The sequence below is a fragment of the Micromonospora desertarenae genome (assembly GCF_056150265.1).
Window position 1 is genome coordinate 224,177 of sequence record NZ_JAXCFQ010000004.1, and the last position, 56,170, is coordinate 280,346.

Annotated in this window: 55 protein-coding genes and 1 riboswitch (2 of these 56 cut by a window edge); of the genes, 41 read left to right on the forward strand and 14 right to left on the reverse strand. The window is 73.6% G+C overall.

Translation table 11 applies throughout. The features are described from left to right. The 3 genes in view from SM577_RS09810 to ccsB are tightly spaced (each overlapping or abutting the next) and all read left to right on the forward strand, a layout consistent with a single transcriptional unit that may run on beyond the window. Positions 1-602: the 3' portion of a cytochrome c biogenesis CcdA family protein gene (locus SM577_RS09810; protein WP_474586735.1), read on the forward strand. The gene continues 232 nt to the left of window position 1, outside the view; 602 of the gene's 834 nt are visible here — the last part of the coding sequence; its start codon lies off the left edge, out of view; its stop codon occupies positions 600-602. Beyond that, positions 602-2,290 carry a cytochrome c biogenesis protein ResB gene (gene resB, locus SM577_RS09815; RefSeq protein WP_474586736.1) on the forward strand — a complete coding sequence of 563 codons (1,689 nt, stop codon included), beginning with the start codon at positions 602-604 and terminating at the stop codon, positions 2,288-2,290. Before SM577_RS09810 ends, resB begins: the two co-directional genes overlap by 1 nt. Beyond that, entirely contained in the window at positions 2,290-3,264 is a 975-nt protein-coding gene (gene ccsB, locus SM577_RS09820) for a c-type cytochrome biogenesis protein CcsB (protein WP_302918673.1), read from the forward strand. The genes resB and ccsB overlap by 1 nt, the downstream gene beginning before the upstream one ends. 32 nt (positions 3,265-3,296) lie before the next feature. Here the strand turns inward: ccsB and SM577_RS09825 are convergent, their stop codons facing one another. Together SM577_RS09825 and SM577_RS09830 are read right to left on the reverse strand one after the other, a co-directional pair. Beyond that, positions 3,297-3,518, reverse strand: coding sequence for a hypothetical protein (locus SM577_RS09825; protein WP_474586737.1), 222 nt, complete (start codon positions 3,516-3,518; stop codon positions 3,297-3,299). A 66-nt stretch (positions 3,519-3,584) separates the two neighbouring features. Further along, complete coding sequence (locus SM577_RS09830; protein ID WP_474582665.1) at positions 3,585-4,058, reverse strand: MarR family winged helix-turn-helix transcriptional regulator; 474 nt, start codon at positions 4,056-4,058, stop codon at positions 3,585-3,587. A gap of 104 nt (positions 4,059-4,162) precedes the next feature. On the opposite strand from SM577_RS09830, the gene SM577_RS09835 reads away from it, so the two are divergent. Beyond that, the gene (locus SM577_RS09835; protein WP_474586738.1) at positions 4,163-4,717 is read left to right on the forward strand and encodes a carboxymuconolactone decarboxylase family protein; all 555 of its coding nucleotides are present in this window, start codon (positions 4,163-4,165) and stop codon (positions 4,715-4,717) included. A gap of 54 nt (positions 4,718-4,771) precedes the next feature. Here the strand turns inward: SM577_RS09835 and SM577_RS09840 are convergent, their stop codons facing one another. Beyond that, positions 4,772-5,587 carry an alpha/beta fold hydrolase gene (locus tag SM577_RS09840; protein ID WP_474586739.1) on the reverse strand — a complete coding sequence of 272 codons (816 nt, stop codon included), beginning with the start codon at positions 5,585-5,587 and terminating at the stop codon, positions 4,772-4,774. A gap of 162 nt (positions 5,588-5,749) precedes the next feature. On the opposite strand from SM577_RS09840, the gene SM577_RS09845 reads away from it, so the two are divergent. From SM577_RS09845 to SM577_RS09855, 3 genes are all read left to right on the forward strand, one after another. Next, a complete protein-coding gene (locus tag SM577_RS09845; RefSeq protein ID WP_474582663.1) occupies positions 5,750-7,210 on the forward strand; it encodes a menaquinone biosynthesis decarboxylase in 1,461 nt (486 codons plus the stop codon). Next, the gene (gene mqnP / locus SM577_RS09850; protein WP_302918667.1) at positions 7,210-8,121 is read left to right on the forward strand and encodes a menaquinone biosynthesis prenyltransferase MqnP; all 912 of its coding nucleotides are present in this window, start codon (positions 7,210-7,212) and stop codon (positions 8,119-8,121) included. Before SM577_RS09845 ends, mqnP begins: the two co-directional genes overlap by 1 nt. Before the next feature lie 107 nt (positions 8,122-8,228). Then, positions 8,229-8,858 (forward strand): UbiX family flavin prenyltransferase, encoded by a 630-nt coding sequence (locus SM577_RS09855; protein WP_302918666.1) that lies wholly within the window; start codon positions 8,229-8,231, stop codon positions 8,856-8,858. A gap of 45 nt (positions 8,859-8,903) precedes the next feature. Here the strand turns inward: SM577_RS09855 and SM577_RS09860 are convergent, their stop codons facing one another. Beyond that, complete coding sequence (locus tag SM577_RS09860) at positions 8,904-9,170, reverse strand: BldC family transcriptional regulator (protein WP_088996984.1); 267 nt, start codon at positions 9,168-9,170, stop codon at positions 8,904-8,906. 269 nt (positions 9,171-9,439) lie between these two features. Here SM577_RS09860 and SM577_RS09865 point away from each other — a divergent pair, with 269 nt between their 5' ends. From SM577_RS09865 to cds1, 3 genes are all read left to right on the forward strand, one after another. Beyond that, entirely contained in the window at positions 9,440-9,898 is a 459-nt protein-coding gene (locus tag SM577_RS09865) for an Lrp/AsnC family transcriptional regulator (RefSeq protein WP_302918665.1), read from the forward strand. A gap of 152 nt (positions 9,899-10,050) precedes the next feature. Continuing rightward, positions 10,051-10,878, forward strand: a complete 828-nt coding sequence (locus SM577_RS09870; protein WP_302918664.1) for an SDR family NAD(P)-dependent oxidoreductase — start codon at positions 10,051-10,053, stop codon at positions 10,876-10,878. Positions 10,879-10,900: 22 nt separating this feature from the next. Further along, positions 10,901-11,992, forward strand: a complete 1,092-nt coding sequence (gene cds1, locus SM577_RS09875) for an L-cysteine desulfhydrase Cds1 (RefSeq protein WP_474586740.1) — start codon at positions 10,901-10,903, stop codon at positions 11,990-11,992. Positions 11,993-12,121: 129 nt separating this feature from the next. Here cds1 and SM577_RS09880 read toward each other — a convergent pair whose 3' ends face one another. From SM577_RS09880 to SM577_RS09895, 4 genes are all read right to left on the reverse strand, one after another. Further along, complete coding sequence (locus SM577_RS09880) at positions 12,122-12,739, reverse strand: putative glycolipid-binding domain-containing protein (protein WP_474582701.1); 618 nt, start codon at positions 12,737-12,739, stop codon at positions 12,122-12,124. 108 nt (positions 12,740-12,847) lie between these two features. Then, positions 12,848-14,665, reverse strand: coding sequence for a DEAD/DEAH box helicase (locus tag SM577_RS09885; protein ID WP_474586741.1), 1,818 nt, complete (start codon positions 14,663-14,665; stop codon positions 12,848-12,850). A gap of 199 nt (positions 14,666-14,864) precedes the next feature. Further along, complete coding sequence (locus SM577_RS09890) at positions 14,865-17,033, reverse strand: hypothetical protein (protein WP_474586742.1); 2,169 nt, start codon at positions 17,031-17,033, stop codon at positions 14,865-14,867. 160 nt (positions 17,034-17,193) lie between these two features. Continuing rightward, positions 17,194-18,729 (reverse strand): C40 family peptidase, encoded by a 1,536-nt coding sequence (locus SM577_RS09895; RefSeq protein WP_474586743.1) that lies wholly within the window; start codon positions 18,727-18,729, stop codon positions 17,194-17,196. A gap of 240 nt (positions 18,730-18,969) precedes the next feature. Between SM577_RS09895 and mqnE the strand changes: the two genes are divergently transcribed. The 3 genes from mqnE to SM577_RS09910 all read left to right on the forward strand — a co-directional run bounded on the left by mqnE (position 18,970) and on the right by SM577_RS09910 (position 20,961). After that, on the forward strand, positions 18,970-20,139 hold the full coding sequence (mqnE, locus tag SM577_RS09900) for an aminofutalosine synthase MqnE (protein WP_302918658.1): 1,170 nt from the start codon (positions 18,970-18,972) through the stop codon (positions 20,137-20,139). A 23-nt stretch (positions 20,140-20,162) separates the two neighbouring features. Further along, positions 20,163-20,585 (forward strand): hypothetical protein, encoded by a 423-nt coding sequence (locus SM577_RS09905; protein ID WP_302918657.1) that lies wholly within the window; start codon positions 20,163-20,165, stop codon positions 20,583-20,585. Positions 20,586-20,679: 94 nt separating this feature from the next. After that, the gene (locus SM577_RS09910) at positions 20,680-20,961 is read left to right on the forward strand and encodes a DUF4229 domain-containing protein (protein ID WP_302918656.1); all 282 of its coding nucleotides are present in this window, start codon (positions 20,680-20,682) and stop codon (positions 20,959-20,961) included. 75 nt (positions 20,962-21,036) lie between these two features. Here the strand turns inward: SM577_RS09910 and SM577_RS09915 are convergent, their stop codons facing one another. Then, positions 21,037-22,389, reverse strand: coding sequence for a C39 family peptidase (locus SM577_RS09915; protein ID WP_302918655.1), 1,353 nt, complete (start codon positions 22,387-22,389; stop codon positions 21,037-21,039). 213 nt (positions 22,390-22,602) lie between these two features. Between SM577_RS09915 and SM577_RS09920 the strand changes: the two genes are divergently transcribed. The 4 genes from SM577_RS09920 (at position 22,603) to SM577_RS09935 (ending at position 27,728) form a co-directional block, all read left to right on the forward strand. Further along, entirely contained in the window at positions 22,603-24,483 is a 1,881-nt protein-coding gene (locus SM577_RS09920) for a M14 family metallopeptidase (protein WP_474582579.1), read from the forward strand. Positions 24,484-24,673: 190 nt separating this feature from the next. Next, positions 24,674-24,766: riboswitch (cobalamin riboswitch) on the forward strand. A gap of 109 nt (positions 24,767-24,875) precedes the next feature. Then, positions 24,876-25,814 (forward strand): ABC transporter substrate-binding protein, encoded by a 939-nt coding sequence (locus SM577_RS09925; RefSeq protein WP_302918653.1) that lies wholly within the window; start codon positions 24,876-24,878, stop codon positions 25,812-25,814. Positions 25,815-25,845: 31 nt separating this feature from the next. Further along, a complete protein-coding gene (locus SM577_RS09930) occupies positions 25,846-26,931 on the forward strand; it encodes a FecCD family ABC transporter permease (protein WP_302918652.1) in 1,086 nt (361 codons plus the stop codon). After that, on the forward strand, positions 26,928-27,728 hold the full coding sequence (locus tag SM577_RS09935; protein ID WP_302918651.1) for an ABC transporter ATP-binding protein: 801 nt from the start codon (positions 26,928-26,930) through the stop codon (positions 27,726-27,728). The genes SM577_RS09930 and SM577_RS09935 overlap by 4 nt, the downstream gene beginning before the upstream one ends. Here the strand turns inward: SM577_RS09935 and SM577_RS09940 are convergent. Together SM577_RS09940 and SM577_RS09945 are read right to left on the reverse strand one after the other, a co-directional pair. After that, entirely contained in the window at positions 27,715-28,482 is a 768-nt protein-coding gene (locus SM577_RS09940) for a VOC family protein (RefSeq protein WP_474586744.1), read from the reverse strand. The two genes, SM577_RS09935 and SM577_RS09940, sit on opposite strands and share 14 nt — an antisense overlap. Before the next feature lie 68 nt (positions 28,483-28,550). Continuing rightward, positions 28,551-29,321, reverse strand: coding sequence for a VOC family protein (locus SM577_RS09945; protein WP_474586745.1), 771 nt, complete (start codon positions 29,319-29,321; stop codon positions 28,551-28,553). Positions 29,322-29,579: 258 nt separating this feature from the next. On the opposite strand from SM577_RS09945, the gene SM577_RS09950 reads away from it, so the two are divergent. Further along, positions 29,580-30,554 carry a hypothetical protein gene (locus SM577_RS09950; protein WP_474586746.1) on the forward strand — a complete coding sequence of 325 codons (975 nt, stop codon included), beginning with the start codon at positions 29,580-29,582 and terminating at the stop codon, positions 30,552-30,554. 18 nt (positions 30,555-30,572) lie between these two features. Here the strand turns inward: SM577_RS09950 and SM577_RS09955 are convergent, their stop codons facing one another. Then, complete coding sequence (locus SM577_RS09955; protein WP_474586747.1) at positions 30,573-32,639, reverse strand: HelD family protein; 2,067 nt, start codon at positions 32,637-32,639, stop codon at positions 30,573-30,575. Between the two features lie 478 nt (positions 32,640-33,117). Between SM577_RS09955 and SM577_RS09960 the strand changes: the two genes are divergently transcribed. From SM577_RS09960 to SM577_RS09975, 4 genes are read left to right on the forward strand one after another with little or no spacing between them, the layout of a single operon-like run. Beyond that, positions 33,118-34,551, forward strand: coding sequence for an HNH endonuclease signature motif containing protein (locus tag SM577_RS09960; RefSeq protein WP_474586748.1), 1,434 nt, complete (start codon positions 33,118-33,120; stop codon positions 34,549-34,551). A gap of 36 nt (positions 34,552-34,587) precedes the next feature. Beyond that, entirely contained in the window at positions 34,588-35,169 is a 582-nt protein-coding gene (locus SM577_RS09965) for an ArsR/SmtB family transcription factor (RefSeq protein WP_302918645.1), read from the forward strand. Positions 35,170-35,212: 43 nt separating this feature from the next. After that, positions 35,213-36,559, forward strand: a complete 1,347-nt coding sequence (locus SM577_RS09970; RefSeq protein ID WP_474586749.1) for an MFS transporter — start codon at positions 35,213-35,215, stop codon at positions 36,557-36,559. A 33-nt stretch (positions 36,560-36,592) separates the two neighbouring features. Continuing rightward, positions 36,593-37,444, forward strand: coding sequence for a menaquinone biosynthetic enzyme MqnA/MqnD family protein (locus SM577_RS09975; RefSeq protein ID WP_302918643.1), 852 nt, complete (start codon positions 36,593-36,595; stop codon positions 37,442-37,444). Between the two features lie 27 nt (positions 37,445-37,471). On the opposite strand, the gene SM577_RS09980 is transcribed toward SM577_RS09975, so the two are convergent. Together SM577_RS09980 and SM577_RS09985 are read right to left on the reverse strand one after the other, a co-directional pair. Beyond that, positions 37,472-38,404 carry a serine hydrolase gene (locus SM577_RS09980; RefSeq protein ID WP_302918642.1) on the reverse strand — a complete coding sequence of 311 codons (933 nt, stop codon included), beginning with the start codon at positions 38,402-38,404 and terminating at the stop codon, positions 37,472-37,474. Next, complete coding sequence (locus SM577_RS09985) at positions 38,404-39,360, reverse strand: hypothetical protein (RefSeq protein WP_474586750.1); 957 nt, start codon at positions 39,358-39,360, stop codon at positions 38,404-38,406. The genes SM577_RS09980 and SM577_RS09985 overlap by 1 nt, the downstream gene beginning before the upstream one ends. A gap of 2 nt (positions 39,361-39,362) precedes the next feature. On the opposite strand from SM577_RS09985, the gene SM577_RS09990 reads away from it, so the two are divergent. From SM577_RS09990 to SM577_RS10080, 19 genes are all read left to right on the forward strand, one after another. Then, positions 39,363-39,605, forward strand: coding sequence for a hypothetical protein (locus SM577_RS09990; RefSeq protein WP_302918640.1), 243 nt, complete (start codon positions 39,363-39,365; stop codon positions 39,603-39,605). Between the two features lie 114 nt (positions 39,606-39,719). Beyond that, positions 39,720-40,787 (forward strand): 1,2-phenylacetyl-CoA epoxidase subunit PaaA, encoded by a 1,068-nt coding sequence (gene paaA / locus SM577_RS09995; protein ID WP_474586751.1) that lies wholly within the window; start codon positions 39,720-39,722, stop codon positions 40,785-40,787. Next, positions 40,784-41,071: a 1,2-phenylacetyl-CoA epoxidase subunit PaaB gene (paaB, locus tag SM577_RS10000; RefSeq protein WP_088997011.1), complete on the forward strand. Its 288-nt coding sequence runs from the start codon at positions 40,784-40,786 to the stop codon at positions 41,069-41,071. Before paaA ends, paaB begins: the two co-directional genes overlap by 4 nt. Further along, positions 41,068-41,793, forward strand: coding sequence for a 1,2-phenylacetyl-CoA epoxidase subunit PaaC (gene paaC, locus SM577_RS10005; RefSeq protein WP_302918638.1), 726 nt, complete (start codon positions 41,068-41,070; stop codon positions 41,791-41,793). The genes paaB and paaC overlap by 4 nt, the downstream gene beginning before the upstream one ends. Before the next feature lie 55 nt (positions 41,794-41,848). Beyond that, entirely contained in the window at positions 41,849-42,325 is a 477-nt protein-coding gene (gene paaD / locus SM577_RS10010; RefSeq protein WP_302918637.1) for a 1,2-phenylacetyl-CoA epoxidase subunit PaaD, read from the forward strand. Continuing rightward, positions 42,322-43,431, forward strand: coding sequence for a 1,2-phenylacetyl-CoA epoxidase subunit PaaE (paaE, locus tag SM577_RS10015; protein WP_302918636.1), 1,110 nt, complete (start codon positions 42,322-42,324; stop codon positions 43,429-43,431). The genes paaD and paaE overlap by 4 nt, the downstream gene beginning before the upstream one ends. 166 nt (positions 43,432-43,597) lie before the next feature. Further along, positions 43,598-44,788, forward strand: a complete 1,191-nt coding sequence (mqnC, locus tag SM577_RS10020; protein WP_302918635.1) for a cyclic dehypoxanthinyl futalosine synthase — start codon at positions 43,598-43,600, stop codon at positions 44,786-44,788. A 189-nt stretch (positions 44,789-44,977) separates the two neighbouring features. Then, positions 44,978-46,171, forward strand: coding sequence for an LPXTG cell wall anchor domain-containing protein (locus SM577_RS10025; protein WP_474586752.1), 1,194 nt, complete (start codon positions 44,978-44,980; stop codon positions 46,169-46,171). 230 nt (positions 46,172-46,401) lie between these two features. Next, positions 46,402-47,598, forward strand: a complete 1,197-nt coding sequence (locus SM577_RS10030) for a cell wall anchor protein (protein WP_474586753.1) — start codon at positions 46,402-46,404, stop codon at positions 47,596-47,598. Between the two features lie 135 nt (positions 47,599-47,733). Next, positions 47,734-48,444 (forward strand): demethylmenaquinone methyltransferase, encoded by a 711-nt coding sequence (locus SM577_RS10035; protein WP_474582566.1) that lies wholly within the window; start codon positions 47,734-47,736, stop codon positions 48,442-48,444. 73 nt (positions 48,445-48,517) lie between these two features. Then, positions 48,518-48,745: a hypothetical protein gene (locus tag SM577_RS10040; protein ID WP_302918631.1), complete on the forward strand. Its 228-nt coding sequence runs from the start codon at positions 48,518-48,520 to the stop codon at positions 48,743-48,745. A 171-nt stretch (positions 48,746-48,916) separates the two neighbouring features. Then, entirely contained in the window at positions 48,917-50,194 is a 1,278-nt protein-coding gene (locus SM577_RS10045) for a geranylgeranyl reductase family protein (RefSeq protein ID WP_474586754.1), read from the forward strand. A 138-nt stretch (positions 50,195-50,332) separates the two neighbouring features. Then, on the forward strand, positions 50,333-50,698 hold the full coding sequence (locus SM577_RS10050; RefSeq protein WP_088997021.1) for an NADH-quinone oxidoreductase subunit A: 366 nt from the start codon (positions 50,333-50,335) through the stop codon (positions 50,696-50,698). 14 nt (positions 50,699-50,712) lie between these two features. After that, complete coding sequence (locus tag SM577_RS10055; RefSeq protein ID WP_302918629.1) at positions 50,713-51,393, forward strand: NuoB/complex I 20 kDa subunit family protein; 681 nt, start codon at positions 50,713-50,715, stop codon at positions 51,391-51,393. Continuing rightward, the gene (locus tag SM577_RS10060) at positions 51,390-52,127 is read left to right on the forward strand and encodes an NADH-quinone oxidoreductase subunit C (protein ID WP_302918628.1); all 738 of its coding nucleotides are present in this window, start codon (positions 51,390-51,392) and stop codon (positions 52,125-52,127) included. Before SM577_RS10055 ends, SM577_RS10060 begins: the two co-directional genes overlap by 4 nt. Further along, positions 52,124-53,449, forward strand: coding sequence for an NADH-quinone oxidoreductase subunit D (locus SM577_RS10065; RefSeq protein WP_302918627.1), 1,326 nt, complete (start codon positions 52,124-52,126; stop codon positions 53,447-53,449). The genes SM577_RS10060 and SM577_RS10065 overlap by 4 nt, the downstream gene beginning before the upstream one ends. Next, entirely contained in the window at positions 53,446-54,555 is a 1,110-nt protein-coding gene (gene nuoE / locus SM577_RS10070) for an NADH-quinone oxidoreductase subunit NuoE (RefSeq protein WP_302918626.1), read from the forward strand. Before SM577_RS10065 ends, nuoE begins: the two co-directional genes overlap by 4 nt. Next, positions 54,552-55,868, forward strand: coding sequence for an NADH-quinone oxidoreductase subunit NuoF (gene nuoF, locus SM577_RS10075; RefSeq protein WP_474582564.1), 1,317 nt, complete (start codon positions 54,552-54,554; stop codon positions 55,866-55,868). Before nuoE ends, nuoF begins: the two co-directional genes overlap by 4 nt. Further along, positions 55,868-56,170 carry the 5' portion of an NADH-quinone oxidoreductase subunit G gene (locus SM577_RS10080; RefSeq protein WP_474586755.1) on the forward strand. The gene runs 2,181 nt beyond the window's last position, so only the first 303 of its 2,484 coding nucleotides appear in the window; the start codon lies at positions 55,868-55,870; the stop codon falls past the right edge of the window. Before nuoF ends, SM577_RS10080 begins: the two co-directional genes overlap by 1 nt.

Sequence of the window (56,170 nt, forward strand, 5' to 3'; positions counted from 1 at the left end):
CCCGGCCGGTGGCCAGGACCGCTGTCAAGGGCCGGGTGCTGGCCGGGACGCTGCTCTTCATCGCCGGCTTCACCGTCGTCTTCACCGCCACCGCGATCCTCTTCGCCGGCTTCGGGCGGATCTTCTTCGACCACGAGCGGACGCTGGAGATCGTCATCGGCGGGCTGGTGGTGCTGCTCGGGCTGGGTTACCTCGGGCTGGTGCCCGGGATGCAGCGGGAGTTCCGGATCCACCGGCTGCCCGCCGCCGGGCTGCTCGGCGCGCCGGTGCTCGGTGCCGTCTTCGCGCTCAGTTGGGTGCCGTGCGTCGGCCCGACGCTGGGCGCGGTGCTCGGCATGGCCGCCGTCGAGGGGCAGACCGACCGGGCGGTGGTGCTGGCCGTGGCGTACTGCCTGGGGTTGGGGATACCGTTCGTCGTCTTCGGGCTGGGCTTCCAGCGCCTGCTCGGGGTGTTCCGCGCCGTCCGGCGCAACAGCCGCTGGGTCACCCGGATCGGCGGCGCCCTGCTGATCCTGATCGGCCTCGGGCTGGTCACCGGCGGGTGGACCAACTTCGTGATCTGGTTGCAGACCACCGTCGGGGTGGGCGAGGTGAGCATCTGATGACAGTCGTGGACGACCGGCCGGCGTCCCCGGCCGAGGCTCCCCGGCGCCGGCCCAACCCGGTGCTGGCCCTGCTGCGCAACTCCTGGCGGCAGCTGACCAGCATGCGTACCGCGCTGGTGCTGCTCTTCCTGCTCGCCGTCGCCGCCATCCCCGGCTCGGTGCTGCCCCAGCGCGGGGTCAACCCGGAGGACGTCCGGGACTACTTCGTCGCGCACCCCGACCTGGCGCCGGTGCTGGACCGGATCGGCGCCTTCGAGGCGTTCGGCTCGGTCTGGTTCTCCGCGATCTACCTGCTGCTGTTCACCTCGCTGATCGGCTGCATCACGCCCCGGCTGCGCGACCACGTCCGCGCGCTGCGGGCGAAGCCGCCGGTCGCGCCGAAGCGGCTGGACCGGCTGCCGCAGCACGCGGTGCTGGCCGCGCCGGCCGGCGGCGCGGCGGCGATCGCCGAGGTGCTGCGCCGGCGGCGCTGGCGGGTGGTGGTCCGCGGCGACGAGGTCTCCGCCGAGAAGGGCTACCTCAAGGAGACCGGCAACCTGCTCTTCCACACCTCGATGGTGGTGGTGCTGATCGGTGTCGCGCTCGGCTCCTGGTACGGCTGGAGCGGCAACCGGCTGCTGGTCGCCGGCGCGGAGAACGCGTTCTGCAACACCCAGCAGCAGTACGCCGAGACGAAGTTCGGCCCCCGGGTGAGCAGCGCCGACCTGCCCGGGTTCTGCCTGCGGCTGGACGACTTCGAGGCGGAGTTCCTGGAGTCCAACGGCCAGCCGAAGTTCTTCAACGCCAAGGTGACCGTCGACGAGGAGGGCCGCGGGTCGCGCCCGGCCGAGTTCTCGGTGAACTCGCCGCTGCGGGTCGACGGCGCCAACGTCTACCTGCTCGGCCACGGGTACGCCCCGGTGGTCCGCTACACCGACCGGTTCGGCCGCAGCCAGACCAGCACCACGCCGTTCCTCACCACCGGCGACGTCGGGATCACCGGCGAGGGCGTGGCCGCCTTCCCGGACGCCAACGTCGACCCGGCCACCGGGCGGCGGGACCCGGATCTCCAGATGGCCTTCACGGGCCTGTACCTGCCGACCGCGCCGCAGCAGGGCCCGTTCGTCCGGTCGGACTTCCCGGTCGAGCGCAACCCGCTGCTCAACCTGGTCGCGTACCGGGGCAACCTGGGTCTGGACGCGGGCATCCCCGGCTCGGTCTACGAGTTGGACCAGCGGCAGGTGCGGACCGGCAAGGTCAAGGAGGTCGGCACCAAGCTGCTCAAGGTCGGCGAGACCTGGACCCTGGACGACGGCACCCGGCTGGAGTTCCTGGGGACGCAGCCGTACATCGTGCTGTCCGTCCGGTACGACCCGGGCTCGACGCTGCTGCTGGTGAGCGCCGGGACGCTGCTGGCGGGCCTGATGGGCTCGCTCTTCGTCCGCCGCCGGCGGGTCTTCTTCCGGGTGCTCCCGGCCGGTGCCATCGCCCCGGCGGGTGGTTCCACCGACCCGGCGAGTGGATCTCCGACGGGCGGTAGTAGTTTGGTCGAGGCCGGTGGGTTGCCGCGCACCGACCACCCCGGGTTCGCCGACGAGTTCGCCCAGCTCGTCGCCGCGGTCAGCGGTGACGGGCCGGCGGACGAGCGGGCCGGTGCGGATCGCGACGGAGGCGACCCGGCCGGAGCGCGAGAAGGAGCCGAGTGATGTCCGCACTCTCCGACCAGCTGGTGTCGTTCGCGATCCTGGCGTACCTGGTCGCCATGATCAGCCACGCCGTCGAGTACGCGCTCGGCAACGCCCGCGCCCAGGTCGCCACGCCGGCGCGGGAACTGGTCGGTGCCGGTGTGGGCGGGGCCGGGGGCAGCCTCCCGGCGGAACCGGCGGTGGCCGGCACGACCGCCGCCGGGCGCAGCGGGCACCGAGCCCGGCTGGCCGGCCGGATCGCGGTCGGCGTCACCGCGCTCGCCGCACTGCTGCACTTCGGGGCGCTGGTCACCCGCGGCATCGCGGCCGACCGGATGCCCTGGGGCAACATGTACGAGTTCGTGCTCACGGTCTCGTTCATCGGCGTCGCCGCCTGGCTGGTGGTGCTCTGGAGGAAGCCGTCGCTGCGCCGCCTCGGGCTCTTCCTCACCCTGGTGATGGTGCTGCTGGTGGCCACCGCCGAACTGGTGCTCTACGTGCCGGTGGTGCCGCTGGTGCCGGCGCTCAACTCGTACTGGTTCGTCATCCACGTCTCGACAGTCGTGTTCAGCTCCGGCATCTTCCTGCTGGGCGTGGTGCCGGCGGTGGCGTACCTGATGCGGGCCGGTTACGAGCGCGGCCGGCGCAGCTTCCCGTACACCCTGGCCAAGCGGCTGCCGGCGGCCGCCGCGCTGGAGCGGCTGACCTTCGTGCTGCACGCCTTCGCGTTCCCGATCTTCACCTTCGCGGTGATCGCCGGGGCGATCTGGGCCGAGGCCGCCTGGGGCCGGCCGTGGGGCTGGGACCCGAAGGAGACCTGGTCGTTCATCTCCTGGGTGATCTACGCCGGTTACCTGCACGCCCGGGCCACCCCGAGCGTGCGGCGGAACGTGGCCACCTGGCTGGCCGTGGTCGGCTTCTGCACCATGCTGATGAACCTGTTCGGCGTGAACATCTTCTTCGAGGGCCTGCACTCCTACGGCGGCCTCGACTGAGGTCCGAAGCTCCGGGTCGGGCCGGCCCGGGGCTACTCCGCCCGGTGACCGCCGCGCGGCGCGCTGCCGCGCCGCCGTACCGTCTCGTTCACCCGCAGGGTGACCTGGTAGGCCACCTCCGGCACGTCGGCCAGTTCGATCCGCTCCGCCCGGAGCGCCAGCTGGGCGTGCAGCTCCCGGGCCACGGCGTCCCGGATCTCGGCCAGCAGCGGCGACAGCCCGTCCGGGTCGCCCACGACGTACGCGTCCGACATGCGCCCACCCTGCCCCCGCCGGGGGAGCCGGGCCAGCACCCGGTGAGATTTCTCGCCGGGCGACGGTCAGCCGCCGAACCAGCCGGGCACGTCGAGCCGGAACCAGTTGGCCGGGGTGACGGCGCGCAGGTCGTCCTCCAGCGCGGCCACCCGGTCCGCGCCCAGAGTGTCCGCCCAGCGCTGCCGGAGCTGGTCGAAGACCACCGCCGAGCGGCGCAGCCCGTCGTGCCCGCGCGGGGTCATCCGCACCAGCTTGCGCCGGGCGTCGTGCGGGTCGTCGGCGCGTTCCAGGTAGCCGAGGGCGACCAGCCGGTCCACCGTCTTGCCGGCCGCCTGCTTGGAGATGCCCAGCCGCTGGCCCAGTCCGGTGGCGGTGGTGCCGCCGGCGCCGACCGCCTGGAGCACGAAGCCGTGCAGCGGGCGCAGCTCGGGATGCCCCTGCCGGGCCAGTTCGGCGTGCAGGTCGTCGATGAGCGTACGGAAGCCGGCGAGCAGCAGCAGGGGCAGCAGGAAGCCGGGCCGGTCGGGGTCAGTTGCCATGTTCGACAACCAGGTTTACGATTCGGACAACCACGTTGACGATCCTACGTCACGGCCGGCGCCGGTCCGCGCGCCGGCGACCCCGCCCCGCGAAAGGTCACCCCGTGCCCGTCTTCACCTGCCACACCCCGGACACCGCGCCGGCCGCCGCCCGGCCCACCATCGAGGGGGTACGCCGCAAGCTCGGCCACCTGCCCGCCGCGGTCGGCCTGATGGCCGAGTCGCCGGAACTGCTCAAGGGATTCCTGACCGTCACCGGCATCTTCGACACCTGCGCGCTCGACCCGGTCGAGCGGGAGGTGGTGGTGCTGACCGTCGCCACCGGCAACGAGTGCCACCTCTGCGTCGCCATGCACACCGCCACGCTGACCCGGCACGGTGCCGCGCCCGAGCTGATCGAGGCGCTGCGCGCCGGCACGCCGCTGCCCGACGACCGGCTGGAGGCGCTGCGCCGCTTCACCCGGGCCGTGCTCGACCACCGGGGCGCGGTGCCCGAGGCGCAGCTCTGCGCCTTCCTGGCGGCCGGCTACCAGCCCCGGCACGCCCTGGACGTGGTGCTCGGCGTCGGCACGTACACCATCTCCACCTTCGCCAACCGGCTCACCGCCGCGCCGGTCGACCCGCCGCTGGCCCGGTACGCCTGGGCGCCCGCCCGCTGACCCCGCCGCCGGCGGGTCGCCCGGCGTTCGGCGGCGACCCGGCCGGCGGGCGGCTCAGCGTTCGGCGGCCACCCGGTCGAGCCACTCGCCGACCAGCGCGTCGAAGAGCCCGGGCTGCTCGATCTGCAGGTTGTGGCCGGCCACGTCGAGCACCGCGAACGTCGCCCGCGGGTAGTGCGGCAGCAGCGCGAACTGGTCGAGGTAGCCGGTGGCGTGGTCCTGCCGCCCGGTGAGGATCAGGGTCGGCCGGGTGAACTGCGCGCCGCCCTCCGGATCCTCGGTGAGGGTCCACCGCTGCCGGATCCGGGCCAGCGCCGGGGCGTCGGCGGCGTCCAGCCCGGTCATGATCTCCTCGCGGAACCGCCGCAGCGTCTCGGGCGTCTGCACCACCGCGATGTCGGCGAACTCCGCGGCGACGCGAGCGTCGGTCGCGGCGAGCAGGGCCGGGTCGGGGCGCAGCACCTGCGCCTCCGGCACCCGGCGCGCGGCGTTCTCCACGGCCGTGCCGATGGGGCAGACCAGCGCCAGCCCGAGCACCTGCTCCGGGCGGGACCGGGCGAGCGCGCGGGCCAGGTAGCCGCCGTAGGACTCGCCCACGAGCAGGAACGGCTCGTCGGCGAGCAGGTCGTCGACGAGATCCTGGACGGTGTCGAGCACGTCGTCGGAGCTGGCGATCTCCGCCGGCGCCGGCGACGCGCCCATGCCGGGCAGGTCCGGGTAGAGCCGCCGGTAGCCGGCGCGCCCGGCGAAGACCGGTTCCAGGCAGCCGAGCATCAGCCGGTGGTCCGGGGTCCACCCGTGCAGCGCCAGCACCGGGGTGCCCGCTCCCCGATCGACGACCTTCAACGACACGGACGTGCGGCGCGGCATCCCGGCTCCCCTCGTACTCCTGCGACGGCCCGGGGATGGTGCCACCCGGCACCGACAGTCCGACCGTTCCAGGGGCCGGTGTGGCAGAGCGCACACGGCCGGCGGCGGCATCCGCCCACCCGGCGTGGGCGGCCCGTCAGCGGGTGCGGGAGACTGGCTGGTATGGCGGCTCGTGGCTTCCCGTACAACGATCTCAAGGACTTCCTCGCGGCGCTGGAGCGCGCGGGCGAGCTGCGGCGGGTGAGCGCCCCGGTCGACCCCACCCTGGAGATCAGCGAGATCGTCACCCGTACGGTCCGGGCCGGCGGCCCGGCGCTGCTCTTCGAGCGGCCGACCCGCGGCGAGATGCCGGTGGCGATCAACCTGTTCGGCACCGAGAAGCGGATGGCGATGGCGCTCGGGGTGGAGCACCTCGACGAGATCGGCGAGCGGATCGGCAACATGCTCAAGCCGGAGCTGCCGATGGGGCTGTCCGGGATGATGGACGGCCTCGGCAAGGTCATGCAGCTCAAGTCGATGCCGCCGAAGAAGGTCCGGACCGCCCCCTGCCAGCAGGTGGTCTACCGGGGCGACGACGTCGACCTGAACCGGCTGCCGGGGCTGCAGGTCTGGCCGGGCGACGGCGGGATCTTCCACAACTTCGGGCTGACCCACACCAAGCACCCGGAGACCGGCAAGCGCAACCTCGGGCTCTACCGGCTCCAGCAGCACTCGCACAACACCATCGGCATGCACTGGCAGATCCACAAGAACTCCACCGCGCACCACGCGGTCGCCGAGCGGCTCGGGCAGCGGCTGCCGGTGGCGATCGCCATCGGGGCCGACCCCGCGGTCGCCTACTCGGCCAGCGCGCCGCTCCCCGCCGACATCGACGAGTACCTGTTCGCCGGGTACCTGCGGGGCGAGCGGGTCGAGATGGTGGACTGCCTGACCGTCCCGCTCCAGGTGCCGGCGCACGCGCAGATCGTGCTGGAGGGCTACCTCGAGCCGGGCGAGCGGCTGCCGGAGGGCCCGTTCGGCGACCACACCGGCTTCTACACGCCGGTGGAGCCGTTCCCGGTGATGCACGTCGAGTGCATGACCATGCAGCGCAACCCGGTCTACCACTCGATCGTCACATCCCAGCCGCCGCAGGAGGACCACGGTCTCGGCAAGGCCACCGAGCGGATCTTCGCGCCGCTGCTGCGCTTCCTGATCCCGGACATCGTCGACTACGACCTGCCCGCCGCCGGGGTGTTCCACAACTGCGCGATCGTGTCGATCCGCAAGCGCTACCCGAAGCACGCGCAGAAGGTGATGAACGCGATCTGGGGCGCGCACATGATGTCACTGACCAAGCTGATCGTGATCGTCGACGAGGACTGCGACGTGCACGACTACAACGAGGTCGCCTTCCGCGCCTTCGGCAACGTCGACTACGCCCGGGACCTGCTGCTCACCGAGGGCCCGGTGGACCACCTGGACCACGCGTCGTACCAGCAGTTCTGGGGTGGCAAGGCGGGCGTCGACGCGACCCGCAAGCTGCCCGAGGAGGGCTACACCCGGGGCTGGCCGGAGGAGATGCGGATGTCGCCCGAGGTGGTCTCGCTGGTCGACAAGCGCTGGAAGGAGTACGGGATCTGATGGCCGTCGTCGACGCCCCGGTCGAACGGCCGGGCCGGGTCAAGTCCTTCCTCAAGCTGGTGGCGATCGAGCACTCGGTCTTCGCGCTGCCGTTCGCGTACCTGTCGGCGCTGACCGCGATGCAGGTCGACGGCGGGCGGGTGCGCTGGCTCGACCTGCTGCTGATCACCGTGGCGATGGTCGGGGCGCGGACGTTCGCGATGGCCGCCAACCGGATCCTCGACCGGCGGATCGACGCGCGGAACCCGCGTACCGCCGGGCGCGAGCTGGTCACCGGGGCGGTGAGCCTCCGTACGGCCTGGACCGGCGCGGCCGTCGCGCTGGTGGTCTTCCTGGCGGCCGCCGCCCTGCTCAACCCGCTCTGCCTGGCACTCGCGCCGCTGGCCGTGGTGCCGCTGGTGGTCTACCCGTACGGCAAGCGGTTCACCAACTGGCCGCACGCCATCCTCGCGGTCGCCCAGGCGGTCGGCCCGGTCGGTGCCTGGCTCGCGGTCACCGGCACCCTGGACGGCTCCGGGCCGGCCTGGCTGCTCGGCGCGGCGGTCGGGCTCTGGATCGGCGGCTTCGACCTGATCTACGCCTGCCAGGACGCCGAGATCGACCGGCAGATCGGCGTGCACAGCGTGCCGGCCCGGTACGGGCTGCGGTTCGCCCTGCACGCGTCGACCATCGCGCACGTGGTGACCTTCGCGCTCTTCGTCTGGTTCGGCGCGCTGGTCGGGTTCGGCTGGCTCTGGTGGATCGGCCTGGCGCTGACCGCTGTCGCCTTCGGCTACCAGCACCTGGTGGTCAGCCCGACCGACCTGAGCCGGGTCAACCGGGCGTTCTTCACCGCGAACGGCTTCGTCGGCATCGCGCTGTTCGCGTTCGCCCTGCTCGACCTCGTGGTCCGGCTCGGCCTGCGGCCCTGACGGGGTCGGGTCGCCGGCGGCGCGGATCGGCCGGCGGCCCGGTGCGCGGCGACGGCTATCCGGGGCCGGTCGACGGCCGGCGGCGGCGACCAGGCAGGCTGGAGGGCATGCGCGAGCCATGGGTGGTCGGGGTGTCCGGGGCGTCCGGCACCCCGTACGCGGCGGCCGTCGTCCGGGGGCTGCTCGACGCCGGGCAACCGGTGGACCTGATCGTCTCCCGGGCGGCCCGGCTGACCCTGCTCGACGAGACCGGCCGACCGTTCCGGGACGGGCACTGGGCCGAGGACCTCGCCGCCTGGCTGGGCCGGGACCTGGCCGGCGCCGACGTGCGGCACTGGCCCGCCGGTGACCTGGCCGCCGGGCCGAGCAGCGGCTCCTACCCGGTGCGCGGGATGGCGGTGGTGCCGGCCAGCACGGCGGCCTGCGCCGGCATCGCGATCGGCCTCTCCAAGGATCTGCTGCAACGGGCGGCCGAGGTCAACCTCAAGGAGCGGCGGCCGGTGGTGGTGGTGCCGCGGGAGACCCCGGTGACCCGTAGCCACCTGGAACACCTCATCGCGCTGCACGACGCCGGTGCCGTGGTGCTCCCGGCGAGCCCGGGCTTCTACGGCGCGGGTGCGGCGGCCTCCGCCGCGCAGCTGGTGGACTTCGTGGCCGGCAAGGTGCTGGATTCGCTGGGCGTGCCGCACACCCTGTTCCGGCGCTGGTCGGGCGAGCTGGGCGCGGCCCGGGCGTGAGTCAGGACGCGGACCGGACCCCGCGCCCGGTCCGCGTGCCGATCCTCAGTACATTCCGGCGTTGGCCGGACCGGGCCCGGTCGAGGCGGCGGGGCCCACGTTGCGCGGTTTGCCCACGTCTTCCGCCTCGTCCAGCATGCCCTCCCCTTCCAGCAGGGCGCGCACCTCGGATTCCCGAAACCGGCGATGCCCGCCTGGAGTCCGGATGCTTCCTATCCGGCCCGCCGCTGCCCATCTCGTCACAGTCTTCGGATCAACCCGAAACAGTGCGGCGACCTCTCCCGGTGTCAGCAGGCGATCTCCAGTGTCCACAGCCCCCTCCTCGCGTCGACGAAGCCCCCGGCTGAACACACTGCCCCCGGCCGGTGCGAGCCCAGAGCCGTCATGAGGGACGTATGGCAATTACAGCACCAGCGACCTGGCCTGTCCGCCAAACGCGAAAAACGCACTGAGTGGGAAGTTAGTAAATGGTACCGGCGTTGCTCTCCCGTCACCGTCGGTCTGCGAACAGTCACCTGCTGTTATATCCAACGGATACCGAACGCCCGGCGTTACGCCTCTGCGACTAGGGTCTACATTCCGTGGACGCCATCGACCTGAGCCTCGTGGAGCTGCTGCGCGGCAACGCCCGCCTGTCCTACGCCGAACTGGCCCGACAGGTCGGCCTCTCCGCCCCCGCCGTGCACGAACGGGTCGCCAAGCTGGAGGCCGGCGGGGTGATCCGGGCGTACCGGGCGGAGATCGAGCCCGAGGCGGTCGGGCTCGGCGTGACCGCGCTAATCGGCATCATCGAGGACTCCGGCGCCGACACCGACGACGTGCTGGAGGCGTTCCGGGCGATACCCGAGATCGAGTCCTGCTACTTCATGGCCGGCGTCGAGTCGTTCCTGCTCAAGGCGCGGGTGACCACCATCGCCGAGCTGGAGCGGCTGATCGTGCGGTTGAACCGGACGCCGGGGGTGGCCTCCACCCGCACCGGCATCGCGCTGTCGACCAAGTGGGAGAACCGCCCGCAACCGGTCACCCCGCCCTCCGCCTGAGCCGACCGCCCCGCGCCGTCTTCCGCCTCCGCCGTGGCTGCCCGGGTTCTCCGGCGCGGTCCACGGGAAACGCGGATGGTCCGCCGCACAGGGCCCCGGGCGGTCCGCTCGGGCTCTGGCGCGGTCCGGGGCGGCGGCGGTAGCGTGCGCCGATGAGCCCGAGCGCGCCCGGAGCCGCCGTGGTGACCGGTGCCGCCGGCGGCCTCGGCCGGGCGCTCGCCGCCGCCCTGCACGCCGACGGCTGGCCGGTGCTCCTCACCGATCTCGACGCCGCCGCGGTGGCCGAGGCCGCCGCCCCGCTCGGTGGCTGGTCCCGCCCGCTCGACGTCCGCGACGAGGCGGCCTGCGCGGCGGTGGCCGCCGAGGCGGCCGACCGGGGTGGCCTCGGGCTCTGGGTGAACAACGCCGGGATCCTGGTCACCGGGCCCTCGTGGGCGCACGACGCGGCGACCCGGCGGCGGATCGTCGAGGTGAACACCCTCGGCGCGATGAACGGCACCCTGGCCGCGCTGGCGCTGATGCGCGCCCAGGGGCACGGGCACGTGCTCAACGTCGTCTCGCTGGCCGGGCTGATCGCCGCACCGGGCGAGACCGTCTACGCGGCCAGCAAGCACGCCCTGCTCGCGTTCAGCCTGGGCACCCTGGCCGACCTGCGGGCGGCCGGGCACCGGGGCGTACACGTGTCGTGCCTGTGCCCGGACGGGATCTGGACGCCGATGCTGCACGACCGGCTGGACGACCCCGGCGCGGCGGTCTCCTTCACCGGCACGCTGCTCACGCCGGAGCGGGTGGCCGCGCGGGCCGTCCGGCTGGCCCGGCGGCCCCGGCCGGTGGTCAGCCTGCCGCGCTGGCGCGGCGCGCAGGTGCGGCTGCTGGACACGCTGCCCCGGCTCGCCGTCGGGCTGACCCCGGTGATCGGGGCCGTCGGCCGGGCCGGTCAGCGCCGGCAGCGCCGCCGGGGCGGCGCGGAGCGGCCCTGACCGGCCTTGTTAGGTTTCCGGCGTGACTCATCTCGACCGGTGCGACGAGGCCAGCCGGGCGTGGGTGACCGAGGCGATCGCCACCGTGGAGGCCGACGCCAACCGGTCCGCCGACACCCACCTGCTGCCCTTCCCGCTGCCCAGGGAGTGGGGGATCGACCTCTACCTGAAGGACGAGTCGGTGCACCCCACCGGCTCGCTGAAGCACCGGCTGGCCCGCTCGCTCTTCCTGTACGGGCTCTGCAACGGCTGGATCGGCCCGGAGACCACGATCGTGGAGGCCTCCTCCGGCTCGACGGCGGTCTCCGAGGCGTACTTCGCCCGGATGCTCGGGCTGCCGTTCATCGCGGTGATGCCGGCCTCCACCTCGCCGGAGAAGATCGCCCAGATCGAGTTCCAGGGCGGCCGTTGCCACCTCGTCGAGGACCCGGCCCGGGTGGTCGTCGAGGCGCGCTGGCTGGCCGAGGACACCGGCGGGCACTTCATGGACCAGTTCACCTACGCCGAGCGGGCCACCGACTGGCGGGGCAACAACAACATCGCCGAGTCGATCTACGCGCAGCTCGCCCTGGAACGCCACCCGGTGCCGGCCTGGATCGTGGTGGGTGCGGGCACCGGCGGCACCAGCGCCACCATCGGCCGGTACGCCCGCTACCGCCGGCTGCCCACCAAGCTCTGCGTGGTCGACCCGGAGAACTCCGCGTTCTACCCCGCCTGGCAGGCGGCCGACTGGTCGGTGCGCACCGGCCGGGGTTCCCGGATCGAGGGGATCGGCCGGCCGAGCGTGGAGGCGTCCTTCCTGCCCTCGGTGGTGGACCGGATGGTCCAGGTGCCGGACGCCGCGTCGCTGGCCGCCATGCGGGCCGCCTCGGCGGTGCTCGGCCGGCGGGTGGGCGGCTCGACCGGCACCAACCTCTGGGGCGCGTTCGGGCTGATCGCCGGCATGCACGCCGACGGCCGGCAGGGCTCGGTGGTCACCCTGATCTGCGACTCCGGCGACCGGTACGCCGACACCTACTACGCCGACTCCTGGGTGGCCGCCCAGGGCCTCGACCTGGCCCCCCACCTGGCCACCGTCGAACGCTTCCTCACCACCGGCGCCTGGCCCGCCTGACCCCGCCAGCCCCCCGCGCCCCTCGCCCGCTGGCGCTGCGCGAACAGAGAAAGAGTGGCCATCCCCTGGGAAATGGCCACTCTTTCGGTGAACGAGCGGCTCGGCGGCCGGCGCGGGGCGAGGGGCGGGTCAGGCGGTGGCGCGCTCGGCGAGGCCGGGGTAGCGCAGGACGTATCCGTCGGGGTCCAGCTCCAGGTCGGCGGTGAAGGTGTCGCTGGCGAAGCGGACCCGGCCCGGGCCCAGCGCGGTGTAGACCTGCTCGGCCGGGACCACCTGGAGACTCGGCACCAGCACCCAGGCGACGGTGATCCGCCGCGCGGTGTCCGGCGGCGCGTCGGTCAGCCCGAGCCGGCGTACCGGCAGGATGTTGAACAGCGCCGAACCGCCGAGGTCGATGTCGAGCGCGTCGGCCAGCCGGTCCGGGTCGTCGGTGCCGGGCAGCCCGGCCGGCGGGTGGCCGGCGGCGGTCAGCGCGCCGTCCAGGTCACCCTGCTCGGCGGTGGTCACCCGCCACCGGTCGGCCGCCCGTTCCAGGCGTACGCTGCGCAGCCAGCCCGCCCCCTCGACCTCGATCTCGAGCCGGGTGCTCGCCCACCCCTCGTCGGTGGCCAGCTGGTAGCGGCAGGTGTAGGGGATCGGGTCCACGGCCAGCTGCGTGCCCCGCGCGGTCAACCCGCGGGTGTCGTCGAACCGGGCGTGCTCGGCGCCGGCGGTGTCCGTCCGGGTCCAGAACAGCGACTTCGGCATGGTCGGCATGAGCCGGACGTTACGCGACCCGGCCCACGTCGGCAGGGCATGCGCGAACGCCGCCGCGAAGCTCCGGCTCCGCGGCGGCGTTTCGGCTCGTGGACAGGGTCAGTGGGTACGCGCCGGCGGCCGGCCGCTGTGGCCGCGCCGGTCGTCGCGCGGCCGGTCGTCGCGGCCCCGGCCCTCCGGCCGGAACCCGCCCCGGTCGCCGTAGCGCCGCTCGCCCTGCGGCCGGTCCCCGTGCCCGCGGCCGTCGGTCGGGCGGTCGCCGTAGCGCCGCTCGCCCTGCGGCCGGTCGCCGTAGCGTCGCTCGCCCCGGTCCTCGAAGCCGCGGGCGCCGTAGCCGCGGCCGTCGGTCGGGCGGTCGCCGTAACGTCGCTCGCCCTGCGGTCGGTCGCCGTAGCGCCGTTCGCCCCGGTCCTCGAAGCTGCGGGCGCCGTAGCCGCGCTCGTCGCCCGGCCGGCTGCCGAAGCGTCGTTCGCTCCGCCCGCCGTGACCGTCGCTCGGGCGGTCGCCGAATCGGCGCTCGCCCTGCGGCCGGTCGCCGAAGCGGCGCTCCGCCCGGCCGTCGCGGTCGCCGAAGCGGCGCGGGCCGCCGGGCCGGTCGCCGTGCCGGCGCGGCTCCTCGGGCTCGTTGCGCACCGGCACGCCGCTCGGCTCGCGGGCGCCGGTCAGCTCGGCGAGCGCCGGGTCGCCGGCCCGCACCTGGGTCTGCGCCGGCTCCACGCCGGCCTTCTCCAGCATGGCGAGGGTGGTCCGGCGCTGCTTGGGCAGGACCAGGGTGGCCACCGCGCCCGACTCGCCGGCCCGGGCGGTGCGCCCGGCCCGGTGCAGGTAGTCCTTCGGGTCCTTCGGCGGGTCGACGTGCAGCACCAGCGACACGCCGTCCACGTGGATGCCCCGGGCCGCCACGTCCGTGGCGACCAGCACGTTCATCCGGCCCTCACGGAACTCGGCCAGGGTGCGGGTACGCATCCGCTGGGTCTTGCCGCCGTGCAGCCCGCCGGCCCGTACGCCCACCGCGGCCAGCTGCTCGACCAGCCGGTCCACGCCGAGCTGGGTCCGGGCGAAGACCATGGTCCGGCCATCCCGGGCCGCGATCGACGCCGCCACCGGGAACTTGTCGTGCGGCGGGATCAGCAGCAGGTGGTGGTCCATGGTGGAGACCGCGGCGGTCGGCGGCGCGGTGGAGTGCGTGACCGGGTCGGTCATGAACCGCTTGACCAGCGCGTCGACGTCACCGTCCAGAGTGGCCGAGAAGAGCAGCCGCTGCGCGCCGGCCGGGGTCTTGGCGAGCAGTTCGGTGACCTCCGGCAGGAAGCCCATGTCGGCCATCTGGTCGGCCTCGTCGAGCACGGTGACCTCGACGTCGTCGAGGTTGCAGACGCCCCGCTCGATCAGGTCGCCGAGCCGCCCCGGGGTGGCCACGACGATCTCCACGCCGCGCCGCAGCGCGTCGATCTGCCGGTCGTACGGCACCCCGCCGACGGCGGTCTTGAGGAACACGCCGACCGCCTTGCCGAGCGGCAGCAGCGCGTCGTTGACCTGCATGGCCAGTTCCCGGGTCGGCACCAGGACCAGGGCCCGGGGGTGCAGCGGCCGGGCCCGCTCCCCGGCGGCGACCCGGGCCAGCACCGGCAGGCCGAAGGCGAGGGTCTTGCCGGAGCCGGTCTGGCCCCGGCCGAGGACGTCCCGGCCGGCGAGCGCGTCCGGCACGGTGGCGTGCTGGATCTCGAACGGGGTGGTGATGCCCTGCCGGGCGAGCGCGCGGACCAGCGGCTGGGGCAGCCCCAGCGCGGCGAAGTCGGGGGCCGGCGTGGCGTCGGCCGGCTCGGCGGCGGTCACCGCGGCGGCCGATTCGGTGGAGTCTCCGGTGGGGGCGTCGAAGGCGGACGGAAACGTGCTGGGATCAGCAAAGGTGGTCAAGAAATGCCTTTCGAGCGGGGCGCATCTTCGCGATGGCCGGTCGCGGCTCACCGCCGCCGAATCGCCCGCAAGATCGCCCATGGGCGCGCAGGACGCGCGCCGGGTCAGTGATCTCCACAAGTGTACGGCGGAACGACCGGACCGCCACGGTGACGCGGAGCCGTAGTGGGCGGGCTCACCATCACCCCGGCAGTGCTGGTCACTTGGTCAGGATGCCGCCCACCAGCCCGTCCATGGCGTCGTTGGCGAGCAGCACGACCAGCACGCTGATCGCCACCAGCAGGCCCAGCGCGGCCGCCAGGACGATCACCACCCGGGTGGTGCTGGACCGCTCGGCGGCCGGCGACTCGGCCCAGCCCTGCGCCAGGATGTGCCCGGTCAGCGAGCCGGAGTTCTCCAACGGGTTGCCGGCGGGGAAGGCGACGGTGGTGAAGCCGGGCCCCTCCGTGCCGGCGCCGTAGACCGTGCCGGCCAGGTCCGGCCCGCCGTCGTACCGGCCGGGCTGGCGGGCGGCCGGGGCGCTGGCCGGGCTGGCCGCCGGGGCGCTGGCCGGGCCGGCGGCCGACCAGGCGGCGGCACCGGCGGGCACCGTCGGCTCCGGCCCGCCGGACCGGTCGCCCCGGCGGTCGGCGGGCGCGGCCGGCGGCGGCCAGGCCGGCAGGGCCGGCGCGGGTACGACGGGCGGGGCAGCGGCGGGTGGCCCGGAGACCGGCGGCGCGTCCGGTGACCCGGCGGCCGGCGGTGCGGACACCGACGGCGGCGTGGCGGGCGGGCCGTAGGACGGCGCGGCCGGGCCCGGCGCGGGGGCCGGCGGCGCGGAGGTGGGCACGGCGGCGGCCGGTGCCGCGGAGACGGGGGCCGCCGGGACCCGTGCGGCGCCGCGCGGGGCCGGCGCGGCGACGGGTGCGGTCGCCCGCCCGGTGAAGGCCGGCGACTGTCCCGGCGCGGCGGTGGCCGGCGGTGGCGGGAACGGCGGGGCCGGCATCGGGCCGGGCGGCGGCGGGGGCGGCGGGACCGGCGGGCCGGGCGGCGGCGCCGGCGGCCCGGGCGGCGGCAGGGGGCCGGGCGGGGTCGGTCCCGGCTTCGGTGGCACCGGGCCGGGCGGGTAGGGCCCGGGGGTCGGCGGCGTCGGGTGCGGCACGGGCGGGCTCGGTGCGGGCGGGGTCGGCCCGGGCACCGGCGGCACGGGCGCGGGTGCCGGTTCCGGCTCGGGCGTGGGCGGCTTCGGCGGCTGGGCCGGCTCCGGCGGCTGGGCGGGTTCCGGCGGTTCCGGGTTGACCGGCGCGGCCTGGTAGACCTTCGCCGTGCCGGCGCGGGCTCCGGCGGACCGCTCCGCCTCGCCGGCCGCGATCCGGCTGGCTCCGGGGACCGCGGCGCTGGCGCGGGCCGGGGTGCCGGCGCGCTGGCCCGGAACGGCGGCCGGGGTGACCGACGCGGTCGCCCGGTAGGTGGTGGCGGCCCCCGCGCCGCTGGGCGGCGCGCCGCCCGCCGGCGGGGCGACCACAGCCGCGACGCTCACCCGCGCGCTCGCCCGGGCGGCCCCGCCGGACACCGCCCCGGCGCCGATCCGGTCGGCCGGGTCCGGCGCACTCCCGGCGGGTCCTGCCGCGTCCACGGCCGCCGGCTGGGCGTCATCCGCGGCGGCCGGCGCAACGGTGTCAGGGGCGGCCCGCTCTTCAGCCGCCGGGTCGGCGTCCGTGGCGCTGGCGGCGCTGGAGTCGTCGGCGGTGTCGGGTCCGGGGCCTTCGGGGTCCGCCGGCTCGGCCTGGGAGGCGGCCGGCGCGGCCGTGGCGGCGGGTGCGGAGTCGGCGGCGGCGGCCGGTGCGGCGCGTTCCGGGGTTTCCGGCTCGGTGGTGTCAGTGGCGATCGGTTCGGCGTCACCGGGCGCGGCCGGCGCGCCCTCCTCGCCGGTCGGCTCGGCCCGAGTGACGGTCGTGGCGGCGGCCGGCGTCGGGTCCTCGGCGGCGGTCCGGCCGGCGCTTTCACTGGTTACCGGCTCGGCCTGGTCGATCGCGGTCGGCGCAGCGTCTCCGCCGGCCTCCGCGGGCTCCCCGGCGGCCGGCGCGGCCTCCTGGGAGGTCGATCCGGCCCGCTCCGCCGCGACGGGCTCGGCCTCCTCGACACCGGCCGGGTCGGCGGGGGCGGGACCGGGCTTTCCGGCGTTGTCGGTGGTCGGCTCGGCGGTGGCCGACTGCTCGTGGGGCGTGCGCTGGGCGGGTATCCCGTCGTCGGCGCCGGTCCGGTCGTCCCGGCTCGCCGGGGCGGACTGGTCGGCGGCGGGCACGGGCTTCCGGGCCGTCACCCCGGCCCGGTCGGCCGGGGCCGGCACGTCGTCGACCGGCTCCGCCGGAACCTGCTGATCGGCCATGTGCTCGCCCTCCGCGCCACGCTCGCGCCCGGATCCGCGGCGAGGGGTCCGGGCGTGCCTGAGTGTCACCGTGCCACATTCCGCCCCGGCCGCACAGCCGGAGTCCGTTCCGCGCCGGTACGCGCCCGTGCCGTCCGCGCGACGGCGGCGGAGCGCTGGCTCAGTTACCCGCGCTGGGCGTCGCCGAACCGCTCGTCGTGCTGCCGCTGGGCGCGGCCTCGCGGCTGGACTCCGCCTCCCCGCTGGACGACGCGCTGGCGCTGGCCGGCGCCGAGGTGGCCGTGTCGTCGGCCGGGGCCGACGTCGACGGCGAGCCGCTGGCGCTCGGCGAGGTGCTGCCGGTGGGCGACGGTGACGGGCTGGCCGGCGTCGGCCGCGGCGGGAGGGTGGGCTCGCTGGTCTTCGGGGGCTTCGACTCGGTCGGCTTCGGCGTCGGGGTGGCCGGCTTGCTCGGCGTCGGACTCGGCGAGGTGGTGGGCGCGGGCACCGCGCCGATCACCCGGGTGGCCGCGTACAACCGGGACCAGCGGACCGTGGAGATCTTGACGACGTCGCCGGTGGTCGGGGCGTGCACCATCTTGCCGCCGCCGATGTACATGCCCACGTGGTGGATGCTCGTCCAGCTGCTGCCCGAGGCGAAGAAGAGCAGGTCGCCGGGGAGCAGCGCGGTGCGGGCCACGGTGCGGGAGCGGGTCGCGTAGTACTGGTCGCGGGAGACCCGGGGCAGGGCCTTGTAGCCCGCCGAGCGGTACGCGGCCCACATCAGGCCGGAGCAGTCGAACCGGTCCGGCCCCTCGGCCGCCCAGAGGTAGGGGTCGCCGAGCTGCGCCTTGGCGTACGCCACCGCGGCCAGCGCCATCGGGTGCGCCGCCAGCCCGTCGACCGTCTCGTTGGCGAGGTAGCCCGCGCCGAGCCGCTGCTCGGCCGCTTCCTGCTGCCTCTCCAGCTCGATCAGCTGCGCGGCGTTGTCCTTGCGCAGCTTGAGCAGCTTGGCCTCTTCGGCGCGCAGGCTCTGCTCGGTGGTGGTGAACTCCTGCTGGGCGCCGCGGGCCCGGGAGTCGGCCGCCAGCCAGGCCTGGTAGGCCACCTGCTCGCCGGTGCGAGCCCGGGACAGCTCGCCGGCCGCGGCGGTGGTGCCCCCCTCGGCCTTCTCCCCGCGGGTGATCCGGGAGAGCCGGTTCAGGTCGTGCAGGTCGCCGGCGAACCCGCCGGGCGGCAGGGCCGCGGCGGCCTTGAACGCGTCGGCCGCGGCGTCGTCCGCGCCCTGCTGGGCCCGGGCGAGCGCGTCCCGGGCCAGGTCGAGATCGCGCTTGGCGGTGACCAGTTGGGTCTCCGCCTCGGTGCGCTTCTGCCGCAACAGCAGCAACTGGTCGCCGAGCTGGCCGATCCGCGCCTCGGCGGCGTAGATCTGGCTGGCCAGCGGGCCGCTGCCCAGGTTGGACACCGGCGCGCCGGGAGTGCCGGGCAGGCCGGGAACGGGCGCGCCGCCGGGCAGCCGCAACGCCCCGGTGTACGTCGGGCGGGCGCCGCTGTCGGGGACCGTGGTGGGCAGCCCCGGCTCCGCGTACGACGGGCTGGCCAGGACCGCGGCGGCGACGGCGCCGAGCAGGGCGGACCAGAGCGCCGGCCGTAGCACCGGTGAGATCACCGGGCGCCGCCGTCGTCCGTGTCGCCGCCCGCGCCCGCTGTCGACCATTCCGCTCCCCGTCCGGTGCTCTCTCCGCGCTTGTGGGCGCGGCCGTGCGGACGCTACCAGTGTGTGTCGCGTCCCAATCTGTCTTACCGCACGGAGACAGCGATGTCGATGCGTGGCCAGGTAACAGCCGGCTGAGAGTTCGGTGAGCGGGGGCACCCGGCACCGACCGTGCCGGCGGTGGCCGGTGCGGGCGACGTAGGCTCGGTCCCGGACCGCAGGTGGAAGGGGACGTGGCTGTCGATGGACGCCGGACTCAAGCGTGAGCTCGAAGCGAAGGTGTACGCCGGGGAGCGGCTGACCCGGGAGGACGGCATCGCCCTCTACGACAGCGACGACCTGACCTGGCTGGGGCGGCTGGCGCACCACCGGCGCACCGAGCTCAACGGCGACCGGGTGATGTTCAACGTCAACCGGCACCTGAACCTGACCAACGTTTGCTCCGCCTCCTGCGCGTACTGCTCGTTCCAGCGCAAGCCGGGCGAGAAGGACGCGTACACGATGCGCATCGACGAGGCGGTCCGCAAGGCCAAGGAGATGGAGGACGAGCAGCTCACCGAGCTGCACATCGTCAACGGCCTGCACCCGACCCTGCCCTGGCGCTACTACCCGAAGGTGCTGCGCGAGCTGAAGGCCGCCCTGCCGAACGTCAAGCTGAAGGCGTTCACCGCGACCGAGGTGCAGTGGTTCGAGAAGATCAGCGGGTTGACCGCCGACGAGATCCTCGACGAGCTGATGGACGCCGGCCTGGAGTCGCTGACCGGCGGCGGCGCGGAGATCTTCGACTGGGAGGTCCGGCAGCACATCGTCGACCACGCCTGCCACTGGGAGGACTGGTCGCGGATCCACCGGCTGGCCCACTCGAAGGGCATGAAGACCCCGTCGACCATGCTCTACGGGCACATCGAGGAGCCCCGGCACCGGGTCGACCACGTGCTGCGGCTGCGCGAGCTCCAGGACGAGACCGGCGGCTTCGTGGTCTTCATCCCGCTGCGCTACCAGCACGACTTCGTGGACTCGGCGGACGGCAAGATCCGCAACCGGATCCAGGACCGGACCACGATGGCCTCGCCGGCCGAGTCGCTGAAGACGTTCGCGGTCTCCCGGCTGCTGTTCGACAACGTCCCGCACGTGAAGTGCTTCTGGGTGATGCACGGGCTGTCGGTCGCCCAGCTCTCCCTCAACTTCGGCGCGGACGACCTGGACGGCTCGGTGGTCGAATACAAGATCACCCACGACGCGGACGCGTACGGCACCCCGAACACCATGCACCGGGACGACCTGCTGCACCTGATCTGGGACGCCGGCTTCCGGCCGGTGGAGCGGAACACCCGCTACGAGGTGGTCCGCGAGTACGACGCCGCGCCGTCGCTGGCGCAGCGGCGTGCCGAGCCGCAGCGGGTCTGGGCCTGAGCGGCACGTACCCTCTAGAGGCCATGACCGAGCAGCAGAGCGGCTTCCCCCGGCGCGACGCCGAGGGCCGCATCCGTACCCTGGGCGACCTGCTCGGGGTGAGCCTGGCCGGCCTGGTCATCGGCGTGCTGGCGCTGGTGCTCTTCGACTGGGCGTTCGCCCTGGTGGGCAGCGGCGACTTCGGCCGGGCCAACGGCTGGCTGGCGGTGATCCTGCCGGCCTGGCTGTTCTGGGACGATTTCCGGGCCTGGGAGTTCGGCGCGGCCCGGGTGGTGGCGGCGCTGCTGGCCGCCGCGGTCGGGGTGGTCGCCGGGTTGGTGGTGGCCGGCCTGGTCGCCGGCCTGCCGCCGCTGGCCTCCGGTGCGCTGGCCGCGACGGCGTTCACTGTCGGTTACGCGGTGGTGTGGTTCCCGGGCGTGCGCTGGCTGGCCCGCCGGACGGGCTGAGGCTTCCGCCGGTGCTCCCGGCGGCGATGAACGGAGTGGGAGAAGTGGGCGCGAGGAGTGCGCGGACGCCGCGGTCGCGGACCGAGGTGAACCGGTGAGCGCGGCGGTCAAGTACACGCTGGGCCGGATCGGCCTGTTCGTGCTCGTGCTGGCGGCGCTCTGGCTGGTCGACATGAACGTCTTCCTGAAGCTGATGCTGGCGCTCGCCTTCTCCGCCGCGGCCTCGTTCTTCCTGCTGCGCGGCTGGCGCGACGAGATGGCCGAGGAGATGGCCGCCGCCGCCGAGCGGCGCCGCGCCGAGAAGGAACGCCTCCGTTCCGCCCTCGCCGGCGACGACCAGCCCGACGACTCCGGCGGCCGCCCCGAGCCGAAGTGACCAGGAGGTCCGCGCCGCCCGGACGGACCGGGACGACGCGAACCTCCTGAACGACGGGAAAGACCCGGGGTCAGGTCACCAGTTGGTGGAGCCGGCGACCGTCGGCCAGGGGAGGCGTTCCGGCTTGATCAGGTAGACCACGCCGCCGGAGCCGCCGGACACCCCGCCGCTGGCGTTGATCCGCTTGGTCCGCAGCCAGATCTGCTCGAACTGCTCGCGGGAGTACACGTTGCGGACCACGTCGTTGCTGGACGAGGCGGGGTCGTTGACGATCACGTCGCCGTCGGCGGTGAAGCCGACCACCACGAACAGGTGCCCGGAGGTGCCGTAGTTCGCCCCGTCCAGCTCGCTGGCGAGGAAGGACTGGCTGGTCACCACCGGGATACCGGCGGCGATGAAGCGCTCCAGCTCGTCCAGCGAGTGCAGCCGGGTGACCCGCCCCTCCAGGCCGGGGAAGCTGGCCGCGTACGCGGTGTTGAACGGCCAGTTGCCGGCGCCGTCGTAGGCGTAGTCGTAGACCATCCGGGCGGCGTGGTTGACCGTCGGGTCCGGGTAGGTCGGGTCCACCCAGGCGGTGTCCTCCGCGGACGCCTTCCGGCCCCAGTACTCGATCACCATCGTGGTGGAGGTGGGGGAGCACCAGGCCTGACCGCCGCCGTCGTACTCGGGGTAGTGGCCGGTGTGGACGTTCTGCGAGTAGCGCGGCACCGGCAGCTCGATGCCCCAGGCGATCCCGCCGGCGCTCGGCTCGACGGTGAACCGGTCCGGCACGGTGGAACTCATCGCGCCCAGCGTGCGCACCACCGGCGCGGCGTGCTGGCCGGGCGCCCGGTAGAGGGTGACCCGCAGCTGGTAGGCCCGCAGCAGCACCCCGGCCGCGGCGTCGTCGATGCTGAAGGTGTCGGTCCAGATGGTCGACCAGGGGTCGCCCTGCCGGTTCACGCTGGTGCGTTTGATGTCGGCGTCGCCCTCGGCCCACCGACCCATCACGTACCACGGGGTCTGGCCGCCGGTGTTGTAGGTGCCCTGCAACTCCACCTGGATCCAGGTGCCGGCCGGGGTGTCCGCGTTCCACGAGGCGATCAGCTCGGTGGCGTCGAAGCCGACCTGGGTCAGCGGCGAGGTCCAGGTGGCGTACTCCCAGCTCCGGGTGGTGCCGGTGTGCGGGTCGGTGTAGTCGGTGGTGCCGGCCGGCCGGGCCAGGGTGAGGCCCGGGTGGGCGCCGGGCACGGCCCGGGTGCCGGTGTGGGTGCCCCGACGCCAGTCGGGGTACCGCGACCACTCGTGGAAGGTGATCTGCTCGTCGTGCACCACCGGGCGGCCGGCCGGGGCCGCGACCGGCGCGGCACTGACGGGTGCCGTCGTGCCGAGGAGGGCGAGCGCGGTGACCCCGGCGAGGGCGGCCGCGCGTAGACGTCTTCTGGGCATCGCTACTCCACAGGGAAGGAGGTGGGGCATCGTTGCCGGTCAGTGTCCCGCCCGCAAGGAAGTTTCGCCATAGGTCGAGAGATGGAAAATCCTTGCCGGTGTGAGGATCCGGCTGGCATGGACCAAACAGCGATGAATATTGATATGACCATGTGACTGGTGGTGGAGTGTCCCCCACCGTGCGGGATCTCCCGCCCTCCGAGGAGGTTGTCCATGGCCTTCCGCACCACGACCCCGCGCCGGCGGCTGGCGCTCGCCGTCGCCCTCGGGCTCGGACTGCTCACCGTCGCCGCCGCACCGGCCTCCGCCCGGCCGGAACCGGACCGCGACGCCGGCCCGGCCGCCACGTCCTACCGGGTGCTCGGCCCGCGTACGGTGGCGGACCGCACTGCGGTCGCCGGCACCGGCGCCGCGATCGACTACGTCGAGCACGGCGTGCTCAACGTCTCGGCCACCCCGGCCGAGGCGGCCGCCATCACCCGGCTCGGCTTCCGGCTGGAGGCGGTCCCGGCTCCGTCGGCCCACGGCCACAGCCACGCCGAGGGGGACGTCGGCACGGCGGCCTTCCCGCCGGCCGACTCGAACTACCACGACTACGCCGAGCTGACCGCGGTGGTGAACCAGGTGGTCGCCGACCACCCGACCATCGCCCGCAAGATCAGCATCGGCAGCTCGTACGAGGGCCGGGACCTGATGGCGGTGAAGATCTCCGACAACGTCGGCACCGACGAGAGCGAGCCGGAGATCCTGTTCAACTCGCAGCAGCACGCCCGCGAGCACCTCACCGTGGAGATGGCGATCTACCTGCTCAACCTCTTCACCGACAGCTACGGCTCCGACTCCCGGGTGACCGGCATCGTCAACAGCCGGGAGATCTGGATCGTGCCGACGGTGAACCCGGACGGCAGCGAGTACGACATCGCCACCGGCTCCTACCGCTCCTGGCGGAAGAACCGGCAGCCGAACAGCGGCTCCTCGTACGTGGGCACCGACCTGAACCGCAACTGGTCCTTCCAGTGGGGCTGCTGCGGCGGGTCGTCCGGCTCCACCTCGTCGGACACCTACCGCGGCCCGTCGGCGTTCTCCGCACCGGAGACCCGGGCGCTGCGCGACTTCGTCAACAGCCGGGTGGTCGGCGGGGTGCAGCAGATCAAGGCCAACATCGACTTCCACACCTACTCGCAGCTGGTGCTCTGGCCGTTCGGCTACACGTACAACAACACCGCCCCCGGGATGACCGCCGACCAGTACGACACCTTCGCCACGCTGGGCCAGCAGATGGCGAACACCAACGGCTACACCCCGCAGCAGTCCAGCGACCTCTACATCACCGACGGCGACAGCATCGACTGGATGTGGGGCACGCACGGCATCTGGGCGTACACCTTCGAGATGTACCCGGGCTCGGCCTCCGGCGGCGGCTTCTACCCGCCCGACGAGGTGATCCCGGCCCAGACCTCGCGCAACCGGGAGGCGGTGCTGCTGCTCAGCGAGTACGCGGACTGCCCGTACCGGGTGATCGGCAAGCAGGCGCAGTACTGCGGCGGTGGCGGCGGCACCACTGTCTGGTCGGACACCTTCGAGACCGCCACCGGGTGGACCACCAACCCGAACGGCACCGACACCGCGACCCTCGGGGTCTGGGAGCGGGGCGCCGCCCAGGCGACCACCTCCAGCGGCGCCAAGCAGCTCACCCCGTACGCCGGCGGCAACGACCTGGTCACCGGCCGGCTGGCCGGCGCCGGGGCGGGTGACTACGACGTCGACGGCGGCGTGACCAGCGCCCGGTCGCCGGCGGTGACGCTGCCGTCCTCGGGCACCCTGACCCTCTCGCTGGCCTGGTACCTGGCGCACGGGTCGAACGCCTCCTCGGCCGACTACTTCCGGGTCAGCGTGGTGCACAACGGCGGCACCACCGCCCTGCTCACCCAGTCCGGGGCGGCCACCAACCGCAACGGCTCCTGGGCGGTGGCGAACCTGAACCTCACCCCGTACGCCGGGCAGTCGGTGCGCATCCTGGTCGAGGCCGCGGACGCCTCCGGCGCCAGCCTGGTCGAGGCGGCTGTGGACAACGTCACCATCACCAGCTCCTGACCGGGTGGGGCCCCGTTCCGCCCCCGGCGGGGCCCCACCCACCAGCCCGATCCGGGACATATCGCCGCCGGACGGCCGCCGGTGACCCGCCGCAGCGCGGGCCGGACGGCCGGCCGGCGGCGATCCGTCCGTCAGGAGACGGGCACGTCGGAGCGGTGCGCTACGGTCTTACCGACCGTCCCGCAGCGAAGCCGGTGCGAAACCGGCGCTGTCCCGCAACTGTGATGCCCCGCGCGGCGTCACCGGCCCCGGCCGGTGCCCGACGCGCGGTGGACGAGCCAGGTCGCCTGCGGATGGTCGCGACCCGCGCTCTCGAGGAAGGGCGCCTCGCGGACGGGCGCACGGGGTCCCTGTCGGCGAAGCACCACGCTCCTCGACCGACAGGAGGACAGATGTCCAGACGTTTCCCCCGGCTGTTCGCCGCGACCCTCGCGGTCGCCGCGCTCGCCCTCGGCGCCTGCGCCGAGAAGACCTCCGACACCCCCGCCCCCGGGGCCAGCGGCTCCGCGGCGGCCGCGTACCCGGTCACCGTCGGCGACCTCACCCTGGAGAAGCGGCCCGAGAAGATCGTGTCGCTCTCCGCCTCGGCCACCGAGATGCTCTATGCGATCGGCGCCGGGCCGCAGGTCACCGCCGTCGACGACAACTCGAACTACCCGCCGGACGCGCCGAAGACGGACCTGTCCGGCTTCTCGCCGAACGCCGAGGCGATCGCCGGCAGGAGCCCCGACCTGGTGGTGCTCTCCGACGACCGCAACAAGATCGTCGAGCAGCTGACCACGCTCAAGATCCCGGTGTACATCACCCCGGCGGCGACCACGCTGGACGACTCGTACCGGCAGATCACCGAGCTGGGCGCGCTCACCGGCCACCCGGCCGAGGCGGCCGACGTCACCAGGCGGATGAAGGACGACATCGCCAAGCTGGTCGCCGGCCTGCCGCAGCGCACCGAGAAGCTGACCTACTACCACGAGCTCGGCCCGGAGCTGTACACCGCGACCAGCAAGACCTTCATCGGCTCGCTCTACGCGATGGCGGGCCTTGCGAACATCGCCGACCCGGCCGACGCCGACGGCAAGAACGGCGGTTACCCGCAGCTGTCCCAGGAGGTGATCGTCAAGGCAGACCCGGACTTCGTCTTCCTCGCCGACACCAAGTGCTGCCAGCAGAGCGCCGAGACGGTCAAGGCCCGCGCCGGCTGGGCCGGGATCACCGCTGTCAAGAACAACCAGGTCGTCGCGCTGGACGACGACATCGCCTCGCGCTGGGGCCCGCGGGTGGTGGACCTGCTCCGGGCCATCATCGACGCGGTCGCCAAGGCCAAGGCGTGACCCGTACCCGTCGATGACCAGGTCCGTCGTCATGGCACCGCCCACCCGGCCGGCCGGGACGCCCCGCGCGTCCCGGCCCGCCGGGCTGCGCCCGCGCTGGCTCGTCGCCGGCCTGGTCGCGGTGCTGGTCGCCCTGGTCGCGGGGGTGTCGCTCGGTCCGGTCAGCCTGCCGCCGGGCAGCGTCGCGGCCGAGCTGCTGAACCTCGTTCCCGGGGTACGCATCGACAGCGGGCTGACCGAGCGCGAGATCGCCATCGTCACCGAGCTGCGGCTGCCCCGGGTGGTGCTCGGCCTGCTGGTCGGCGGGCTGCTCGCCCTGGCCGGCGCCGCCTACCAGGGGGTCTTCCGCAACCCGCTGGCCGACCCGTACCTGCTCGGCGTGGCGGCCGGGGCCGGCCTGGCGGTCACCGCCGTGATCACCCTCGGGGTGGGCGCGGGCGGCGCGCTGACCGGGCTGCCGCCGACCATCCCGCTCGCCGCGTTCGTCGGCTCGATCGGCGCGGTCGCGATGACCTACCTGCTCGGCGCCGCCGGCGGCCGCGGGCGGTCCCCGGCCACCCTGATCCTGGCCGGGGTGGCCGTCTCCGCGTTCCTCTCCGCCGGGCAGACGTACCTGCTGCAACGCAACTCCGACAGCATCCAGCAGGTCTACTCCTGGCTGCTCGGCCGGCTGGCCACCGCCGGCTGGCACGACGTCCGGCTGGTGCTGCCGTACTTCCTGCTCACCGCCGTGGTGGTGCTGCTGCACCGGCGCGAGCTGGATGTGCTCTCGGTCGGCGACGACGAGGCGACCAGCCTCGGGCTGCACCCGCAGCGCTCCCGCTACCTGCTGATCGCCGCCGCCTCGCTGGGCACCGCCGCGGCGGTCTCCGCCTCCGGCCTGATCGGCTTCGTCGGGATCATCGTGCCGCACACCGTACGGCTGCTCGCCGGGTCGAGCTACCGGGTGATCCTGCCGCTCTCGCTGCTCTTCGGCGGCGCCTTCCTGGCGTTGACCGACGTGGTGGCCCGCACCGCGGCGGCCCCCGCCGAGGTCCCGATCGGCGTGGTCACCGCGCTGCTCGGCGGCCCGTTCTTCGTGCTGGTCCTGCACACCACCCGGCGGGTGATCGGATGAGCACGCCGGCCGTCGAGGTGCGGGACCTGCGCGTCCGCCTGGACGGCGCGCCGATCCTGAGCGGGGTCGACCTGACCGTCGCCACCGGCGAGTGGGTCACCGTGATCGGCCCGAACGGCGCCGGGAAGTCGACCCTGCTGCGCGCCGTCGGCGGCCTGCTGCCCGCGCCGGGCGCCATCTCCCTCTTCGGTACGCCGAGCGAGTCGCTGCGCCGCCGGGAGCGGGCCCGGGTGGTGGCCACCGTGGCCCAGTCCCCGGTCGTGCCGCCCGGCATGCCGGTGCTGGACTACGTGCTGCTCGGCCGCACCCCCTACATCCCGCCGCTGGGCCGGGAGTCCGCCGCCGACCTGGCCGCCGCGTACGACGTGCTCGACCGGCTGGACCTCGCCGGCTTCCACGACCGGGAACTGGCCACCCTCTCCGGTGGCGAGCGGCAGCGGGTCTTCCTGGCCCGGGCGCTGGCCCAGGGCGCCACCCTGCTGCTGCTCGACGAGCCGACCAGCGCGCTGGACATCGGCCACCAGCAGGAGGTGCTGGAGCTGGTCGACCAGCTGCGCCGGGCGCACGGCCTGACCGTGCTGGCCACCATGCACGACCTCTCCGTGGCCGGTGAGTACGCCGACCGGCTGGTGCTGCTCGCCGGCGGCCGGGTGGTGGCCAGCGGCACCCCCCGCGAGGTGCTCACCGAGCGGCTGCTCGCCGAGCACTACCGGGCCAGCGTGCGGGTGGTGGACGGGGAGCACGGGCCGCTGGTGGTGCCGGTGCGGCCGGAACCGCGTCCGGTCACGGCGGAGTAGCCCCCAGGATCGAGAAGAACGCCCCCTGCGGGTCGGTGAGCACGGCGAACCGCCCCCGCGGCAGGTCGGTCGGCTGGACGGCGAGCGCCCCGCCGAGGCGCAGCGCCTCGGCGGCGACGGTGTCGGTGTCGGTGACCGCGAAGTAGACCATCCAGTGCGACGGAAGATCACCCCAGTCCTGGCCGATCATGGGCATCATCCCGGCGACCGGGCGGCCGTCCAGCTGCCAGGTGGTGTAGGTGATCTCGCCCATCGGCTGCTCGTCCGCCGTCCAGCCGAACACCGCCCCGTAGAACTCCTTCGCCCGGTCCCACTCCCGGGTGGTCAGCTCGGCCCAGGTCAGCGAGCCGGGCACGTCGAACACCTCGGCCCCCGGCATGCCGAGCGACTGCCACACCCCGAACGACGCCCCGGCCGGGTCGGCGCAGACCGCGGTCCGCCGGGAGCCGGTCACGTCGGACGGCTCGGTCACGATCCGTCCGCCGGCGGCGGTCACCCGCTGGGCGACCCCGTCCACGTCGTCGGTCCCCAGGTACGGCAGCCAGGCGGCCGGCCGCTGCGGGCCCGCCCCCAGTCCGACCCCGGCCACCGGTCTGCCCTGCTGGTGGAAGACGAGGTGACCGTCGGCCGGGGGCTGCCCGTCCGCCCCGGCGACGGCCCAGCCGAACAGCGGCGCGTAGAAGCGCGCCGCGCCGGCGAGGTCGGTGGTGGCCAGGTCGACCCAGGCGGGTGCCCCCGGTGGAATGTCCGTCATGGCTTCGGCTCGGCTTCCTCTGCTGTGGGCGACTCTGCGCGGCGGGACGGCGGCGGGCGCCACGGCGGTCAGCCGGGGCGGGCGAGGGCGATGACGTTGAACAGCGCGCCCTGCGGGTCGCGCAGGGCGGCGTAGCGGCCGGCCGGGATCTCCTGGGGCGGGACCAGGACGCTGCCGCCCAGCTCGCCGGCGCGGGCGGCCGCCGCGTCCGGGTCGGCCACCGCGAAGTACACCGACCAGTAGGCGGGCGAGTCCGCCGGGAACTCGTCGCCGAGCGGCGGCATCATCCCGGCCACGATCTGCGCGCCGAGCCGCCAGCCGGTGTAGGTGACCGGTCCCACCGGCTGGTCGTCCGGGCGCCAGCCGAAGACCAGCTCGTAGAAGACCTTGGCGCCGTCCGGGTCGGGGGTGACCAGCTCGTTCCAGCTCATCGCGCCGGGTACGCCGAGCACCTCGGCGCCGGGCATCGCCATCGGCTGCCACACGCTGAAGGTGGCGCCGGCCGGGTCGGCGAAGACCGCCATCCGCCCCCGGTCGAAGACCGCGAACGGCGGCACCACCACCTGCCCGCCGGCCCGCTCGACCCGCCCGGCCACCAGGTCGGCGTCGTCGGTCGCGACGTACGTGGACCAGATCGGCACCTGCTCCGGGATGGCCGGGGGACCGGCTCCGGCCACCGCCCGACCGTCCAGGTGGAAGACGGTGTAGCCGCCCGCCTCGGGCTCCGGCGTGATCTGCCCGGTCCAGCCGAACAGCTGCGGATAGAAGCGCCGAGCGTCCGCGAGATCCGGGGTGGCCAGGTCGGCCCAGCAGGGCGTACCCGGCGGCACGGTGCTCACGTCGACCCCTCTCGGCTGGGGCGGCCCACGCCGGCACGCCCTGCCGGCATCGTGGCACCGTTCGCGCGCCGTACGGGGCGGATCGGGCGAATCGTCAACTGAACCGCCGACCCTCGTCCCGCCGGCACGCCCACCCGGCCAGCCCCGCCAGCCCCCGCACGACCATGGACAGCGGGGGGCCAACCGCCCACCACCGGAGGATGTACGCCGCCGTCTACGCTGCCGCTGACTGTTTCCGCTTCGACGAAGGTGGTCGCCGTGCGGGGGATCCGGACCAGGAACGTGCTGGCGGCCGGCGGCGCCACCACCGAGGGCGCCCAGCGGCTCGACCAGGACTCGCCGGGCGTACCCGGCGAAGCTGCCGGGCGGGGCCACTTCGGCTTCGCCGTCGCGGCCGGTGACGTGACCGGCGACGGCCATCCCGACGTGGCGGTCGGCGCGCCGGGCATCGACGGCGCCGGCGACGGCAGCCGGGTGATCCTGCTGCCCGGCGGCCCGGACGGTTTGCGCGGCGACGGTGCGACGAGTGTCGCGGGTGTCGACTTCGGGGTGGGCGCCCTCGGCGAGACCCTGCGGATCGCCGACCTGGACCGGGACGGCCACGGTGACGTGCTGGCCGGAGCGCCCCGCTCCGCCCACGGCGCGCTGGTCCACCTCCGCGGGTCGGCGGGCGGGCTGACCGCGCGGGGCGCGCAGGTGCGCCGGCCGGCCGAGGAGTACGTCGCCGGTGACGTCACCGGCGCCGACTTCGGCAACTCGCTCTCCACCGGTGACGTGACCGGCGACGGCTACCCGGACGTGCTGGTCGGCGCGTCACAGCGCATCGCCGCCGGGGTGGCGGGGGCTGGCGGGGTGGTGCTCTACCCGGGCGGGCCGCGCGGGCTCGGCGTCGCGGTGGCGTACCACCAGGGCATGGCGACGCCCGGTTACCGGGGCCCGGCGGAGCAGCCGGAGCAGGGCGACTGGTTCGGCAGCGCGGTGGCCGTCCTGGACCTCGACGGCACCGGCCCGCTGGAGATCGTCGTCGGCGCCCGTTACGAGAACACGTCCGGCCTGCTGACCGAGCTCGCGGTGGGGAGGGCGCCGGTCCGTTCCGGCCCGGTCCCGCCGGGCGGCTCCGCCCCCGCCGTCTCGCCGTGGCTGCTCTACCCGGTGGGGCAGTGGTACTGGGACGACCTGTCCAGCCCGCCGACGCACCGGATCACGTCCGCCGGCCGGCAGCTGCTGGGCTGACCCGGCCGGCCGCCGGGCTCACCGCAGCTCGGCGGGGAGCGGCGCGGCGTGCAGCACCGACAACCGGGACACCGCCCGGGTGAGCACCACGTAGAGCCGGTGCAGGCCGCGCGGCTCGGCGGCCACGATGGCGGCCGGTTCGACGACGACGACGTGGTCGTACTCCAGGCCCTTCACCAGCGTCGCCGGCACCACGGTGACCCGCGCCCCGGCCGCCGGGTCGTCGGCGGTGGCGGCCTCGACCCCGGCGGCGGCCAGCGCCCCGCGCAGCCCGTCCACCGCGTCGTCCGCGGCGATCACCGCGATCGACCCCTCGTGCGCCAGCGCCGCGCGCACCTCGGCCACCGTCGCGGCGGAAAGATCATCGACAGTACGCACGTCCAGCGCGCCGTCGCGGCGCAGCGACTCCGCCGGCGGCACGTCGACGGCGAGCGCCGGCAGCAGCCGGTTGGCAAAAGCGACCACGGCGGCGGGCACCCGGAAGCCGACCGTCAGCGGCACCACCGTGGCCTCCGGCTTGCCCAGGTGGGTCAGGGACTCGCGCCAGTCGGTGGCGGCCCACGGGGCGGTGCCCTGGGCGAGGTCCCCGAGCAGCGTGATCGACCCGTGTTCGCTGCGCCGGGCGATCACCCGGCACTGCATCGGGGAGAGGTCCTGCGCCTCGTCGACCACCACGTGCCCGAAGCCGGCCGGGCGCTCGATCAGCCCGGCCGCCTCGTCGATCAGCACCGCGTCGGCGGCGGTCCACTTCGTGGCCTTGGCGGTGCGCGCCGGCTTCGCCCAGGTCAGCAGCGCCTGCTCGGCCGGGGTGAGCAGGCCCTCCGCCACCGCGGCCAGCCGGGCCGGGTCGGCGAACAGGGAGTACACCAGCCCCTCCGGGGTGAGCGCCGGCCAGACCGCGTCGAGGAAGTCGACGACCGGCCGGCAGCGACCCATCCGGCGCAGCCAGGCGTCGCTCGGCGACTCGGCCCGCCGCGCCTCCGCCTGCCGTTGCAGCAGGCTGACCACCCGGGCGCGGACCCGCTCCCGGCCGACCGCGTAGGGCAGGTTCTCCCGGCGGGTCTCCTGGACCACCCGGTGCAGCGGCTCCAGGCCGATCCGCCACCGGTAGGAGCCGTCCGAGACCGTGATCGGCTCGGTCGGCTCGCCGATCTGGCCATGCACCGCCCGGCGGAGCAACTCCGCCATCCGTACGTCGTGCTTGACCACCGCGGCCGCCGGGTCGTCGACCGCCCGCACCGGCACCCGGTCGACCAGGTCCTCCACGGTCGCCTGGGCGACCTCCACCTCGCCGAGCGCCGGCAGCACCGCGGCGATGTACGCCAGGAAGGCCCGGTTCGGCCCGACGATCAGTACGCCGGCCCGGCGCAGCCGTTCCCGGTGCAGGTAGAGCAGGTACGCGGCGCGGTGCAGGCCGACAGCTGTCTTTCCGGTGCCCGGCGCCCCCTGCACGCAGATCGAGTCGGCCAGTTCGGCCCGGACCAGCTCGTCCTGCTCGGGCTGGATGGTGGCCACGATGTCGCGCATCGGCCCGACCCGGGGCCGCTCGATCTCGGCGGTCAGGATCCGGCTGGCCGTGCCGAGTTCCTCGCCCCGGTCGAGGTGCTCGTCCTCGAAACTGGTGAGCAGCCCGTGGTTGAAGCCGAACCGGCGCCGGACCGCCAGGCCCTGCGGATCCCGGGCGCTGGCCCGGTAGAACGCCCGGGAGACCGGGGCCCGCCAGTCCAGCACCAGCGGCTCGCCCCGCTCGTCGGTCACGTGCCGCCGGCCCACGTGGTAGCGGCGCCCGGCGTGGTCCAGGTCCACCTCGCCGCCCGGCCCGCCGTCGGTCGGGGCGGCGTCGCCGGCGAAGTCGAGGCGGCCGAAGAAGAGCGGCGTGGTCGGGTCGTCGGCGAGTTCGGCGACCCGACGGGCCAGCGTGCGGCCCAGCGTCTCGGCCGCGTACGCGTCGCCGGCCACCTGGTCACCGGTGGCGAAGAGGGCCTCGGCGCGTTCCCGCATCCGCTTCAGGGCGGCCCGGGAGGCGGCGAGGTGCTCCCGCTCCGCGGCGAGGTCGGTGTCGAGGTCGAGGTCGAGTGCGGTCACGCTGATTTCCCCTCGAGGTCATCTGCTGATCGCTCGCGTGTCCGGTAGGCGGATGGGCCGGCCTCCGGCGCGGGACGTCCGTTCCGGTGCCGGTGCACCCTGGCCGTCGAAGCGACCTGACAGCCTACGCACCGCCCCGACACTCCTCCACCGAATTACCGCCGACCCCCACCGCGGGCTGTGCCGTGCGTGGGCCGGTGGGTGAGTGTCGCGGCACACCCGGCCGCGTCGGTCCGGCGGATGCGGGCCTTGGCGTGTCGCGGCGCCGGTTGTGCTCGGCGCGTAGGCCAGACGGGTGTGTGTGCTCGGTGCTTGGAGGCGGCTTGCCCTGCGTTGGGTGCCGGTGGTGAGCCGGTCAGGGCCGGCTCTGCTCGCCGGGTGGCCATCGCTGGCGGCCGGTCGGGGCCGCCCTGCTCTCCAGGGGCCGGCGGTGTCGCAGCTCAGGGAAAGTGTCGTACAGCTGTTCTAACGTGGACGCATGATGGTGGCGTTGGCGCAGGTCGGCGAGGTGGTGGGCTGGTGCGCCGACACTGCCGCCTGGGCCATGTCCGACGCCGAGCTGACGGCGGCGCTCGATGCGGTGCACCTGATGGAGCAGCGGTTGGCGGCGGTGAAGCTGAGCCTGGTGCGGGAGGTCGACGGCCGCGGCCTGGCGATCGCGCAGGGCGCCTCCTCGACGGCGGTGTGGTTGCGGGAGCGGCTGCGCGTCTCGGGCCGGTCGGCGCGTCGCCTGGTCGAGGTCGCCGCCGCTGTCGATGCCGCTCCTCCGGTCGCCCGCGAGGCGCTGCTGTCCGGGGCCATGACGGTCGAGCAGGGCATGGTGGTGGCGCAGGCGGTCGCCGCGTTGCCCACCGAGGCCGGACCCGAGGTGGCGGACAAGGCCGCCCATCTCCTGGTCGACTGGTCCGACCGGTTCGAGCCGGCGATCCTGCGCCGCCTCGGCGAGCGCGTGCTCGCCCACGTCGCCCCCGACCTCGCCGACCGCGCCGAGTTGAAGGCGCTGGAGGCGGCCGAAGCCCGTGCCGGGGCACGACGGCACCTGACCCTCGCCGACCGAGCCGATGGTCAGGTACGGCTCACCGGCACCCTCGACGCCGAGACGGCGGCCGTGCTGCGCGCGGCCATCGACCCGCTCTGCGCCCCGTCCGGTCCGCTCGACGACCGGGCGCCCGGGCAGCGCCGAGCCGACGCTCTCGGTGAGGTCTGCCGCCTTGCCCTGCGCACCGGCGCACTCCCGACCAACGGCGGCGACCGGCCACAACTCGTCGTCACCGTGCCGCTCGACCCACTGACCAACCGGCTCGGCGCCGGCACCCTCGACACCGGCCTCCGGGTCACTCCCGGCACGCTACGCCGGCTCGCCTGCGACGCCGCCGTCCTGCCCGCGGTGCTCGGCGGCGACAGCCAGGTCCTCGACCTCGGCCGCCAGCGGCGCCTCATCACCGGGCCGCTGCGCCGAGCACTCGTTCTGCGCGACGGTGGCTGTGCTTTCCCCGGTTGCGACCGCCCACCGCGCTGGTGCGACGGTCACCACGTCCGCCACTGGGTCGACGGCGGCAGCACCGCCCTGGCCAACGCCGTGCTGCTCTGCGGCCACCACCACCGCCTCGTCCACCGGGGCGAATGGACGGTACGGATGGGCGCCGACGCCCGACCGGATTTCCTTCCGCCTGCCTGGCTCGACCCTGACCGGCGACCGCGTCGTAATCTCATACATCGAAGACCATGCGCTGGCCGGCGCGGTCCGGAGGGGATGCGCGGTCGCATGTGCAGACCATGCGCTCGGGGCGATCCGGGTCGGAGGCCGTGTCCAGCGTCGGGCACGCCGCCCCGCAGCTCGGCCGCGCCTTCCCGTCTTCATCGTCCTTCTCCCGCGTCGTGCCTGGTCGTGGTGCCGGGTCGCGCGGGGTGATGGTGCGGCCGCGGGGTGGGCGGGGATCATGAGGGGATGACCGAGCCGCGTGCCGAGCGTAGTCGGGTGACGATCAGCGACCCGCGGGTGATGCGGGCGCTGGCGCATCCGGCCCGACTCGCGATCACCGAGTACCTCAGTGGGTTGGAGGGCGGGGCGACCGCCACCGAGTGTGCGGAGATCGCCGGTCTCTCCCCGAGCGCCACCAGCTACCACCTGCGGGAACTCGCCAAGGCGGGGCTGGTGGAGCAGGCGCCGAGCCGGGGCGACGCGCGGGAGCGGGTCTGGCGGACGGTGAGCCCGAGCTGGACGGTCGACGCCGGGCGGGCCACCGAGCCGGAGGCGCAGGCCGCGGAGCGCGCGCTGGTCGAGGCGTGGTTGGCCCGCGACCTGGAGCGCAGCCGGGCCTGGTTGCGGCGCGCGGCCGAGGAGCCGCCCGAGTGGTACGCGGCCAGCCGCCTCGCCGACAGCCAACTGCTGCTCACCGCGGCCGAGTTGAGCGAACTCAACGACGCGGTGGACCGCCTGCTGGAGCCGTACCGGAAGCGGTCCCGGGTGGACCCGCCGGCCGGGGCGCGCACGGTCGCCATCCAGTACAAGGCGGTGCCGCTGGACTGAATGGGGGTTGAGTCGATCAGGTGTGAAGGATTATTTTCGAAATATGTCCTTCACATCTGCCCGGTCGCGCTGGTCCGACGTCTGGCTCGCCACCGCCGCCCGGGGCATCGCCAGCTGCGGCGACTTCCTGGTCGCCAGCGCGCTCACCCTGGCCCTGCAGTCGGCCGGGGCCGGCGGGCTCGCCGTCTCCGGCGTGCTCCTCGCGGCGACCCTGCCCCTGGTGGTGCTCGCTCCGCTGACCGGGCGGCTCGCCGACCGGGTGGACAGCCGCGCCATCCTGGTGGTCGCCGGGCTGGCCCAGGCCGGCATCTGCCTCACCCTCGCGTACGCCGGGCACCCGGCGCTGGTCATCGTGCTGGTGGCGCTGCTGGCGACCGGCCTCGCCGCCACCCAACCGGTCATCTCCGCGCTGGTGCCGGTGATGGTCCGGCCCGCCGACCTGCCCCGGGCCAGCGCGCTCAACCAGTCGGCCGGCACGCTCGGCGCGCTCGCCGGTCCGGCCCTGGCCGGGCTGCTGGTGGGCCAGTTCGGTGCCCGCCCGCCGCTGCTCCTGGCCACCGGCAGCTACCTCGCGCTGGTGGTGGCGGGGCTGCTGATCCGTACCCGCCGGGGCGGCCGGCGGAGCACGGACCCGGCGCTGCCCGGCGGCGCGGTCGCCGCGACCGGCTGGCGGCTGCGCCAGGACCCGTTGCTGGTCGCGATGGTGACCACCGTCGCCGGCGTGATCGGCGCGGTCGGCGCGATCAACGTGGTGGAGGTCTTCTTCATCCGCGAGACGCTGGGCAGCTCCACCACCATGTACGGCCTGGTCACCGGTTCCTGGACGCTCGGCATCCTGGCCGGCGGGTGGCTGTTCGCGCGGGTGGTCCGGCGGCTCGACCGGGACGCCACACTGGTCCGGGCCGGTGTGCTGCTGCTCGGCGGCTGCTGCCTGATGGTGCTGGCCTCGGCGGCGGTGCCGACCGCCCTGCTGCTGGTGCCGATCTGGCTGGTCGGCGGGGTCTTCAACGGCGGCAACAACGTCTTCAACACGGTGCTGATGGCCCGCCGGGTGCCCGAGGCGGCGCGGGGGCGGGCCTTCGCCTTCTTCGGCGCGTCGGCCCAGGGCGCGGCGATGGGCGGTTACCTGGTCGGCGGCCTGCTGCTGGAGGTGGCCGCGCCGCGACCGCTGGTCGCCGCCTGCGGGGTGGCCGGCCTGCTGGTGGTCGCGGCCATCGCGCTGCCCCTGCGCCGGGCGGTCCGCGCGGCGACCCCGCCGCCCGCCCTCGGCCCGGCGCCCATCGGTCCGCCGCCCGTGCCGGTGGCACCGGCGGCCGACCCGGGCGCCGGTGGCCCGCGGCCGGCCGGCGGGCCGGCTGCGGAATTGGCCACTCCGCGACCGGCCCGCTGAGCCGCGGTACGCCGGCCGGGATACGGTCGGGCCATGGTCGAGCACGTCGCGCGCCCCCGGGTCGGGCACATCCAGTTCCTGAACTGCCTGCCGATCTACTGGGGCCTGATGCGCTCCGGCGCGTTGATCGACGTCGACCTGCACAAGGACTCGCCGGACCGGCTGAGCGCGGCGCTGGTCGCCGGCGACCTGGACATCGGCCCGATCTCGCAGGTGGAGTACCTGCGGCACGCCGACGAGCTGCTGCTCCTGCCGGACCTGGCGGTCGGCAGCGACGGCCCGGTGCTCTCGGTCAACGTCGTCTCCACCCGGCCGCTGGCCGAGCTGGACGGCGCCCGGGTCGCGCTCGGCTCGACCTCGCGGACCGGGGTGCTCCTGGCCCAGCTGCTGCTCGCCGAGCGGTACGGCGTCCGGCCGGAGTACTTCCGCTGCCCACCCGACCTGACCCAGATGCTGCTGGAGGCCGACGCCGCCGTGCTGATCGGCGACGTGGCGCTGCGCGCGCTCTACGAGGCGCCGCGGCAGGGGCTCGAGGTCACCGACCTGGGGCAGGCCTGGCGGGAGTGGACCGGGCTGCCGATGGTCTTCGCCGTCTGGGCGGTCCGCCGTGACTTCGCCGCCGCGCACCCCGGGCTGGTCAAGGAGGTGCACGAGGCGTTCCTGCGTTCGCGCGACCTCTGCCTGGTCGAGCTGGACCAGGTGGCCGAGGCGGGTGCCCGCTGGGAGCCGTTCGACGCGGCCACGCTGGCCTCGTACTTCCGGGCGCTGGACTTCTCGCTCGGCGAGCGCCAGGTGGCCGGCCTGCGGGAGTTCGCCCGCCGGGCGGCGGCCCTCGGCGCCGCCCCGGCCCTTCCCGAGGGCGGGCCCGCCTTCTTCACCGGCTGACGCCGCCCGGCCGGGCCGCCGAGGGGGTCAGGTGGCGTCGCGGAGCAGGGCAGCGGTGATCTTCTGGCAGTTCTTCATGCCGTAGTCGTAGCCCATGTCGATTGGGTAGCGGACCATCACGCCCATCGTCCAGGTGTCGCCGATGGCCAGGCAGTTGATGTGCATCTCCTGCTCCCTGGTCCGGTCGATCCAGCCGTTCTTGATGGCGATGGTCTTCCGCTCGGCGGCCGGGAAGGCCTTGCGGATGCCGAAGTCACCGGCGCCGCGCACCAGCCGCATCTCGCTGAGCAGCCACTTGGTCCACTTCGGCCCGGCCGCCCTGCCGTCGGCGATGCAGTTGCCCAGCCGGGCGGTGTCCCGCGGGGACAGCTTCGTCCGGCTCCAGCCGCCGTCGCTGGCCACGCTGCTGTCGGTCAGGTCGCACATGGAGATCAGCCGCTTGATCGACGCGGACCCGCCGATGGCGTTGTAGAACTGCTGGGCCCGGGTGTTGTCGCTGTCTCGGATGATCTTCGTGGCGTCGGCCAGCTTGGCGTCGCTCGGAGTCTGGTCCTTCTCGTCGGCCCGGCGCAGGTAGTCGGCGACGATCCAGGACTTGATCAGCGAGGCGGTGGTGCTGGTCTCGTCCATGTTGTCCGAGCCGATGATCTCGCCGGTACGCCGGTCCAGCACGCTCCAGGCGTACCAGCCCTCGATGTCCAGGTCGAGGTCCCGGGCCTCGAACGGCAGCGGCTCCAGCGTCTCGCTCGGGCTGGGCGTGGGCGCCGGACGCGAACTGCGGTCGGTGGGCGTACCGGTGGAGCGGTCGCCGGCCTCGCCCCACCTCGCGGCCGCCTCGGACTCGAACGGCGAGCCCGGGAGCAGGCGCAGGGACACCAGCACCAGGCCGATCAGGATCGCCGTGAAGGCGACCAACTTCAGCGGCGAGGAATCGCTGCGCTCGCTCCGGCGGCCGGCCATCAGAGCTTCCCGACCGGCTGCTGCGGCACCTTCAGCGCGGCGCCGGGCTGCGGGGTCACCAGTTGGCTGGCGACGCTGGCGCAGACCTGCGCGCCGTACTTCAGCCCGCTCCTGATCGGGTAGCGCAGCATCACCGCGAGGCTCCACCGGTCCGTCACGGCGAGGCAGTTGACGTGCCAGTTGCCGTCGTAGTTGAGCGGCGTCCAGCCGTTCTTCATGCTGACCGGGCCCTGGCTGGTGATCGACTCAGGCAAACCGTCGATGATCCCCCAGCGGCCACCGCCCTGGCGGGCCTTCTGGTCCTTGGCCGCCGTGGTGCCCCGGACCTTGGCCATCTCGTCCAGCAGGAACTTGGTCCACTTCGGCCCGGCGGCGGTGCCGTCGGCGATGCAGTCGCCGAGGCGGACCGCGTCCCGCGGGGACATCCGGGTGAAGCTCCACCAGCCGACGTAGCCCGGCACGTTGCCCGGCTTGGTGTCGGTCAGCTCGCAGGTGCTGGTCATCCGCTTGATGCTCGCGGAGCCCCCGATCGCCTTGTAGAGCCGGTTGGCGGCGTCGTCGTTGCTGTCCCGGATCGCCGTGGTGATGTCCCTCTTGTAGCTGGCCGGCAGGTCTTTGTCACCGAGCCGGTTGAGGTAGTCGGCGGCGAACCAGGACTTGATCATCGACTCGGTGGAGCTGGTCGAGGCCATGTTCTTCGAGCCGGAGATCTCGCCGCTCTCCCGGTCCAGCAGGGCCCAGGAGAAGAACTCGCCCTTGAAGTTCACCGCGACCGGCGCCGCGGCGAGGGTCGGCGGGGGCGGTGGCACCGGGGCGGGCGCCGCGACGCTGCCGCCGCCACCGCCACCGCTGTCCTCGCCGTCACCGGCGAGCCGGGCGTACGCGGCCGGAACCAGCAGGACGCCGCCGAGGAGGACCGCCACGACGGCGAGCACCATGGTCACGCGGGAACGCATGAGTGGGTGAGCTCCAGATGTCAGGGCCGGGGGGAACCGGCTGTGTTGCCCGGACGGATCGGCGGACCGCCGAGGCCGGGGGAGACGGCCTGCTGGCTGGCGATCGTCGGCAGCCGATCGGTGTGACGGCGAAAGTCTACGTCCGGATCGACGCCACGCCAGAACCCCACACCTGGCAACTTGCCATGAAGGCGGGAGATCAGACCGGTATGCGTTTTCTGGGGGGATTCATCTTCGGCGGGTGAGCCAAGTCATAGCCGCACCGTCCACCAGGAGCAGTCGTCCGGTGACCGAACGTGTCACCACAATCCTGTTACACCCTCTGGTTTCTTGAGTCCACAGCTGTAACACTTGACCTCATGTATGGCAACGACTTCTCCGCCGAGGACGCGCCCGGCGGTGGTCTGCTCGGCGAGGTCGAGGCGGCCGAGGCGGCGCTGCGGGCGGCCGCCGAGCGCGGGCGGCGCGGCGGGCCCGCGCCGGACGAGGACCTGGCGGCGTACTTCGCCGCGGTCGTCGACGCCGACCAGAAGATCGAGCCACGCGACTGGATGCCCGAGGCGTACCGGAAGACGCTGATCCGGCAGATCGCCCAGCACGCCCATTCCGAGATCATCGGCATGCAGCCGGAGGGGAACTGGATCAGCCGGGCGCCGTCGCTCAAGCGCAAGGCGATCCTGCTCGCCAAGGTGCAGGACGAGGCCGGCCACGGCCTCTACCTCTACGCCGCCGCGGAGACCCTCGGGGTGAGCCGGGAGGAACTGGTCGACCTCCTGCTCAGCGGCCGGCAGAAGTACAGCTCGATCTTCAACTACCCGACCCTCACCTGGGCCGACGTGGGGGCCATCGGCTGGCTGGTGGACGGCGCCGCGATCGTCAACCAGGTCCCGCTGTGCCGCTGCTCCTACGGCCCGTACGCCCGGGCGATGATCCGGGTCTGCAAGGAGGAGTCGTTCCACCAGCGGCAGGGCTACGAGATCCTGCACACCCTGGCCCACGGCACCCCGGCCCAGCAGGCGATGGCCCAGGACGCGGTCGACCGCTGGTGGTACCCGTCGCTGGCCATGTTCGGCCCGCCGGACACCGACTCCACCCACTCGGCGCAGTCCATGGCCTGGAAGATCAAGCGCTTCTCCAACGACGAGCTGCGCCAGCGCTTCGTCGACATGTGCGTGCAGCAGGCCGAGGTCCTCGGGCTCACCATCCCCGACCCCGACCTGCGCTGGAACGACGAGCGGCAGTCGTACGACTTCACCCAGCCGGACTACGCCGAGCTGATGCGGGTGATCTCCGGCGACGGGCCGTGCAACCGGCAGCGGATGGCGCACCGGCGGGCCGCGCACAGCGAGGGCGCGTGGGTCCGGGAGGCCGCCGCGGCGTACGCCGCCAAGCGGGCACAGCAGCAGAAGGAGAAGGTGGCCGCGTGAGCAAGGAACAAGCGCCGCTGTGGGAGGTTTTCGTCCGGGCCCGGCGCGGGCTGTCGCACACCCACGTGGGCAGCCTGCACGCGCCCGACGCCGAACTGGCCCTGCGCAACGCCCGGGACCTCTACACCCGCCGGCAGGAGGGGGTGTCGATCTGGGTGGTCCCGGCCGCCGCGATCACCGCGTCCAGCCCGGACGAGAAGGACGCCTTCTTCGATCCGGCCGCTGACAAGGTCTACCGCCACCCCACCTTCTACGAGGTGCCGGACGGGGTGGCCCACCTGTGAACGGCCCGTTCGACTTCACCCTCGCGCTCGGGGACGACGCGCTGATCGCGGCGCAGCGGCTCGCCGAGTGGACCACCCGCGCGCCGGAGATGGAAGAGGACATCGCGCTGGCCAACATCGCCCTCGACCAGCTCGGCGCGGCCCGGCTGCTGCTGACGTACGCGGGCGAGCTGGAGGGGGCCGGCCGGGACGAGGACGCGCTGGCGTTCCTCCGCGACGACCGCGAGTTCCGCAACTGCCTCCTGGTCGAGCTGCCCAACGGCGACTTCGCGGTGACCATGGCGAAGCTGCTCTTCCTCGCCGCCTACCAGCTGCCGCTCTACACCGCGCTGGCCGGCTGTGCCGACGAGCGGCTGGCCGCGATCGGTGCCAAGGCCCGCAAGGAGTCGGCCTACCACCTGGACCACAGCTCGCTCTGGGTGAAGCGGCTCGGCGACGGCACCGAGGAGTCGCACCGCCGGATGCAGGCGGCGGTGGACCAGGTCTGGCCGTACACCGCGGAACTCTTCGCGCCGGCGCCGGACGCCCCGGTCGATCCGGCGACGCTGCGCGGGCAGTTCGACGCCACCGTGGCGGCGGTGCTGGGCGAGGCCACGCTCACCCGCCCGGAGACCGGCTGGGCGCCGGCCGGCGGGCGGGACGGCGTGCACACCGAGCACCTGTCGTACCTGCTCGCCGAGATGCAGGTGCTGCACCGCGCCCACCCGGGGGCACGCTGGTGAGCGCGAGGAGTGCAGCGAAGCGGAGCCCCGCAGTCGCGAACGAAAGCTGGCCCCGGTGACCGACCCGAGGGAGGCCGTGGCGGCGGTGGTGGACCCGGAGATCCGGGTGGTCACCATCGACGAGCTGGGCATCCTGCGGGCGGTCGACGAGGACCCGGCCACCGGCCGGGTGGTGGTGACCATCACCCCCACCTACACCGGCTGCCCGGCGATGGACGTCATCCGGGCCGACATCCGGCGGGCGCTGGTCGCCGCCGGCCACCCGGACGCCGAGGTCCGCACCACCTACAGCCCGGCGTGGAGCACCGACTGGATCTCCGAGAGCGGGCGGGCCAAGCTCGCCGCCGCCGGCATCGCCCCGCCGGCCCCGGTGCGCCCGACCGGCGCCGTGCCGCTCACCCTGGCGGTCCGCTGCCCGCGCTGCGGGTCACCCGAAACCGAGCAGGTCAGCCGGTTCGGCTCGACCGCCTGCAAGGCGCTGTGGCGCTGCCGCTCCTGCACCGAACCCTTCGACCACCTGAAGGCGCTGTGACAGTCACCATCACCCGCCCGGTCCGCCGCCGGCCGGTCTTCCACCCGCTGCCGGTCGCCGCCGTCGACCGGCTCACCGACGACGCCGTGGCGATCACCTTCGCCGTGCCCGAGGAGCTACGGGAGACCTTCGCGTTCCGGGCCGGCCAGCACCTGACCGTACGGCGCACCGGCGAGGCCGGCGAGGACGTGCGGCGGTCGTACTCGATCTGCTCCACTCCGGACGACCTGGCCCGGCACGGCCGGCTGCGGATCGGGGTGCGGGAGATCCCCGGCGGCGCGTTCTCCGCGTTCGCCTGCGGCGCGCTGCGCGGCGGCGACACCGTCGAGGTGCTGCCCCCGCTCGGGCACTTCACCACGGCGTTCGACCCGGGCCGGGTGCGCCACTACGGCGCGGTGGTCGCCGGGTCCGGCATCACGCCGGTGCTCGCGCTGGTCGCGACCGCGCTCGCCGTCGAGCCGGCCAGCACCTTCACCCTGGTGTACGGCAACCGCACGGCGAACACGGTGATGTTCGCCGAGGAACTGGCCGACCTGAAGGACCGCTACCCGACCCGGCTGCACCTGGTGCACGTGCTCTCCCGGGAGCAGGGGGAGTCGCCGCTGCTCTCCGGCCGGATCGACGCCGACCGGCTGGGCCGGCTGCTGGACACCGTGGTGCCCGGCGACGCCATCGAGGAGTGGTTCCTCTGCGGCCCGTACGGCATGGTGGTGGACGCCAAGGCGGTGCTGACCGGGCGCGGGCTGCCGGAGTCGGCGGTGCACACCGAGTTGTTCCACGTCGACGCGCCGCCGGAGCCACCGCGCCGGGCCGCCGACGAGCCGGGCGCCGGCACCGAGGTGACCATCCTGCTGGACGGCCGTTCGTCGAGCTTCACCATGGGCCGGCACGAGCGGGTGCTGGACGCGGCCCTCAGGGTGCGCGGCGAGCTGCCGTACGCCTGCAAGGGCGGGGTCTGCTCGACCTGCCGGGCGAAGGTGGTCGACGGCGAGGTGACGATGGCCCGTAACTACGCCCTGGAGCCCGACGAGGTGGCCGCCGGCTACGTCCTGACCTGCCAGTCCAGCCCCACCACCGACACCCTCACGGTCGACTACGACGCGTGACGCCCACCCTCCCCGCGATCTTGCAGTTGTCGCCCCGACATCTGCCGCCATCCGGGCGAAACGAGGGCCCGAAGTGCAAGATCGCGGCGGGCGGGCGCGTGGGATGGGTGACACGGGGCGGGGCACCGTGGGGGAGAGGTATTCGGGGCGACGTAGGCTCGGGGGCGTGACGGTGAGCCGGGAGATCGACGACATCCTGCAGCGCGGCGCGGACGGCGGGCGGATCACGCCCGAGGAGGCCCTGCTGCTCTACACCGAGGCGCCCTTCCACGCGCTGGGCGAGGCGGCCGACGCGGTACGCCGGCGGCGCTACCCGGACAACATCGTCACGTACCTGATCGACCGCAACATCAACTACACCAACGTCTGCGTCACCGCGTGCAAGTTCTGCGCGTTCTACCGGGCCCCCAAGCACAAGGAGGGGTGGACCCACCCCACCGAGGAGATCCTGCGTCGCTGCGGCGAGGCGGTCGAGCTGGGCGCCACCCAGGTCATGCTCCAGGGCGGGCACCACCCGGACTACGGCGTGGAGTACTACGAGGAACTCTTCTCCTCGGTCAAGAAGGCGTACCCGCAGCTGGCGATCCACTCGATCGGCCCGAGCGAGATCCTGCACATGGCCAAGGTCTCCGGCGTCAGCCTGGACGAGGCGATCGCCCGGATCAAGGCGGCCGGCCTGGACTCGATCGCCGGCGCCGGCGCGGAGATGCTGCCCGAGCGGCCGCGCAAGGCGATCGCCCCGCTCAAGGAGTCCGGCGAGCGCTGGCTGGAGGTCATGGAGCTGGCCCACCGGCAGGGCCTGGAGTCGACCGCGACCATGATGATGGGCACCGGCGAGACGAACGCCGAGCGGATCGAGCACCTGCGCATGATCCGCGACGTGCAGGACCGCACCCGCGGCTTCCGGGCGTTCATCCCGTGGACGTACCAGCCGGAGAACAACCACCTCAAGGGCCGCACCCAGGCCACCACCCTGGAGTACCTGCGGCTGGTCGCGGTGTCCCGGCTGTTCTTCGAGACCGTGCCGCACCTGCAGGCGTCCTGGCTGACCACCGGCAAGGACGTCGGCCAGCTCGCCCTGCACATGGGCGTGGACGACCTGGGCTCGATCATGCTGGAGGAGAACGTCATCTCCTCCGCGGGCGCCCGGCACCGGTCCAACCTGCACGAGCTGATCGGGATGATCCGGGCGGCGGACCGGATCCCGGCCCAGCGGGACACCCTCTACAACCGGCTGGCGGTGCACCGGACCCCGGCCGACGACCCGACCGACGAGCGGGTGGTCTCGCACTTCTCCTCGATCGCCCTGCCCGGTGGCGGGGCCGGCCGGCAGTTGCCGCTGGTCGACGCCCGCTGACGGGCGGTTCACCGGGCCGTTCGGGCAGGCGGTGGTGTCCGTGCGGCACCGCCGCGTCGGACGGACGGCGTGCCGCTCGTCGCCGAGACGGTCGCCGATGGCCGGCCGGCGGCGTCCGGGACAGCGTGGGCGGGTGAGCGTGGCTATGGTGCGGCCTACCGATCATCCGGCCCACGGGGGAAACCTTCCATGACCTTCCGTAACCTGGCACGGCTCGGCGCGGCCGCCCTGCTCGCCTCGGGCGCGTTCGCCGCGCTCGGCGCTCCCGCGTACGCCGCGGACGCCGGCACCGACCTGTCGATCGACGTCGCCGGCACCCGCCTGGCCGCGGGCACCACCGACAAGCTCGGCTCCATCAAGCTCACCAACCGGGGCGAGGACACCCCGACCGGCGTAAAGATCAACATCGACGTCACCCAGCTCGACCTGGACAAGGTGACGCTCGCTCCGTTCGCCAAGGAGAAGTGCGCGGAGACCGGGTCCGCCGGCCGGCGGATCTGGGAGTGCGCCATCCACGACTTCGCCGTCCCGGAGCCGGGCGCCACGTCCGACCTGCCGCTGGTCGTGTTCCGCGCCGCCGAGGGGCTGAAGGAGGCGTACTCGGCGCCCGTCACGTTCACCGTGGTGGCGCCGGGCGACACCAACTCCGAGAACGACTCCAAGACCGTCCAGATCGAACTCACCACCGAGAACGGCGTCGACCTGGAGGTGTGGGCCCCGGACGTCGACGCCCAGTTGGCCTGGGAGCCCGGCGGCGAGCTGGAGCTGCTGAAGGACACGCTCAACCCGGGTGACGAGACCGTCGTCATCGCGGGCTTCGGCAACCAGGGCGACATGATCGCCGACGGCCTCGACTTCGTCGCGACCCTGCCGGCGGGGGTCACCTTCAGCGAGCGACTGAAGGGGTGCGAGGTGAGCGCCGACCGGCGCCGGGCGACCTGCGCGGCGGGCACCACCCGGCTCATGCCGGGCAAGACGGTGTACGGCGTCTTCGCGGTGAAGGTCGCCGCGGACGTGCCGGCGCCGGTGCTCCTCTCCGGGGGCACCGTGTCGGCGAGCTCCCGGGGCGCCCTGCCGGTGACCGACAAGAGCCTGGCCCGGGCGGCCGCCGGCGAGCTGCCGCCGTTCCTGACCACCACGAAGATCGACCTGGTCGAGGACATCGACCCGAGCGACAACAGCGACGACTTCACGGTGGAGGTGGCCGCCGTGACCGGCGGTGGGGGCGGTGGCGACGGTGGCCTGCCCCTCACCGGCCCGCAGGCCGGCCTGATCGGTGGTATCGGCGTCGCGGTGCTGGCCGTCGGTGGCACACTGTTCGTGCTGGCGCGGCGTCGCCGGGTGGTCCTGGTGATCCCGGGCGACGAGAAGCCGGCCGCCTGACGGGCGGATGCCCGGCGGTCCAGGCACGTCCTCCATCGGTCCACGAGGGCCGTTCACATATGACGCACGGCAGTGGGGGCGGGATGGGTGACCATCCCGCCCCCACTGTTCGTCCGTCCGGGCATCCCTGGTCGCGACTCGGACGGCGGCGCTGGCGTACGCCGCTCGATCTCCGATAGCGTCCGCTCGGTTCCGCAACCATCAGTTTCTTCCCTAACCCCGGGGGATCGATGACACCGTTCCACCGTTCCGCGCTGGCCCGTGCCGGCGTCGCAGCCCTGCTCGCGGCCGGCGGCGTGGCCGTCGCGGCCGCCCCGGCCCACGCCGCCGACCAGGCGGAGCTCCAGCTGATCCCGCTCAGCTACGAGCTGGCCAAGGGCGTCAAGGAGGCCAAGGCCAAGCCGTTCAAGTTCCAGGTCGCCAACACCAGCACCGTGGACGCCGAGGACGTCCGGGTCGTGGTGGACACCAAGGGCCTCAACCCGAAGAAGCCCAAGGTCGGCGTGGTGGTTCCCGAGGGCTGCGAGGTCGAGGGCAGCACGTTCAGCTGCCTGCTGGGCGACCTGACGGCCGGCACCACCGAGGACTTCGGCATCCCGATCTTCTCCACCGGCGGGCGCGGCGCCGCCGGCACGTTGAAGGTCACCATCAGCGCGGCCAACGCCGAGGGCGACAGCGTCGACCGCGACATCACCGTCGCCAAGCCCGGCTACGACCTCACCACCTGGGTGCAGGACGTCTACGCCGACGTGCAGGTGGACGGCGACGAGGCCGGCGAGACCGGGCTCAAGCCGGTCCGGCCGGGCGACACCGCGCCGCTGGACTGGGCGGTCTTCAACGACGGCAGCCGCAAGGCGACCGGGATCGCGTACGGCATCACGCTGCCGGCCGATGTGACCTTCGCCGAGCTGCCCGAGGGCTGCGTCGAGCAGACGCTGGGCGGCCTCGCCCACGCGTACTGCGAGGACTCCGGCGTGGTGCTGAAGCCGGGCCAGTACTACACCGCCGACGTGCGGGTCAGGCTCGGCGCGGACGTGACCGAGCCGGTGCTGCGCCCCGGCTTCCTCTTCGCCTCCGGTCTGGACGCCGCCGAGGGCGCGCCGGAGGAGGCGCCGCGGGTCGCTAGCGGGACGCAGCGCAAGGCCTTCACCGAGACCGACCAGGGTGACAACACCGCCCAGTTCGACGTGTTCGTCGACCTCACGGCGGGGCCGACCCCGACGCCGACGCCGACCGGCGGCCCGACGACCTCGCCGACCCCGGGCACCGGTGGCGGCGGCGGTGGCCTTCCGGTGACCGGTGTGCAGGCCGGCCTGATCGGCGGGATCGGCGCGGCCGTCCTGCTGGTCGGCGGCGCGCTGCTGCTGATCTCCCGGCGGCGCCGGGTGGTCCTGGTGGCGCCCGGCGACGAGAAGTCGACCGACTGACGGGTGAGACGGAACGGGCGGGGTGGGCGACCACCCCGCCCGTTCGCGTTCCCGCGCGGAGGCCGGCCCGGCGACGGCCGGCCCGACGGGCGACCCTGCGGCCGTCGGTGGCCGCCCGGCTGGCAGAGTGGAGGGGTGAGCCGTACCCCCCAGGGCCAGCGCGCCAGCCTGGACAAGCAGCCGCACGAGGTCGCCGCGATGTTCGACGGCGTGGCCGCGCGGTACGACCTGACCAACACCGTCCTCTCCTTCGGCCAGGACCGGTTCTGGCGCCGGGCGACCCGGGACGCGCTCGGGCTGCGACCCGGCGAGCGGGTGCTGGACGTCGGCGCCGGCACCGGTGTCTCCACCGAGGAACTGGCCCAGTCCGGGGCGTACGCGGTCGGGGCCGACCTGTCGCTCGGCATGCTCCACGCCGGCAAGCGCCGCCGCCCGCTGGTGCCGCTGGTGGCCGGGGACGCGCTGAAGCTGCCCTTCGCCGACGCCAGCTTCGACGCGGTGACCATCTCCTTCGCGCTGCGCAACGTGGTGGACACCGAGGCGGCGCTGCGCGAGCTGGCCCGGGTGACCCGGCCCGGTGGTCGGCTGGTGGTCTGCGAGTTCAGCCGGCCGGTCAACCCCGCGTTCCGCACGGTCTACCTGTCGTACCTGATGCGGTCGCTGCCGGCGGTGGCCCGCACGGTCTCCAGCAACCCGGACGCGTACGTCTACCTGGCCGAGTCGATCCAGGCCTGGCCCGACCAGGCGGCGCTGGCGGCGCGGATCGGTGCGGCCGGCTGGGGCAAGGTGGCCTGGCGCAACCTGACCGGCGGGATCGTCGCCCTGCACCGCGGCATCCGCCCCTGACGTGCGGTCCGCCCAGGCGGTTGATTTCGTGAATATCCGTCTTTAGTCCATTTTGTTACGTACGCTCGGCGGCATGAGACCCGAGCGGCCGGACGAGGTGGCAGCCACCGACGAGGACGCGGCCGAACTGATCGCCCAGCTCAAGGCGCTGGCCGGCGCCGATCCCGCCGACGTCCGCCAGGTGGTGGCCGAGGTGCTGGCCGCGCTCGACCGCGCCGCCGGTGGCGCGTTGCGCGAACACCTGCCGGAGACCATCCGGCACGACGCCGGCCTGGATCCGGCCAGCCCCGCCCGGCGCTGACAACGCCCCGCCGAGCGCGGATCGGCGGGGCGTTCCGCCCCTGGTGAACGCCTGTCAACCGGGTTTCCGGCAAGTTAGGTACCCCTCAGCGGGCGTCGGTGTTACCCCGGTCATAGACTCGCTCCCGACTGGCTTGTGAAGGAATTCACGAGCATGCGGGAGGAGGCGCGGATGACCGCGGTGGAGCTTGACGCCGACGTCATCGTCGTGGGCGCCGGTCCCGGTGGGTCGGCGACCGCGTACCACCTGGCTCGGCACGGCGTACGGGTGCTGCTGCTGGAGAAGACCGAGTTCCCCCGGGAGAAGGTCTGCGGGGACGGGTTGACCCCGCGCGCGGTGCGGCAGTTGGTCCGGATGGGTGTGGACACCTCGGAAGAGGCCGGCTGGCTGCACAACCGGGGGCTGCGGGTGATCGGTGGCGGGGTCCGGCTGGAGCTGGACTGGCCCGACCTGGCGAGCTTCCCCAACTACGGGCTGGTGCGCACCCGGCTCGACTTCGACGACCTGCTCGCCCAGCGGGCGGTCGCCGCCGGCGCGAAGCTGCGCACCAGCGTGAACGTCACCGGCCCGGTGCTCGACCCGGACGGCCGGGTGATCGGCGTCGAGGCGGAGGTGGGCCCGGACAAGGCCCCCGAGACGTTCCACGCGCCGCTGGTGGTCGCGGCCGACGGCGTCTCCGGCCGGTTCCCGCTCGCCCTCGGGCTGGCCAAGCGGGAGGACCGGCCGATCGGGGTGGCGGTGCGCCGCTACTACCGCTGCCCGGCCAAGCACGACGACAACTACCTGGAGTCCTGGCTGGAGCTGCGCAGCAAGGACAGCGGCGACAACCTGCTGCCGGGCTACGGCTGGATCTTCGGCCTCGGCGACGGCCGGGTCAACGTCGGCCTCGGCGTGCTCAACTCCTCGTCCGCCTTCGGCAAGACCAACTACCGGCGGCTGCTGACCGACTGGCTGGCCAACACGCCGGCCGACTGGGGCATGACCGACGAGTCCAACGCGGAGGGTCCGATCCTCGGCGCGGCGCTGCCGATGGGCTTCAACCGGGTGCCGCACTACACCCGCGGGGTGATGCTGGTCGGCGACTCCGGCGGCATGGTCAACCCGTTCAACGGCGAGGGCATCGCGTACGCGATGGAGTCCGGCGAGCTGGCCGCGGAGATCGCGGTGCAGGCCCTGGCCCGGCCGGCGGGCGCCGAGCGGGAGCGGGCGCTGAACGCGTACCCGACCGAGCTCAAGGCGCGGTTCGGCGGCTACTACCGGCTCGGCGGCATCTTCGTGAAGCTGATCGGCCGTCCGGAGATCATGCGGATGGCCACCAAGCACGGCATGCCGCACCCGATGCTGATGCGCTTCGTCCTCAAGCTGCTGGCCAACCTGACCGACCCGCGCGGCGGGGACGCGATGGACCGGGTCATCAACGCGATGACGAAGGTGGCACCCGCCGTGTGACCGCCGGATCCACGGTCGGTGACGATCGCCGGTCCGGCACCCAGAGATCGGCCCCCCGGCGCAGGTCGCCGGACGGGACGTGAATAGTGTGATTTTTGTCAAGCACCGAGGGCAGGGAAGGACGAGCAGGAGATAACGATGACGCTCTCGCCTTACGCACCGATCATCGGGCTCTTCGCCATCGCCGCGGCGTTCGCGCTGTTCTCCGTGGCGGCCGCCCGCTTCGCCGGCCCCCGGCGCTACAACAAGGCCAAGCTCGAGGCGTACGAGTGCGGCATCGAGCCCAGCCCCCAGCCGGTCGGCGGCGGGCGGTTCCCGATCAAGTTCTACCTGACGGCGATGCTCTTCATCGTCTTCGACATCGAGATCATCTTCCTCTACCCCTGGGCGGTCTCGTTCGACGCCCTGCCGATCTTCGGCTTCGTGGAGATGGTCCTGTTCATCGTCGCGGTCTTCGTCGCGTACGCCTACGTGTGGCGGCGCGGCGGCCTGGACTGGGACTGAGGGAGGAACCTCAGATGGGTATCGAGGAGAAGCTCCCCGCCGGTGTCCTGCTCACCTCGGTGGAGAAGCTGGTCAACTGGTCGCGGAAGTCGTCGGTCTGGGGTGCCACCTTCGGCCTGGCGTGCTGCGCGATCGAGATGATGGCGGCCGGCGGCCCGCACTACGACATGGGCCGCTGGGGCATGGAGGTCTTCCGCGCCTCGCCCCGGCAGGCCGACCTGATGATCGTGGCCGGCCGGCTGAGCCAGAAGATGGCCCCGGTGCTGCGCCAGATCTACGACCAGATGGCCGAGCCCCGCTGGGTCATCTCGATGGGCGTCTGCGCCAGCAGCGGCGGCATGTTCAACAACTACGCCATCGTGCAGGGCGTCGACCACATCGTCCCGGTCGACATGTACCTGCCCGGCTGCCCGCCCCGGCCCGAGATGCTCATCGACGCGGTGCTCAAGCTGCGCGAGAAGATCATGTACGAGCCGCTCGGCCCGAACGGCCGCAAGATGCTCGAGGCGCGCAAGGCCCGCGGTGACGTCCCGGTCGTCCCGTACGGCGCGATGCCCTCGTCGTACCGCAGCGACAAGGCCCGGCGGGCCGAGTGGACGCAGGCCGTCCGCGAGGGCCGCGAGGAGCAGCTGCGGATCGAGAACTGGATGAAGGCCCAGAACCACCTGCACCAGCACGGGGGTGTCCAGAAGTGACCGCACCCAACGACCGGATCGACGGCGGCGGCGTACCGGTGCCGACCACGCCGGCCGGCGCCAGCAGCACCGCACCCGCCGAGTACCCGCCGGCCAGCCCGGCCGGCCGCGGCATGTTCGGCAACCAGGGCACCGGCGACGTCTCCGGCTTCGGCGGCCTGGTCCGCCCGCGCCGCGCGATCGAGGACTCGCCCCGGCCGTACGGCGGCTACTTCGACGAGGTGCGCGACGCGCTGGAGGAGGCGTATCCGGCCTTCGCCGACGCGATCGAGAAGGTCGTGGTCGACCGGGGCGAGCTGACCCTGCACGTACGCCCCGAGCGGATCGCCGAGGTCTGCCAGGTGATGCGCGACGACCTGGCGCTGCGCTTCGAGCTCTGCTCGTCGGTGTCCGGGGTGGACTACCTGGGCGCCGACGCCCGCCGGCTGCACGTCGTCTACCAGCTCACCTCGATGACCTACCGCCGCACGGTGCGGCTGGAGGCCGCGGTCTCCGCCGAGGACCCGCACCTGCCCAGCGTCACGTCGGTCTACCCGACGGCCGACTGGCAGGAGCGCGAGGCGTACGACATGTTCGGCATCGTCTTCGACGGCCACCCCAACCTGACCCGGATCCTGATGCCGGACGACTGGGAGGGGCACCCGCAGCGCAAGGACTATCCGCTCGGCGGCGTGCCGGTGGAGTACAAGGGCGCCGAGATCCCGCCGCCGGACCGGAGGAGGTCGTACCAATGAGCACGTCCAACTACGCGACCGAGCGGGAGACCGCCGAGGGCAAGGTCTTCACCGTCACCGGTGGGGACTGGGACAACGTGGTCTCCGGCACCGACCCGATCAACGACGAGCGGATCGTCGTCAACATGGGTCCGCAGCACCCGTCCACGCACGGTGTGCTCCGGCTGATCCTCGAACTCGAGGGTGAGACGGTCCGCGAGGCCCGCTCGGTCGTCGGCTACCTGCACACCGGCATCGAGAAGAACCTCGAGTACCGCAACTGGGTCCAGGGCAGCACCTTCGTGACCCGGATGGACTACCTCTCGCCGATCTTCAACGAGACGGCGTACGCGCTGGCGGTGGAGAAGCTGCTCGGCATCTCCGACCAGGTCACCGAGCGGGCGACCACCATCCGGGTGCTGATGATGGAGCTGAACCGGATCTCCTCGCACCTGGTCTGGCTGGCCACCACCGGCATGGAGCTGGGCGCCATCAACATGATGTTGTACGGCTTCCGGGAGCGGGAGTACATCCTCGAGATCTTCGAGATGATCACCGGCCTGCGGATGAACCACGCGTACGTCCGGCCGGGCGGCGTGGCCCAGGACGTGCCGGACGAGGCCATCGTCAAGATCCGCGAGTTCCTGAAGCTGATGCCGAAGAAGCTCAAGGAGTACGAGAACCTCCTCTCCGGCCAGCCGATCTGGATCGAGCGGACCAAGAACGTGGCGGTGCTCGACGTGACCGGCTGCGTCGCGCTCGGCGTGACCGGGCCGGTGCTGCGCTCCGCCGGGCTGGCCTGGGACCTGCGCAAGACCATGCCGTACTGCGGCTACGAGACGTACGAGTTCGACGTCCCGACGCACACCGACGGCGACGTGTGGGGCCGCTACCTGGTCCGGCTGGCCGAGATCCGCGAGTCGCTCAAGCTGGTCGAGCAGGCGCTGGACCGGCTCAAGCCGGGCCCGGTGATGGTCGCCGACAAGAAGATCGCCTGGCCGGCCCAGCTGGCCATCGGCGTCGACGGCATGGGCAACTCGCTGGAGCACGTCGCGAAGATCATGGGTCAGTCGATGGAGTCGCTGATCCACCACTTCAAGCTCGTCACCGAGGGTTTCCGGGTGCCGCCGGGCCAGGTCTACGTGGGCATCGAGTCGCCCCGTGGCGAGCTGGGCGTGCACGCGGTCTCCGACGGTGGCACCCGGCCCTACCGGGTGCACTACCGGGAGCCGAGCTTCGTCAACCTCCAGGCCCTCCCGGCGATGGCCGAGGGCGGCCTGATCGCCGACGTGATCGCCGGCGGCGCCTCGCTGGACCCCGTGATGGGTGGTTGTGACCGATGACGACGACTTTCACCGAAGAGACCCGGGCGCGGGCCCGGGAGATCATCGCCCGCTACCCGGCGGACCGGTCCCGCTCGGCGCTGCTGCCGCTGCTGCACCTGGTGCAGTCCGAGGAGGGCTACGTCTCCCCGGCCGGCGTCGAGTTCTGCGCCGAGGTGCTCGGGCTGAACAAGGCCCAGGTCGGCGCGGTGGCCACCTTCTACACCATGTACAAGCGCCGGCCGACCGGCGACTACCTGGTGAGCGTCTGCACCAACACGATGTGCAACGTGCTCGGCGGCCAGGAGGTCTACGACACGCTGGCCGAGCACCTCGGCGTCGGGCACGACGAGACCACCGCCGACGGGAAGATCACCCTGGAGCACGCCGAGTGCCTGGCGGCCTGCGACTACGGCCCGGTGATGACCGTCAACTACGACTTCTTCGACAACGTGGACCCGCAGGCGGCCGTCGGGGTGGTCGACGAGCTGCGCGCCGGTGGCCGGCCGATGCCGACCCGGGGCGCCCGGCTCTGCACGCTCAAGGAGATGGCCGTCCAGCTCGCCGGCTTCGCCGACGAGCGGGAGGGCGCGGTCGCCGACGGCGGACCGGGCGAGCCGACCCTGCGCGGCCTGCGGCTGGCGCAGGAGCACGGCATCTCGGTGCCGGGCTTCGACCCGAACACGCCGATCCGGAGCAAGGCGGAGGCCGACGCGGCCGCCGCGAAGGCCAAGGCCAAGGCCGAGACCGAGAAGCCGGCCCCGGTGCCGGCGCGGGGCGGCGACGGCGCGTCCGCCCCGACCGGTACGGCCGGCAACGCGGGCGTCGGCGAGCCGGCCCGGCCGGAGCAGGCCACCGGCAGCACCGCCCGGGACGTCAAGGCACCGGACGACAAGTCGCCGGAGGTGCGGGCGGCCGAGACCCGGCAGCCGGACGCGGCGACCGCCGTGCCGGACGCCCCCGGCACCAAGGTCCCGGTGGACACCGCGCCCCCGGCGCCGCGCGACGCGCAGGAGGCCGAGGCCGCCGGCGCGGGGACCAACCCGCCCGCCGGTGACGGCAAGCCCGCCGGCGACGAGGCCGGGGCGCAGGAGCGCAACCTCAAGGAAGCGGAGGCTCAGAAGTGACGACGCCTCGACGGGAGACGCTGGCGAAGCTCACTCCCGTGCTCACCAAGCGCTGGCTGTCGCCGGACGCCTGGCGGATCGGCACCTACGAGAAGCTGGACGGCTACGCGGCGCTGCGCAAGGCGCTCAAGGCCCACCCGGACGACCTGATCCAGCTGGTCAAGGACTCCGGGCTGCGCGGTCGCGGCGGCGCCGGCTTCCCCACCGGCCTGAAGTGGGGGTTCATCCCGCAGGGCGACGGCAAGCCGCACTACCTGGTGGTGAACGCCGACGAGGGCGAGCCGGGCACCTGCAAGGACCTGCCGCTGATGACGCACGACCCGCACTCGCTGGTCGAGGGCGTGATCATCGCGTCGTACGCGATCCGGGCCAACCGCGCCTACATCTACATCCGGGGCGAGGCGGTGCACGCCGCGCGGCGGCTGCGCAACGCGGTCCAGGAGGCGTACGCCAAGGGCTACCTCGGCAAGAACATCCTCGGCTCGAAGTTCGACCTGGAGCTGGTGGTGCACTCCGGCGCCGGGGCGTACATCTGCGGCGAGGAGACCGCGCTGCTGGACTCGCTGGAGGGCTTCCGCGGCCAGCCCCGGCTGCGCCCGCCCTTCCCGGCCACCCACGGCCTGTACGCCAGCCCGACGGTGGTGAACAACGTCGGCACCATCGCCAGCGTGCCGTACATCGTGCTGGGCGGCGCCGACTGGTGGAAGACCATGGGCACGGAGAAGTCCTCCGGGCCGATGATCTACTCGCTCTCCGGCCGGATCGCCAACCCCGGCCAGTACGAGTGCTCGATGGGCATCACCCTGCGCGAGCTGCTGGAGCTGGCGGGTGGGATGCAGCCGGGGCACAACCTGAAGTTCTGGACCCCGGGCGGCTCGTCGACGCCGCTGCTCACCGCCGAGCACCTGGACGTGCCGCTGGACTTCGAGTCGGTGGCGGCGGCCGGGTCCATCCTCGGCACCACGGCCACCCAGATCTTCTCCGACCAGGACTGCCCGGTCTACGCGACCTACCGGTGGCTGGAGTTCTACCACCACGAGTCGTGCGGCAAGTGCACCCCGTGCCGCGAGGGCAACTACTGGATGGTCCGGGTCTACCGGCGGATCCTCTCCGGTCAGGGCACCTACGAGGACCTGGACACCCTGCTGGACACCTGCGACAACATCCTCGGCCGCTCGTTCTGCGGCCTGGGTGACGGCGCGACCAGCTCGGTGACCTCGTCGCTGAAGTACTTCAAGCAGGACTACCTCGACTACATCGAGGGTCGTACCGCGCCGAAGCTGTCGGACAAGCAGCTGGTGGGAGCCCACTAATGACCGACGTAGCCAAGCAGACCGAGACCGTCACGCTCACCATCGACGGGGTAGAGGTCACCGCCCCCAAGGGCGCGCTGCTGATCCGCGTCGCGGAGCAGATGGGGGTCGAGATCCCCCGGTTCTGCGACCACCCGCTGCTGGCCCCGGCCGGCGCGTGCCGGCAGTGCCTGGTCGAGGTGGAGGGCCAGCGCAAGCCGGTCGCCTCCTGCACCCAGACCGTCGCCGACGGCATGGTGGTCCGCACCCAGCTCACCTCCCCGGTCGCCAAGAAGGCGCAGGAGGGGGTCATGGAGCTGCTG

Excerpts from the sequence above, each read along its gene's own strand:
- resB (WP_474586736.1), top strand. The coding sequence starts at position 602 with ATGACAGTCGTGGACGACCGGCCGGCGTCCCCGGCCGAGGCTCCCCGG.
- ccsB (WP_302918673.1), top strand. The coding sequence starts at position 2,290 with ATGTCCGCACTCTCCGACCAGCTGGTGTCGTTCGCGATCCTGGCGTAC.
- SM577_RS09825 (WP_474586737.1), bottom strand. The coding sequence starts at position 3,518 with ATGTCGGACGCGTACGTCGTGGGCGACCCGGACGGGCTGTCGCCGCTG.
- SM577_RS09830 (WP_474582665.1), bottom strand. The coding sequence starts at position 4,058 with ATGGCAACTGACCCCGACCGGCCCGGCTTCCTGCTGCCCCTGCTGCTG.
- SM577_RS09840 (WP_474586739.1), bottom strand. The coding sequence starts at position 5,587 with ATGCCGCGCCGCACGTCCGTGTCGTTGAAGGTCGTCGATCGGGGAGCG.
- SM577_RS09845 (WP_474582663.1), top strand. The coding sequence starts at position 5,750 with ATGGCGGCTCGTGGCTTCCCGTACAACGATCTCAAGGACTTCCTCGCG.
- mqnP (WP_302918667.1), top strand. The coding sequence starts at position 7,210 with ATGGCCGTCGTCGACGCCCCGGTCGAACGGCCGGGCCGGGTCAAGTCC.
- SM577_RS09855 (WP_302918666.1), top strand. The coding sequence starts at position 8,229 with ATGCGCGAGCCATGGGTGGTCGGGGTGTCCGGGGCGTCCGGCACCCCG.
- SM577_RS09870 (WP_302918664.1), top strand. The coding sequence starts at position 10,051 with ATGAGCCCGAGCGCGCCCGGAGCCGCCGTGGTGACCGGTGCCGCCGGC.
- SM577_RS09880 (WP_474582701.1), bottom strand. The coding sequence starts at position 12,739 with ATGCCGAAGTCGCTGTTCTGGACCCGGACGGACACCGCCGGCGCCGAG.
- SM577_RS09890 (WP_474586742.1), bottom strand. The coding sequence starts at position 17,033 with ATGGCCGATCAGCAGGTTCCGGCGGAGCCGGTCGACGACGTGCCGGCC.
- SM577_RS09895 (WP_474586743.1), bottom strand. The coding sequence starts at position 18,729 with ATGGTCGACAGCGGGCGCGGGCGGCGACACGGACGACGGCGGCGCCCG.
- mqnE (WP_302918658.1), top strand. The coding sequence starts at position 18,970 with ATGGACGCCGGACTCAAGCGTGAGCTCGAAGCGAAGGTGTACGCCGGG.
- SM577_RS09905 (WP_302918657.1), top strand. The coding sequence starts at position 20,163 with ATGACCGAGCAGCAGAGCGGCTTCCCCCGGCGCGACGCCGAGGGCCGC.
- SM577_RS09915 (WP_302918655.1), bottom strand. The coding sequence starts at position 22,389 with ATGCCCAGAAGACGTCTACGCGCGGCCGCCCTCGCCGGGGTCACCGCG.
- SM577_RS09920 (WP_474582579.1), top strand. The coding sequence starts at position 22,603 with ATGGCCTTCCGCACCACGACCCCGCGCCGGCGGCTGGCGCTCGCCGTC.
- SM577_RS09925 (WP_302918653.1), top strand. The coding sequence starts at position 24,876 with ATGTCCAGACGTTTCCCCCGGCTGTTCGCCGCGACCCTCGCGGTCGCC.
- SM577_RS09930 (WP_302918652.1), top strand. The coding sequence starts at position 25,846 with ATGGCACCGCCCACCCGGCCGGCCGGGACGCCCCGCGCGTCCCGGCCC.
- SM577_RS09935 (WP_302918651.1), top strand. The coding sequence starts at position 26,928 with ATGAGCACGCCGGCCGTCGAGGTGCGGGACCTGCGCGTCCGCCTGGAC.
- SM577_RS09940 (WP_474586744.1), bottom strand. The coding sequence starts at position 28,482 with ATGACGGACATTCCACCGGGGGCACCCGCCTGGGTCGACCTGGCCACC.
- SM577_RS09960 (WP_474586748.1), top strand. The coding sequence starts at position 33,118 with ATGATGGTGGCGTTGGCGCAGGTCGGCGAGGTGGTGGGCTGGTGCGCC.
- SM577_RS09965 (WP_302918645.1), top strand. The coding sequence starts at position 34,588 with ATGACCGAGCCGCGTGCCGAGCGTAGTCGGGTGACGATCAGCGACCCG.
- SM577_RS09970 (WP_474586749.1), top strand. The coding sequence starts at position 35,213 with ATGTCCTTCACATCTGCCCGGTCGCGCTGGTCCGACGTCTGGCTCGCC.
- SM577_RS09975 (WP_302918643.1), top strand. The coding sequence starts at position 36,593 with ATGGTCGAGCACGTCGCGCGCCCCCGGGTCGGGCACATCCAGTTCCTG.
- SM577_RS09980 (WP_302918642.1), bottom strand. The coding sequence starts at position 38,404 with ATGGCCGGCCGCCGGAGCGAGCGCAGCGATTCCTCGCCGCTGAAGTTG.
- SM577_RS09985 (WP_474586750.1), bottom strand. The coding sequence starts at position 39,360 with ATGCGTTCCCGCGTGACCATGGTGCTCGCCGTCGTGGCGGTCCTCCTC.
- paaA (WP_474586751.1), top strand. The coding sequence starts at position 39,720 with ATGTATGGCAACGACTTCTCCGCCGAGGACGCGCCCGGCGGTGGTCTG.
- SM577_RS10025 (WP_474586752.1), top strand. The coding sequence starts at position 44,978 with ATGACCTTCCGTAACCTGGCACGGCTCGGCGCGGCCGCCCTGCTCGCC.
- SM577_RS10030 (WP_474586753.1), top strand. The coding sequence starts at position 46,402 with ATGACACCGTTCCACCGTTCCGCGCTGGCCCGTGCCGGCGTCGCAGCC.
- SM577_RS10040 (WP_302918631.1), top strand. The coding sequence starts at position 48,518 with ATGAGACCCGAGCGGCCGGACGAGGTGGCAGCCACCGACGAGGACGCG.
- SM577_RS10045 (WP_474586754.1), top strand. The coding sequence starts at position 48,917 with ATGACCGCGGTGGAGCTTGACGCCGACGTCATCGTCGTGGGCGCCGGT.
- SM577_RS10050 (WP_088997021.1), top strand. The coding sequence starts at position 50,333 with ATGACGCTCTCGCCTTACGCACCGATCATCGGGCTCTTCGCCATCGCC.
- SM577_RS10055 (WP_302918629.1), top strand. The coding sequence starts at position 50,713 with ATGGGTATCGAGGAGAAGCTCCCCGCCGGTGTCCTGCTCACCTCGGTG.
- SM577_RS10065 (WP_302918627.1), top strand. The coding sequence starts at position 52,124 with ATGAGCACGTCCAACTACGCGACCGAGCGGGAGACCGCCGAGGGCAAG.
- nuoE (WP_302918626.1), top strand. The coding sequence starts at position 53,446 with ATGACGACGACTTTCACCGAAGAGACCCGGGCGCGGGCCCGGGAGATC.